This window comes from Rhodococcus sp. G-MC3 (assembly GCF_030063335.1).
In the GTDB taxonomy this organism is placed as follows: domain Bacteria; phylum Actinomycetota; class Actinomycetes; order Mycobacteriales; family Mycobacteriaceae; genus Rhodococcoides.
The window spans coordinates 1-57,671 of the sequence record NZ_JASISW010000023.1 but is presented as its reverse complement, the minus strand read 5'-3'; the positions used below and the strand labels follow the sequence as shown (position 1 = coordinate 57,671).

The following is a 57,671-nucleotide window of genomic DNA, read 5'->3' as shown; positions in this document are numbered from 1 at the left end:
AAATAGTTTGCAAAATATGCTCTTTCAGCTTGCTTTTATACATAGCAGTATGACATAATGGTAGTAGACAAAAGATCGCTTCTTCAGCAGGGGAGAGATTAGCCCACAAGTTTTCCTCACAAGAAATAAATGACGAAGACCGGAATAGTTTATCCCCTGCCAAGGAACTATTCCGGTCTTTTTCTATGTCTTGTGAGGACAGTCCATAGGATCGCAACTATGGCGGGTTGAGCAGTAAAGAGCCAAGAGAATCACAAAACATTAAAATGCACCCTGCGATAGCTATATCGAAAACCTGAAAGGAGAAAACGAAATGCCAATAACAAAGAAAATCAACTTAGCCAAACATCAAGAAGATCGTCTACTAAAAAATCTTGATAGAAAAGCTACTAGAGTTACACGGAGCAATAGAAAGACACAGTGGAATGACGGTAGATATTGTGAAGAATGCTTCTACAGTCTATTAGCTAATGAAGAGAAACACGAGTCTTGTGTATTAGCCAGTAAAGACCGAAACAGAAGAATTGATCCAAATATGATCTTCAAACTCAAAGAGCGTAAGAAGAGTCAAACATAAGAAGAAGACCTAAAACTAAAAAGATGTGTCGATAGAAATAGATGGATGTTGCTGTTGGCGCTACGCGCCGGTAGTTCATTACAAATATTCCATCTTGACTCTATAGAAGAACAGACCCTCTCAGTATTGAATTAAATAGAACTAAAGAGTTTTTGTGTTGTTGGTTGTTGGATGGTTCTGTGCCCCGGCCGGGGCTGTAGTCCATTATCTATATTCTCTATATTCTCTTTAGATTAAAACCTACAGGGTCTTTTCCTCTATTGAAGAAAAATAGGCTAGTGAAATTTCTACGATAGTCCGTAGGACCCAATATTGTAGTTCTGTCTTTTCTCTATTTTAGGTTTTGACCGCTGAGTGAGCGTAGCGAAGTTCAGCGGAACAGTAGTAACCAGTGAATCAGTACCCGCCGATTTTGGATCGGAACGATCCGTTTCGGCAATATTACATATTAGGAATGAAGAAATGAAGAAAGATAAAGAAGCACCAAAGAGGATACGCACGACTACAGAAATGCAGAAGGCACGCGGCCCGGTTGCAATCACTGAACAAAACTGGATAAGTTTAGACGAGTACCGACAGTTGCATCCAAAGTCGGCGGTAGACAATGACTGAAAAATCCAGAGCCGCATACCAGCGGGACAGACAGGCCGAGCTAGTGACGGAAAAGTTTGAACAGATCGAATCGTTGATAAATGAAATGATCGAATTAGGCGCAAGTAATCAGCGTTTGAAGCTAGGCATGCGTCATCTTTTGGGAAAGTACACTCACACTAGGCCTTAGTACAGCATGCTACGAGCGTGAGCGGGTCGGAATGGCAGGCACGACAACTTGTATGAGTCTGCTATTTCGATAGCTCAAATCGGCTATTATGTATCAACGCGGTTCGATAGACTACTTACGATAAAATGTTGTAAATAGTGATATAATGATATATATAGAGTTACTACCGTTAGAACGGTAAATCTAAAGCTCTACGGGATAAGAAAATGTGTGAAGATAGTATTATAGTTCTGTGTTTAGAGTGCGATCAGACCGACTGTGAGCATGATAATGACTTGATTTTGAGTGCCGTCTGATGAATGAGCATGACCAGCCGTCAGAGACGCAGAATCTTGCAAACGAAATAGAAGAAACCAAGCAATACATTCGTGATTTGCTCAGTCAGGGGATCAGCGAATGAGCACTAACGATTTTATAGAAATCGTGTGGTTCATCGTCTCAGAGCAAATCAAGGCGCAAGAGCTAGTAGGAGCGTCAGCCGCGTGAGCTTTGACATTTTAGAGCTGCCACAAGCTCAGCTAACGCTTGAATACGAGCCAGCAGGCGATTGCTTGATCTACCTAGGCCCGACCAATGCAGACGGCTACGGCTACCTGACTGTGAACGGCAAGCGTGAGTTTGCTCATCGTCTTGTGTTCGCCGAGTTCAACGGTTCGATACCAAACAAGAAGCGCGTATTGCATTCGTGCGAACATCGCGGCTGTATCGAGAAATCTCATTTACATCTATCAACGCCTAAAGTAAATCCAGCAGGTTTCCGTCGTAGATCGGTATGCAAGTTTGGTCACGCATTGACCGATGACAACATAATCCAAACGCAGGCTGGCCGAGTATGCAAGAAATGTCGCACCGAATACAAGGCGGCATGGTATCGGCGCAAGCGAGCAGAAAATATTATTGCTAGTATTAGAAGTGATTCAAATGAGTGACTCAGTAACTAGTTCAGATATGTACGATAAAGACTTGCCTTACACGGTTGATGCTAACGGCTGTCATCGGTTGTCTTTGACCGCTACCGACCGCAATGGTTACGGCGTAATCAAGCATCGTGGCAAGAACTACTATGCCCATCGTTTTCAGTGGCTAAAACTGCGGGGTGAGATTCCGGATAATATGGAAGTAATGCATAGTAGAGGCTGTTCAAGAGACTGTATCAATGTGCATGAGCATTTAAGCCTAGGAACGCATCAGCAAAATATTGATCAGATCAAACAAGACGCCAAGCAGTTTTGCGCGGTGGGGCATGAGCTGAACAGAACCAATAGCTACAGTTTCAACCATAGGGTCTTATGCAAGATATGCAAATCAGAGCTTGCCGCCGTATTTGGCGGTACAGAGAAAGAGGATAAAAATGAATAGGTATTACATATTAGATAACGAGAGTGGAACCGTGCCAATTGATGGTCAGACACAGCTTCAAGCAAGCAAATGGGTTGCTAAGCGTGTGGAGTTGGCTGGACACGATCCAGCACGCTATTCAATCTTGCCAGAGTAGCGAGAAGGGCGGCAGGTATATCAATAATGGTATACCTGTTCGCTCGCCTAAAATTAAGTCAAGGATTCTACAGATTTACACAACCAGATCAAAAACTAGATAACAATGCTAAACAAATAGATCAAAATGAAAACGAAATCTAATAGAAAGCAGATGAAAATGAATGCCAAAATACAATGAAGATGAACGACGCGCCTACGCCGAGCTAGCGGGCGACATTGGTATCCGTCCCGCCATGAGAGAACTTGGCTACCCGTCGAGTTGGGCCAGTGGTCGAGCGTGGTGTACCGAGTTCGGCATCGAGGTCGAGCTAGACGAGCTGAAATCCAAAGCAGCACAATACAATGCGTTCTACAACGATTCCGAGCAGATCATCGCATTTCAGGACTTGATCGCTGATGCTCGTGCCAAGCAGCTAGACCCAGACACAACAGCCGCCGATCTTGAGCGTCTAGCCAAGGTCATCAAATTGTCCGTGGACGGTATACGCCTGATCCAAGGCAAGGCCACGGTGAACGCACCAGCCAAGGCGAACACGACAGATGAGGACGCTGAGAAAATCTACTTAGATTTCAAGCGTGATCAGGCCGGTACAGATGTATGAACATAGATCAATATGTCGATAAGTTTCCAGAACACTTGAGACACATACCAGCAATGCGCAGACAGTGGACAAAAGACGATTGCCTGATGTTCGTACTGGTTTATCTTCAAAGTTCAATTAAGTTTGATGACGAACAGCCGAGCTTGGCACAGTTTCATCTTGATCTAGCCGACTACGCTCAGACGTTAGTTACGGACAAGGCAATGCGTGATGCTTGGATTGCGCCGCGTGAATCGGGCAAGTCCACATGGCTGTTTAAATTAATTCCTTTATGGCTAGCAGCTCACGGTCACAGTAAGTTCATTGCGGCATTCAGTGACTCAGCAACTCAGGCCGAGCAGCATCTAGCCACGTTCAGTGCTGAGCTACAGAGCAACAAGCTATTGAAGCTGGACTATCCAGAACTATGCAAGCCAATGATGCGCGGTACGGCTAGCCGATTCGTGTCACAGAGTCGTAGCCAAATACAGCAAGCAAATGGATTTAGTTTTGTAGCCAGAGGCATCGACGCTAAGACGCTAGGCTTGAAGATCGGTAATCAAAGACCAGACTATTTGTTGTTAGATGATGTAGAAGGTGATGCGTCTAGCTACTCTGAGAACGACATTGCCAAGCGTAAACATACGATCTTGTCGTCAGTCATGTTCCTAGCGTCTAGAGCTAATGTTGCGCTGGTTGGTACGACTACGACACAAGGAACATTGATCGACCAGATCAGAACGGTAGGGGAGCTACGAGCTGAGCATGCTCAGGCGTTGGCTAGTTCGGCGGTACACAATGAGCACAACACAGACATTGCGACTATTGTCAAACACAAGACTTATACAACAATGAATGTCAATGCAACTACCGATAATATATATTGTGTAAGCCTGCGTAAGGATATACTAACTAATGATGATCAACGTAGTGGCCTATCAGAGCCATTAGAAGCTAATGAAACATCGCCTAGCCACTCAGTGACCGAACGGGCTATAAGATCGCCACAATCGGATAAGGCGTTGCAAACAGGTATAGCCCAACGAGACGATATGAAAGACATAGATCAATCATTGTCAAGTTCGGCTGATAACGCAAACGAGTGCGATAGTGTAGCCGAATTGTTATCTTTGCAAGAGTTAGCAACACAACGATCAGATCACACATTGACGACTGAACTGACTTCTGATAGAGCGTCTGAAAACGATCTTAATTTTCAAAACTCCAGAAACCCTATGTCTACTACTCTTACAAATACGAATAATTTTGAAAAGGTCGAGCACACTGAATTAGCTAAATTGGGTCTTATAGACGAACCCAACAGAGCGGAACATCTGTTAGAACACGAAATGCATGTGTCTGAGACGCTAGAACTAGACGCTGAGCTGCAATGGGTTGAACAACAAAACATCGACGTACATTACTATCCAGCAATTGTTATTGATGACGATGGCAACGAACAATCATGGTGGCCTGAGTCAAAATCTATCCAAGAACTGAACAAGCAACGTCATACCAACGAGTTCAAGCTGAACATGATGAACAAGCCGGTTGACTTGAGTGGCGCATATTGGAATGCAGACGATATTTCTATCGCTGAACCGGCTGACGGCTACAAGTTCACGATCATCAGCGTTGATCCTGCCGTGACGTCTGCCAAGTCGAGCGACTACACCGGTCTAGCTGTGCTCAGCCTGGGCTACGACGGTCTGGTCTATGTGCGGCACGCTGAACAGCTTAGAATCGTCTCTACCGAGCTGCTAGAGCATGTAAACGAGCTGATCACGCAATTTGCCGTGTCAGTAGTCGTGGTGGAAACCAATCAGGGTGGCGACGTGTGGCGTGACAACGTGTTCGACGGCTTGAAAGCCAAGTTTCTAGGCATACGCCAGCAGGAACCCAAGCCGGTACGCGCGTCTAGAGCGTTGGACTACTACCGCAAGCAGCAGATACGGCATACCCGTCACTTTGCGGCTCTTGAGGCTCAGATGTACTCGTTTCCGAAGCTCAAGAACGATGACCTGATCGACGCGGTAGGTACGGGCATTCATTGTCTGCTGTCGTCATCGGGCGCTATGTCTATCAAGAAACGTAGCTATACATAGACACAAGCAGCACAAACGGGCTAAATAACGTATTATATAACTAACAACTACTACAGAATGGAGATTGATTAGCACTAAATGTCAGACCTAACCAAAGCAGTATCCGAACTATTGTCTAAACGAGACGATTATCTTCTAGCGGAATCATATTACGAGGGCAACACAGACGAGATTCACGCGTCTAGCGCCGTCAAGCGAGCGTTACGCAAGTCCGGTGATACGTTTCGTGTCAACTTCGCCAAGACGCCAGTGACCGCCGTAGCCAACAGACTTGAAATCACCGGCGTAACAACACTATCCGCATCAGCTAAGCAGCTCGTAGATCAGACCTGGCAGCATAATGATCTAGAGCTGGAACTGACCAAGATTATCAGCAAGACACTGATCTACGGTGACAGCTACGTGTTCGTATGGCCCAACGATGACAAGATTGAAATTTACTACAACAGTCCGTTGAGCACCATCGTGCTGTACGACGTAGAGAATCCACGTAAGCCGAGCTATGCCGCCAAGCTGTGGCCGATAGAGCTTGAAGACGGCAAGCAGCGTCAGCGGGTCAATCTGTACTACGCCGACCGTATCGAGAAGTACATCAGCAGCTCAGAGCGTCTGCCGTTCACGATCAAGCCCAGCGACTTCGAGCCGTTCATCGACGACGACACAGACGAACACGGCATGTTGCCCAACGAGTTCGATCAGATTCCGATCTTTCATCTGTCAACAGGTGACCAGTACGGCAAGCCAGAGCATCTGAGTGCCTACGGGCCACAAGACGCCATTACCAAGCTGTTGATCACCGGCATGGCCGCTGTCGAGTCGTATGGCTTTCCTACGCGCTACGTGTTGCAGGGCGAACAGAGCGGCATCTCTATTGACGACGAGGGCGCAGCAGACGAGCTAGGCGTAGGTGCTGGTGAGGAGTGGATTCTCAGAGGCGTGTCGAGCGTGGGACAGTTCAAAGCTGCCGATCCGTTGCCGCTGATTGCCAACTACCGTGAGTACGTGCGCGCTCTAGCGTCGGTGACCGAGACACCACTGCATTACTTCGAGAACACGCAGACGAACGTGTCAGGTGAGGCACTGAGAGCCAGTGAAGCGCCGCTGGTCAAGAAGGTTCGTATGCGTCAGTTGTCTATCGGTACGACATTGCGCAAGCTGTTCATCTTTGTATTGAAGCTAAATGATATTGATGAAGACGTTCAGCTTGAATGGCGCGGTATCGAGAGTATTGATACGAGCGAACAGTGGTCTATCAACAAAAAGAAGCTTGAGGCAGGTTTGCCGGTAGAGCAGATTCTATTAGAGCATGGCTACGATACCGAGCTGATCGCGAAGTGGAAAGCCGAGGGTCTGCTAGAAGGCATGGTCAGACAAATCTCGAATAATGATTCAGCAGCAGTAAAACAAGTACAAAATACAGAATTAGAAGGAGCAATAGAAAATGAGTGAACAAGAAGCAGAAACAGCCGAGATGCAGGAACTACGCCAGAAGCTCAAGGCTGCAAATGACGAGGCCGCCGGCTATCGCATCAAGAACAAGGAATTGACCGAGCAGTTCGAGGCACAGCAGCAGAGCAGCAGTGCATTGAAGCAGTCGCTTGTACAGACGCAGATCAGCAGTCAACTAGCAGCACAGGGTATTACAAACTCAAAATATGCCAAGATGATCAGCTCAGAAGATATTGAGTTCGATGATCAGGGCAACGCTGTCGGTCTGGCTGAACGCATTGATCAGCTCAAACTTGACTATCCAGAGTCAGCAGACGCCAAGCGCCGAGCACCAAAGGTTGACGCGTCGGACAAACAACCATCAGCAAAGCCGTTGAGCAGTGCTCAGAAGCTATTACAGCAAACAAACTAGAACTAATTCAGCTATAATAGAACAAAAGCTAGATGCTTGAACGAATAAAGCCAGATGCCGAGTTCGTGGTTAGGGACGATTGTCCAAGATTACTCAATCTATAAATGAAATAACATAGGAGATTAACATCAAACAAAATGGCAAGAGTAAACGCAAACGCATGGGTGCCTGAAGAGTATGGCTCTGAGGTAATCCAGACTGTTGAGCAAAGTTCAGCAGTAGAAGCAACAGGTCGTAGAGTCAACATGACCAGCGACACGCAGAAGACACCTCGACTAGGTGACGTAGACGTTCAGGTCGTACAAAAAGGTGGTCTGTATCCAGAGGATCAGCCAGTACTAGACAACGTGCTGCTGGACTCAGTGAAGTTCGGTGGCCGCGTGATCATCGCAGAAGAAGACTTGGAAGATGCACGCGTAGACGTGATCACCGAGTATCAAAAGGGTTGGGCCACCAACTACGCACGCAAGTTCGATCAGGCGTGTCTAGGCACGACCGGCGTAGCCAATGGCGACTCAGTACCGTTCGAGTCGGTCTACAAGGCCGTAGGCAACGCAGTGATCAAGACAGCCGGTGTGCTGACCTACGCGCAGCTGTCCGATGTGCTGGCCAAGGCCGAGAACGGTCGCTACTTTGCCGATCCTGACACGATCATCATCGCGCATACGTCGTTCAAGGGACAGCTACGCGGTCTCGTTGACGGCAACGGTCGGCCACTGTTCCTAGAGCAGGTTTCGGCATCACAGCCAGCAACACTGTTCGGCTACGAGATTCGTTTCTCGGACGGTGCGAAGACCAGTGCTACGAACACATGGAACCCAACAGGTAATCCGTTGCTGATCGTTGGCAACCGTAAGCATCTGATTGTTGGTGATCGTATTCCGATTCAGTCGCTGATCAGCTATGACGCTGGCTTTGCTACTGACGAGCCACATATCAAGATGCGTACTCGTAAGGCGTTCGCAGTAGGCCGTAAAGAAGCCTTTGGCGTCTTGGAAGTTACAGCGGGAGCGTAAGCAATTCAGTCGGTGGCAGCGTAGAGGCGTTGTCACCGGCTGTTTTCTTCTATGACAAAAATAGAAATAGAACTGGTCATGCCGCGCAAGCGTGTAGATGTGCCTTACGAACGCAAGCATGTTGAGCTGGCTATGCCGAGAAAACATATTCACGTCGTGTTGAAAACTGATGCCGTATGACAACTTATTACATAAATCAGATACCAGTAGAAGAATTGTTGATCAAGATCGTAGACGAACGTCGTCAGCCGCGTGATCTACGTGCATACGATTCAGACGTAGCCGTGTTCTTTGCTGGTCCTGACGGCATAGTAAGAGCTGGTGGTGGCTACGGCTATATCTCTATGTCATACAAGGGCTATGTCAGCTATGAGTTCGGCAATATTAGTCCGTTCACGGTCGCCGGTGACTACAAGATTCAGTTGAAGTTGAGCCGCGTAGAGGTTGGTGAGCTGGTGCATTACGACCTTACCGACATTGCCACGTTAGAAGTAAGAAAGGGATTGATCTAATTGTTAGCAACAGTAGAAGATGTACAGCGTGTTACCGGCTATACGGTAGATGATGCCTTGATCCGTCAGGCCCAGGCTATTTTCGAGGTAGCGTCAGGCCGTCCCGAGCAGCTAATCAGCCGACCGTCAGATTTGGCCTGGTCTGTCTATGCTGTGTCATGGCAGGCGGCATATATGGACAACTCAGATGTATTTGCGCAGGCCAACGTAGAGCAGACAAAGCAGGACAAGCTGACGGTGACGTTCGGTGATCGTGTCTACGCTCTGAGTCAGCTCACGGAACATGCAATTAGAAATCTGAGTTGGCTACGTAGTCGTTCGGTCAAATCTATGCCGTGGACGTTCGAAGAGCATAACTTGCCGTTATGGTGGACTTGGTAGTATGCCTAAGTTTCTTGTAAAGAATAAGCTCTATCCATCGTTGATAGATATTTACACTCAGCGCACGATGTACGATCCAGATACCGGCGAAACGGTTAGAGACTGGGATTATCTCGAATACGACACAGTTGAGTGTGTAATAGCTGCCGTCAATCCAGAAGACAGTCTGGAACAGTTCGGTCCAGAATATTCAGATAAGAAGTTCGTTCGTGTTGAGCTGGCGGTAGGGGAGTGGTCGTTATCTCAGCGGGCCGGTAATCTACGTTCCAAGCAGGGTGAATATTATTACCAGTCATGGAACGGTCAACGCTACGAGCAAGACCTGTTCAATGTGAGCGGTTTGAACACGCAGCTGGATATAGATGGTCGTATTGTTGGCTATGAGTTATATCTAGAATTAGCTCAGTAAATACAAAGAAACCCCAGGCCTGCCGCCTAGGGTTTCTTGCTGGACTGATGCCATACACGCCGAACAAATACTTCAGAAAGGAATTAAGTGTTCCTTGCTGTTGTATCACTTATCCTCGTTTCGTTCTTTTTTATGATCCAGAGACTCTGGCAGCGCTTCGTGCTCGTCTATGACCTGTGCCTGTTCATTCTGGAGTTCGATCTTATCTATTCGGCGAACCCAATCGTCGAACAATTGTTGACCGTCAAGGAAGCTTTGCGCGCCTTGGGATAGTGTCTTAAGTGGTTTACGGACGTCTCTACTCATCTTAGCGACGTCCTTTACCGTGTCTTGAAACCCTTGTACCGATTCGATTGATACTCGACCCGCAGTGGCAAGGCTTCGTGCGCCATCAAGGAAACCCTGGACCTGTGGATCGTTGCGGTCGTTCGCATTGCGTTCGCTAATATTGGTAAGAATTACACTCATCAATCCGTTCATGGTGAATGCTTGTTCGGCGTATTTGCTCCCATTTTCTTTGAACTCATCTGCGACGGGCGTGAGTTCGTTTGCGTATTGTCTGGCAACAAATAGGCGTGCGGCCGCATTCTTTTTTCCAGCGGCAGTCATTAGAGGGCCGTATTTATTTGTAACTTCAGTCACTTGGCCCATTAGTGCGCCGTATTTCTCGATTGTTGCTTGCCACTCCGGAAAAAGTTCTTCCTGTGCCGCGATTGCATCTAAGATCCCCAACGAGTCGTCATCGTCATCGTCATCGTCATCGGAGGATGGTGCTTTTGGGTCAGAATCGCGCTCCAGTTTTCCTGGTAGGTATTCTGGACGGTTAGCGACTTCAGCTGATATCTCGACTAATCGCTCGGCAAGACCAGCTACGGCAGTAAGGTAATCTTCACCCTGCTGGTCCTTTACTCGAAGCTTGGTGAAGTCGACGTATTGACTTCCCGCAATCACTCGTCTTACTTCGTCTTTTGAATCTTCGACAAGATCGTCCACCTTGGCGTAGAGGATTGGGAGCAGTAACTCGGGAACTTCGCGCGCCTCAGCATTGGCCGCGAAAATAAGTAGCTCTCTGCGGCACTCTTCGCTGGCTAGGAAGCGCGGTGTCACTATCGCGATGAGGAAGGAGGTGGCTGTGAGCGCGTCGTCAATCGTGACACGCCACTTCTTGCCCCAAGCTAAATCTTCTCGATCCACAAAAAGATCAAGACTACTGCCCGTTAGGAATTCATATTCCTGTTTGAGAAGCTTTGCCAGATTCAGTATTCGATCGTGCTGCGAGTCGTTGTCTTTGTGAACATAGCTCCAAAAACCTGTCGGATGAACAACGCTGTCGTCGTCAAGTGGCATGGAAGGACCGTACCGGATGGTCCCCTAATTTGGGAGCGGGGCTATGGTGCGAGAGTTGGTCTATAGAAGCCCTTGAAGCCCATGCCACCATTCGTGGTTCGAATCTCGGAGACCTGAACCTGCGGCTCGACGCCCTCGACCATCTGGCCGTTGCCGATCACCATGGCGACGTGGCCGTCCCAGATTGCAAGGTCTCCCGGCATCACCTCGTCGGAGTTCACGCTGGCGCCGACGTACTGTTCTTGAGCCAATCGCGGCAGTTCGACGCCCTGCTCCCCGTAGGCCCACTTGGTCAGTCCGCTGCAATCGAGTCCGCGGCCAGGTTCGTTGCCGCCCCAGCTGTAGTCGGTGCCCTGCTGGGTCAACGCGCTCCGCACTGCGCCGGCGGCTTGCTCGTTCGGCGCGACTGCGACGCTGCCGTCCGGCAATGCGACCTCGACTCCCTCGCCGCTGACCGCTGCCGAGGAACGCGCCGGAGTCCCCATGGCCGTCGACATGTCTTGATTGGACGAAGGAAAGCCGGGCGAGGACATGCTTGGGGAGGACGTTCCTGCGGGAGATGTCAGCGGACTCGTCGGCCCGTCGGGGGACACCGAGGAAGCGGATGATGACATTGTCTTTGTGAAGTTCTGCAGAAATTGGCTTCCCGGATCGCCGCCGGCTACCTGAGGACCCGCTGCCGCAGGCGCAGTGCCGGGAGCAGCACCGGCGGGTTGCGGAACCGCTGGCGGGGACGCGAATGCGCTGATTTCGGCTGTATGCGCGGCGAGTTCAGCGCGTACACGCGCGACTACGGCGAGCGCCTGCTGCAGGTGCTCGATCGCCGCTGCGATGAGCATCGTCTGCGCGGGCGGGGTGAAGATCAGCGGCGCTGCGGACATCGCGATGGCTGCGAACGACTGAGCGATTCCTTGGAGCTCGACGACTCCTGCGTACACCTTGTCGCAGGCAAGATCGACGATGGCGGCGATCTCCGATCCGTGATCGGAGAGTCCGACAGCGCTGGTATGAGCCTGGCCGGCTAGCTCGATCGCGGCTGCAGCGGCGGGCCCGCTCCACGTGGACGCGAGTTCCGCTACCGCGGATCGCCCGATAGTCGATATGGAGTCGAGAGCCCCCGAGGACGCGCGGATGACGTCGGTGGGCCCTCCGGTAGGGATCACTCCCGAGCCGAACGCGCCGAGCAGATCGGTGATGGGTTTGGCCAGTAGTTCGATCACATCAGGCTCGCAGCGGTAGCCGAGTCGGATCCGACGTAACCGGCAGCCGAGGCAGTGGCCGCTACGCCGATGCTTCCCACCGTGGTTGCCAACTGCCCGAGAGCCCCCACCTGCGCTGCATGGGCGCATGCGAACGCAGCCAGAAACTCGGTGCCGATAAGTCCGAACACCGGAGTGAGGACCACAGGCCCGCACGCCGTTGTTGCAACGGCAGCGGCGCTGACTTGCGCCGACATGTTCGCTGCGGTCGCGGAATACTCGAGCATTCCCGCCGGTAGTGCCGATACCTCGGTCATCGTCCATCCCCCTGAGAAATTCGAGCCGTGAAGTGCCGAGCTGAGCAGTTTGCGTACAGCGCAAGAAAGTTCCTTCACAGGTTTCGACGCACGTGAACGCCGATCGGTTCCCGCATTTATCCTTCAAGAATGGAAACTCATGTGGTCGATCACCCACTGGCCGCTGCACTGCTCACGACGATGCGCGACGAGCGCAGCGACAACGCGACATTTCGGTCCGCACTCCGCCAGCTCACCCACATGCTGGTGTACGAGGCAACCCGCGATGCCGCGATCGAGAATTTCGATGTCAAGACGCCGGTAGCCACCACCACGGGTACCCGGTTGTCACGTCCGCCGCTGCTCGTCCCGGTCTTGCGGGCGGGTCTGGGCATGGTCGAGAAGGCCAGCGGACTGATCCCACAGTCGCGGGTCGGATTCGTTGGAATCGCACGCGACGAAGAAACCCATCAGCCGGTGCCGTACATGGAATCGCTTCCCGACGACCTGTCGACCACACCTGTGTATGTCCTCGATCCGATGCTCGCGACCGGCGGGTCGATGGTGCACACCATCGAGCTGCTCGTCGAACGAGGCGCCGCCGACGTCACCGCGATCTGCGTCGTGGCAGCGCCCGAGGGTGTTGCCGCGCTCGAGGCGTCGGGACTGCCGGTTCGACTCGTCGCAGCAAGCGTCGACGACGGACTCAACGAGAATGCCTTCATCGTTCCTGGACTCGGCGATGCCGGCGACCGGCAGTTCGGTCCGCGCTGAGCACGTCGCTGGTTCTCGGAGTCACCTGGCCGGCCACTGACGGCGATCCGCGCCTGCGGATCGTCGACGTGGATACCAAAGAAGTCGGTCATGTCGAGCTGCGCGGCACTCGCATCGGATTCGAGGCGCTGGGTCCGGGTAGATGGTGCACCGGACGGGTTGCGTTCAAGAAGGGCGGGCCGTCCGAATACGTGCCGTGTCCGAAGCAGCGGCCCGTCGAGGTGGGATCACAGTGCGAGCAGTGCGAGTCGAAGGACAGCTTTCGTTTCGTTCACACCATTCACCGAGGTGGGTTCGTCTCGAGCGCGCTCGAAGCCCATGTGATGCAGCCTCACTGGCTCTACATCGCGACGTTCGCCAACGGCGTGCACAAGGTCGGGACTGCGGCAGACACACGCAAATGGGGCAGACTCGCCGAGCAGGGCGCCATCTGCGCGCGCTATGTGGCGTGGGCACAGGACGGGAAGATTATTCGTGTCCTCGAGGATCGCGTGACCGAGGAAATGCAGGTACGTCAGTCTGTCCGGTCATCGGCGAAGGCTGCGGCCCTTGCCGTGCCCGTCGACACCGTCAGGCTCGAAGCTGCGACCGCCCGTCTCGCGGATCGAGTACGCGAGTTACTTCGGCCCGATGCCGAAGAATCGGGACACCGCGTCGTCGACGAGTCATGGCGCGTCGCAGGCTTCCGGGATCTGGCCTCGGGCAACAGGGTTGCGTATCCGAGTGACCTGACCGTGGGCAAACACGGATTCACGGTCGACGCGTGCATCGGCCAAGCCGCGATCGTGACGATCGATACCGCGTCGTACGTCGTCGATCTGCATGAGCTCAAAGGTCGCCGAGTTCGGTTCGGCGACTTCACCTCCGAGCTCCCCGCGGTGCAGTCGGCGTTGTTCTAGCGCTCCGCGCACGTGCGCGGAAATACGTCCCCTGAGACGTATTTCCGCTCACAAAGCGCGGGCGAACCTCCGAAGCTCCTCGAGAATCCCGCCTGCTTCGGCCCGAGCAACGGGAAGAATCTTGCTGCTGGGCGATGGCACCACCACCTCGAGATAGGCCTTGACCTTCGGTTCGGTACCCGACGGCCGGACGATGACGCGCACGCCGTCTCCGACGATTTCGACGGCATCGGTCCTGAGCGGTCCACGTTTGGCCAGCAAGTCGGTGACGGTGACCGCACGTCCCGCCAGTTCGGTCGGAGGATCGGCGCGCAGGCGTTCCATGAGCTGCTCGATCTCGGTGAGTTCGTCCACCCGTTTCGAGACCTGGGCGCCGAAATGGACGCCGAATTCGACAGCGAGATCATCGAGAACATCGGTGAGGGTGCGCTTTTCGGCCTTCAGTGACGCCGTGTAGTCCGCGAGGACGACAGCGGCGGAGATCCCGTCCTTGTCGTTGACGAAGGTTGGATCGACGCAATGCCCGATCGCTTCCTCGTACGCGTACACGAGCCCGGATCCGGCGCGTACGAGCCACTTGAAACCCGTGAGTGTTCGTGCGTATCGAGCTCCGCGGGCCGGGGCCAATGCCGACAGTAGCTGCGAGGAAACGATGGTATTGGCGACCAACGAGTTCGGCGGTGCCGACTGCAGAATGTGCTCTGCAAGAAGTGCTCCGGTCTCGTCGCCGCTGAGCATCCTCCACCCGGTCGTGGTCGGCACTCCGATCGCGCACCGATCGGCGTCAGGATCGAGCGCGATCGCCAGGTCGGCATCGACTTCCGCAGCAAGAGCGAGAAGCGCGTCGGCAGCTCCTGGCTCCTCCGGATTGGGGAACGCGACGGTGGGAAATTCCGGGTCGGGTTCGAATTGGGCTTCCACGAGGTGGATGTCGTGGAAGCCGAGTCCTCGGAGCGCTGTGAGTGCTACTTCACCGCCCACGCCGTGCAGTGGAGTCAGGGCAATTCTTATGCCCCGCTCGGTCGATCGAACGAGTGCCGGAAGCCTGTCGAGATACCGTGCGGTGATGTCCGAGCCGCCGGGGGAGACGAACGTTCTCGGCACGTCGACGGCTGGACCTATCGCAGCGATCTCTGCTTCGATCTCTCGGTCTGCGGGAGGAACGAGCTGGGCGCCGCCTCGGAGGTAGACCTTGTAGCCGTTGTCGGCAGCAGGATTGTGGGACGCGGTGATCTGCACCCCGAGATCGGCGTCCAGAGCGCGTACCGCAAACGCGAGAACCGGGGTCGGAAGCGGTCGGGGAAGTAGCACGACCGTAAAACCATGCGCGGCGAATGTTTCGGCGGCGGCAGCAGCGAACGATTCGGATCCGTGCCTGGCGTCCCGTCCGACGACGACTGTCGACCCGCCGAGGCATTTCTTTTGCAGCCAGGCGCAGATCCCAGCGGACGTACGCACGACGACCGCGACGTTCATTCCGTTAGGCCCGCCGCGCACTTCCCCGCGGAGGCCTGCGGTGCCGAAGCTCAGTGGCGCCCGAAAACGTTCGGCCAGTTCGTCTTCGGAGAGTTCCGACAATTCTTCGCGGGTGAGCGGATCGGGGTCGCCGGCGATCCACTCGGAAACCTGTTCGGAAAGTGTGGATGTCACAGCATCGACACCAGTCGGTGTAGCAGTTCGCCCATGCGCGATGCCGATGCCTTGCCCGCCTCCAACACTTCTTTGTGGTCGAGGTGCTCGCCGGTCATTCCCGCCGCCAGGTTTGTGACAAGGGAAACTCCCAGTACGCGCGCACCGAGGGCACGTGCGGCAATAGTCTCGTGCACCGTCGACATCCCCACGAGGTCGGCGCCGATGGTGCGAAGCATGCGTATCTCGGCCGGCGTCTCGTAGTGCGGGCCCGGAAGGCCCGCGTACACGCCCTCTTCGAGCGATGGATCGATGCTGCGGGCGAGTTCGCGCAGTTCAGGGGAGTAGGCGTCGACCAGATCCACGAATTCGGCACCGATCAACGGCGACCGGGCAGTCAGGTTCAGATGATCGGAGATCAGTACCGGTTGCCCGACGTTCATGCCGTCGCGAATGCCTCCTGCTGCGTTGGTCAACACCACGGTGCTCACTCCGCTCGCGATTGCCGTGCGCACTGGGTGCACGACTCGCCGAAGTTCGTGGCCCTCGTACGCGTGAGTGCGTCCCTGCAATAGCAGAGTGTGGGTACCGTCCACGTTCACCGAGGTGATGGTGCCCGAGTGGCCCGCCGCCGACGGCGGTGCGAAACCGGGTAGGTCGACCATCCGGAGGGTCGCCGTCGGCTCGCCGAACCGGTCGGCCGCGGCCTGCCATCCGGACCCGAGCACGATCGCCACCGAGTGCGCAGCGACGCCGGTCGCCTCGGCTATCGCAGCGGCAGCAGTGGCGGCCGCGCCCTTCGGGTCGACGGTCGGATCGGCTTCGTGTGCATCAGTTGTTCCCACGGGTGACAACCCTAGGAGATGGGCTGGCGATGTGCGCGAAGGCATGCATGAGCAGTAGTCGCCATGGGCATTTGTTCGGAAGTTACCCCCGGGTAGTATCCGCTCATGCCTTATCTCGAACGCAACGGTGACGTCCACATTTTGTTTCTCGGCGACAAGGACGGTCCCGAGCACAACGAGAACCGCTTCAGTCCCGACTGGATCGACGCCGTCCACGTACTGCTGGACGAGGTCGAGGCAACCGAGGGCCCCGCTGCATTGGTCACCACCGCAACCGGCAAGTTCTTCACCAACGGCCTCGACACCGACTGGCTGTTCGCCAACCTGGACAAGATCACCTGGTATCTCGATCGGGTCCACACGCTGTACACGCGTCTGCTCGAGTTCCCGATGGCCACGATCGCCGCAGTTCAAGGCCACGCGTTCGGTGCAGGAGCGATGCTGGCCACTGCGCACGACTTCCGTGTGGTTCGCGCCGACCGCGGCTTCTACTGTCTTCCGGAGGTCAACCTCAACATGCCGTTCACGATCGGAATGTCCGCTCTGGTGAACAGCCGGCTTCCCAAGCAGACTGCGGTCGAAGCCATGACCACCGGTAAGCGTTTCGGCGGCGCCGACGCCGTGGCAGCCGGAATTGCAGAGCTCGCCGTGGCCGAGGACGAGGTGCTCTCGTCTGCGGTCGAGCGAGCGGCAGGGCTGACAAGTACCCATGGCAAGAACCTCGCGGGCATCAAGCGCAGCATTCACGTCGACGTTCTCACGGCACTGAACACTCCGACCGACGACAGCAACTTCAGCTTCGGAAAGTAGTAGTGACAGACTGGGTCGGTGATCGATGAGACCGATGCAGGTGTGCAGCGTGCTGCAACCGACCTGATTGCGCTGTCGCATTCGATACATTCCGAGCCGGAATTGGCCTTCGAGGAGTATCGGAGCGCCGCGAAGGTCTGCGAACTGCTGCGAGCTCACGATTTCGAGATCGACACCGGCGTCGCCGATATGGCCACTGCCTTCACCGGCACGTTCGGTAGCGGCGAACTGGTCATCGGCATCTGCGCCGAATACGACGCCCTGCCGGAAATCGGTCATGCGTGCGGACACAACATCATTGCGGCATCGGCGGTGGGAGCTGCCATTGCGCTCGCTCCGCTTGCGGAGAGGCTGGGCATCACCGTCAAGCTTCTCGGTACTCCCGCCGAGGAGAGTGGCGGCGGCAAAGTACTGATGCTCGAGCGCGGTGTGTTCGATGGCGTCGCAGCGGCACTGATGATTCATCCAGGTCCGTTCGACATCGTCGGCGCCACTTCGTTGGCTCTGTCGGACGTGGCTGTGCGGTTCACCGGCCGCGCCGCGCACGCCTCGGCGGCCCCTGAATGGGGGATCAACGCAGGCGATGCCGTGACCATCAGCCAGGTCGCCATCGGTTTGCTCCGTCAACATCTAGCGCCGGGGCAGCAACTCCACGGCATCGTCAGCGACGGCGGTCTCGCGCCCAATATCGTCCCCGGTCACGCGGAGCTTCTGTACTACCTGCGCGCTCACACCTCCGAGTCCCTGGCTGCGCTGACGACGAAAGCCTTTGCCTGCTTCGCGGCGGGCGCACTGGCCACCGGGTGTACTCACGACATAAGGACGGTGTCTCCGACGTATGCGGAGCTGCGCCCAGATCCTTGGTTGGCAGCGACCTACCGCCTCGAAGCCGAAGCTATCGGCCGACAACCGCTCGCACCTGAATTGGAAGGATTTCGCCCTCTGGGCAGCACCGACATGGGAAACGTGACGCAAGTTCTACCCGGGATTCACCCGGTGATCGGGTTGGATTCGAGGGGCGCGGTGACGCATCAGCCTGAGTTCGCTGCGGCGTGCGTCACCGAATCCGCTGACGACGCTGTGCTCGACGGTGCCAAGTTGCTGGCGCGCACGGTAATTCGTGCGTCGGAGGATGTCGATGTCCGCGCGCGTCTACTGGACGGTGTGGCGAAAAGATGATCGACAACTTTGCTCTCATCGGGAAGTGGCTCGTCGACCACGCAGACGATCTGTCGCAGTGGCGCAGGCATATACACGCCAATCCCGAGCTCGCTCGTCAGGAATTCGCGACCACGGCCTTCGTCGTCGAGAAGCTGGAAGCCGCCGGTCTGTCGCCGAAGCTTCTACCCGGCGGAACCGGACTGATCTGCGATATCGGACCGAGTGGACCACGTGTCGCGTTGCGGGCGGACATGGATGCTCTTCCACTGCAGGAGTTCACCGGAGCGACCTACAGTTCGACGGTTCCCGGTGTCTCGCACGCGTGCGGCCACGACGCGCACACGACGGTTCTGCTCGGAACGGCGTTGGCGTTGGCGTCACTACCCTCGCTCCCCTTCGGCGTGCGGTTGCTCTTCCAGCCCGCAGAGGAAGTCATGCCGGGCGGTGCCCTCGACGCCGTCGCGGCAGGCGCCATGGTGAACGTCTCCAAAATTTTCGCCTTGCACTGCGATCCGCGCCTCGAAGCAGGCAAGGTCGGTGTGCGGGTGGGCGCGATCACCTCGGCAGCCGACACCGTCGAACTCCGCCTTGATTCACCCGGTGGGCACACCTCACGTCCGCACCTGACGACCGACCTCGTCTACGCGCTGGGCACCGTGATCACCGGCCTGCCTGGCATGCTGAGCCGTCGAATCGATCCGCGTACCAGCACTGTGATGGTGTGGGGTGCCGTCGTGGCAGGGCAAGCCCCCAATGCGATCCCGCAGTCCGGAATGCTCACCGGCACCGTGCGGACCGGTGACCACGAAACGTGGGCACTACTGGAGCCGATGGTGAAGGAGATCGTCACCGGTCTACTCGCGCCGACGGGCGTGCGGTTCCAGCTGCACTACAAGCGCGGGGTTCCGCCTGTCGTCAACGATGCAGCCGCGACCAGGACGTTCGAGAACGCGATACGGCGAGTCGGGCCCGCTGCGTTGGCAAACACAGCGCAATCGGGCGGCGGTGAAGACTTCTCGTGGTACCTGGAAGAAGTGCCGGGCGCGATGGCACGGTTGGGGGTCTGGTCAGGTACCGGCCCTCAGCTCGACATCCATCAACCGACGTTCGACCTCGACGAACGAGCTCTCTCCGTCGGCGTGAAAGTCATGACGAGCATCGCGCTCGACCCCAACTAGCTGGTGGTTCCGGGCCCGACGTTGCGGCTGTTTCGGGTGCGGAGTCCACGAACGTATTCGGCGGGAGCTCCGGCGATCTCCGCTGCTTCTGCCATGACGCCGAGGTAGCGGGCGGAGGGCAATCCACCCTCATAGGCATCGAGGACGTACAACCAGGCCAGCACCGGACCATCGGCGGTGTCGATGCGGAGCCGCACCTTGCGATGAATGCCGAGTTCGGAGCCTTCCCAGCGATCCAGGCTCTCCTCGTCCTCGACCGAGACGTCGTAGAGGACGACGAAAACTTTTTCGTCCGGGTCGGGTGCGACCGTCGCCAGCGCTCCTTCCCACCCGATGTCGCCGCCTCCGAACGTCAGCCGCCATCCGTGCAGCCACCCTGTTCCGGACAGGGGAGAGTGCGGGCAACGCTGCAACATCTGCTCTGGATGCATGTTCGATCCGTACGCGGCATAGATTGGCACGTCGGCCAGCCTAAACCGTCGGCGATTCCGGGGTCGCGGGGCGACCCTCGTCCGGCGCGTTCTCCCAGCTCGAGACGAAGTGAAGTAATCCTTACCGATGCGCGGCGGCCGTCACTGGAATACCGTTGACTCCGACAGAGCCCGAAAGTTCCCATTTCTGGAAGAGGATAAATGAGCCGGATCGTGATCATCGGTGGCGGACCCGCAGGGTACGAGGCAGCACTGGTGGCGGCGCAGCACGGGGGAACGGTGACGCTGGTCGATTCGGAGGGGATCGGTGGCGCCTGCGTTCTGTGGGACTGTGTGCCATCGAAGACATTCATCGCCTCGACCGGTATTCGAACCGAAATGCGGAGGGCGAGCGACCTCGGTATTTCGCTCGACCCATCGCAGGCGGCGATTTCGCTTCCGCAGATCCACGAGCGCGTGAAGAGCCTTGCTCAGGCACAGTCCGCCGATATTGCCGCCCGGGTTCGTTCGGTAGGCGTCGAGCTGATTTCCGGTCGCGCCGAGATGATCGATACACAGGTGGGGATGGCAGCGCATCAGATTCGTGCCACCCTCGCCGACGGCTCCGAGCGGATTCTCGACGCCGACGTCGTACTGATCTCCACCGGTGCAAGCCCCAGAGTCCTCAAAGGTGCGGAGCCCGACGGCGAACGCATCCTCAACTGGCGTCAGCTCTACGATTTGGACGCTTTGCCCGAGCACCTGATCGTCGTAGGATCCGGCGTCACCGGCGCAGAGTTCGTCTCGGCTTACACCGAGATGGGGGTGAAGGTCACGGCCGTATCGAGCCGTGACCGCGTGCTGCCTCACGAGGACGAGGACGCAGCACTCGTGCTGGAGGATGCGTTCAACGAGCGGGGAGTGACGCTCGTCAAGCACGCCCGCGCCGAAGCGGTCGAGCGCACCGAGAGCGGCGTGATCGTCAAGCTCGCCGACGGCCGCACGGTCGAAGGAAGCCACGCACTGATGACTGTCGGTTCGGTTCCCAACACGTCAGGGCTCGGTCTGGAGAAAGTCGGAATCGAGCTGGATCGCGGCGGCTACCTGCGGGTGGACCGAGTCTCTCGAACCTCGGTTGCGGGCATTTACGCCGCGGGCGACTGCACCGGCCTCCTGCCACTCGCATCTGTCGCCGCAATGCAGGGCCGTATCGCGATGTATCACGCGCTGGGCGAGGGTGTCACTCCGATCAAGCTGAAGACGGTGGCGTCGGCAGTGTTCACGCGGCCGGAGATCGCGTCCGTCGGCGTGAGCCAGTCGGCGATCGACAAGGGTGATGTGCCGGCTCGGACGGTGATGCTTCCGCTCAGTACCAATCCACGGGCCAAGATGTCCGGGCTCAAGCGTGGTTTCGTGAAGATCTTCTGCCGGCCGGCAACCGGTGTCGTCATCGGCGGAGTCGTCGTCGCTCCGACCGCGTCCGAGCTGATTCTGCCGATCGCGATGGCGGTCCAGAACAATCTGTCGGTGAACGATCTCGCTGCTACGTTCTCGGTCTACCCGTCGCTGACAGGTTCCATCACCGAGGCCGCACGTCAGCTGATGCGCCACGACGACCTCGACTAGACCCCGCGGCACGGATGAGTCGCTTCGGAGGCGCTCTTCCGTGCCACCAACCGAATCCCATTTTGTGGGATGCAGGTTTCATGTTCTGAAATGTCGTGACATTGTGGAATGAGCCGACCACCACGCGGCACCATCACTCCCCAGTCGATCCTTGGGTAGCTCGTTCATCCCGACACCGACGCTGGGAGCATCCCATGGCAACATCCGTACCCGCATTGTCCGCACGCGTCGGCTCGATCAAGAGTTCTGCCATCCGGGACTTACTGTCCTTGACGGCGCGCGACGACGTCATCAGCCTCGCGGGCGGTTTGCCGGCGACAGAACTGATTCCCGTGCAACGTATTCGAGAGGCATCGGCTGATGTTCTAGCGGAGTCGTCAGCTGTCCAGTACAGCGAAACCTCCGGGTGGCGCACGCTGCGTGAAGTGGTCGCTTCCCGCGAATCCACGCTGATGGGACGAATCGTCGACGCGTCCGAGGTCGTCATCACCCACGGATCCCAACAGGCGCTGACGCTCGTCGCTCAGGCGCTGCTCGATCCGGGATCGATCGTCGTCGTCGACGAACCAGCTTATACTGGTGCGTTGCAAGTCTTTTCGATTGCCGACGCCGACGTTCGGGCGATACCGATCACCGACGACGGTATGGACACCGGTGAACTCGAACGCAGGCTCGTCTCGGGCCTGCGTCCCGCGCTTGTCCACACTGTGAGTAACTTCCACAATCCACGCGGGGTGACAATTTCGGAGCGCAGGCGTAGGCATCTCGCCGAACTTGCCGACCGCTACGGGTTCTGGATACTCGAGGACGATCCCTACGGCGAGATATGGTTCGACGCTGCACCTCCGGCGCCCATTGCGTCGTACACCGACCGCGTCGTCCGACTGTCGAGCGCGTCGAAAATTCTCGCTCCGGCACTGCGGGTGGGATGGCTGATCGCTCCGAAGCCGGTGTGCGATGCCGTCGAACTGCTCAAGCAGGGTGCGGACCTGTGCGGTTCCTCGATGACGCAGCAGATGGCGGCGCACATGTTGGCGGACACTGAGTGGCTCGATGGTCATCTTGCGACACTTCGCACCGAATACGGCATTCGTGCCACCGCGCTGCGCAACGCCCTGCATGACGCGTTCGGAGACAGGGCAACCACGTCCCTTGCGAAAGGCGGGATGTTCGTCTGGACGACGTTTCACGACTGCACCGACACGACGGCTCTGCTGACGCGCGCCGTGGAGAACGGAGTGGCCTTCGTCCCCGGACGTGCCTTCGCCGACACGCCTGCGCACGGCGGCTCGGTTCGACTGTGCTTCGCCAGCTCTCCGGAACCGGTACTTCGCGAGGCGGTGAACAGGCTGAGCGCCGCTCACACGCTGTTGTAGGACGGTTGGACCGGGGGGGTCCACTTTTCGTTCATCTCGTCTCGAACGGCCGGATCAAGATGCGGCGTCCAGGTCGTGTGACCGAAAGATGACACGCCTGCTCGATGTCGTCCTTGGTCGATCGATGCGATGAAGGTGGCCGAGATCACTCTCACTCCTTCTTCGGCACTTGGTTTCACGCGTCTTGTCCACGGGAACGGTAGCCTTGGACCGGCGCCAGTGAAACGATCTACTTGGGGAGCGGACTCTTGAGCAATCGATCGAACACCACCTTCCTCGGTCCGCAGGCGCGCGAGGACGCATGGGACAAGCTCGGTAGCGAGGAGTTCGACGTCGTCGTAATCGGCGGTGGGGTCGTCGGCGCAGGCGCTGCGCTCGACGCCGCCACCCGCGGTCTCAAGGTCGCGCTCGTCGAGGCCCGCGACTTCGCGTCGGGTACGTCGAGCCGATCGTCGAAGATGTTCCACGGCGGGCTTCGCTACCTCGAGCAGCTCGAATTCGGATTGGTGCGCGAGGCCCTCCATGAGCGTGAACTCTCACTGTCGACGTTGGCCCCCCACCTCGTCAAGCCGCTGAAATTTCTGTTCCCCCTGACTCATCGTGTGTGGGAGCGCCCGTACATCGCCGCAGGGATCTTCCTGTACGACACTATGGGCGGCGCCAAGTCCGTTCCGGCGCAGAAGCATCTGACGCGATCCGGTGCCTTGCGCATGTCGCCCGGGCTCAAGCGCAAGTCCTTGATCGGCGGAATTCGCTACTACGACACCGTCGTCGACGACGCCCGACACACCATGAGTGTCGCCAGGACCGCGGCGCACTACGGTGCGATCGTGCGTACCTCCACCCAGGTTGTCGGGTTTCTACGTGAGGCCGATCGCGTTTCCGGTGTACGCGTACGTGATTCGGAAAACGGTGCAACGACGGAAGTGCGTGGCAACGTCGTCATCAACGCAACCGGTGTGTGGACCGACGAGATCCAGGCCTTGTCTTCGCAGCGCGGGCGTTTCCGCGTTCGCGCATCGAAAGGCGTGCACATCGTCGTTCCTCGCGATCGCATTGTCAGTGAAGCTGCGATCATTCTGCGGACCGAGAAGTCGGTGCTCTTCATCATTCCATGGGGTGCGCATTGGATCATCGGCACGACCGATACGGACTGGAAACTCGATCTCGCGCATCCGGCAGCGACCAAAGCCGATATCGACTACATCCTCGGCGAGGTCAACACTGTGCTGGTCACGCCGCTCACCCACGAGGACATCGACGGCGTCTACGCCGGGCTGCGGCCGCTGCTTGCCGGGGAGAGCGACGAGACGTCGAAGCTCTCACGCGAGCATGCCGTCGCTCGAGTCGCACCGGGGCTGGTCGCTATCGCAGGCGGTAAGTACACCACCTACCGCGTCATGGCCGAGGACGCCGTGGATCTTGCCGCGGACGACATTCCGGCACGGGTGGCGTCGTCGATCACCGAGAAGGTCCCGCTCGTGGGTGCCGACGGGTACTTCGCCCTCGTCAATCAGACGCACCATCTGGCGGAGATGTACAAGCTTCATCCGTACCGAGTGACGCATCTGCTCGATCGCTACGGCTCACTCATCGACGAAGTGTTGGAATTGGCGAAGGACAAGCCCGAGCTCCTGCAACCGATCACCGATGCGCCGAGCTACCTACAGGTGGAGGCGGTCTACGCCGTAGCCGCAGAGGGTGCGCTGCACCTGGAAGACATTCTCTCTCGTCGTACGCGCATCTCGATCGAGTACACACACCGCGGGGTCAACTGCGCCGGGCAGGTTGCGGCGTTGGTGGCGCCCGTGCTCGGGTGGGATGCCGCCACGGTCGATCGCGAAGTCGAGACGTACAACGCTCGGGTCGAGGCCGAGATCAAGTCTCAGATGCAGCCCGACGACGAATCGGCTGATGCGCTGCGCGCGGTGGCGCCCGAGGCGCGTCAGGAAATCCTCGAACCGGTGCAGCCGATCGTGTAGCTAGTGCGTCAGGAGTACCTTGATCGCAACAACGACGATAGCGACGACTGAGAGTACGAGCGACCCTAGAAAGGTCTCACGGGTGGGTTTCTCGCCCCGCAGCCGACCGACGACGAAGTTGGTCGACGCTATTCTCGCGATCACCGTGACTTCCGCGGCTATCTGACCGATCGACGGGTCGAGCAGACCGGCCCAACCGATGGCCAACAGCACTGCAGGAGCGACGGCGGCGCTGAGGACGGGCACCGAGTCGCGAAGCCGCGAGAGCCTGGCCAATCGTGACAGTGAAGTCCCCGTGCGCACGGTCTCGCCGACACTCTCGGCGAAGGCATGCGCCACGAACGTCGACACTGCAGTTCCCACCACGATGACCACGCCCTGGAAGGAGTGTTCCTCCGGTGACGTCAGCGGGATGAGAACCGTCAGTAGGAGAATGTTGCCGTAGACGTAGGCGCTGATCCGGCTGGCCGCAGTTTCTGGATCCAGTGGATGCTCACGCGAGAGCAACGGACGGTGCACGAGTTGGCGGAAGTTCGGTGCCATGCCGGACCATGCTAGTCACTCATCCGCTGTCGGTGAGGTATCTAGCCCTGACTCACCGAGACAGGGCCAGCCCCAGGCTCGGCGCGGCGGTCCGGTGTGGCGCTGCCTGCTGACGTCGAGTCCGGACAAGTGAGCGCGGTGCCCGGGCCGCCACCGAACCCGACACGGCCATCACCGCAAAAGTAAGTATCGCTATGAACATCATGCATACGATCTTGGCGGCTGCAGCTGTGAATCAGCTGGGGCCAGGCTGACAATATGGACAGTAATAGATCTGACGTTCCTCCAGCGGATTGTCGCCCAGCAACCCGAATTCCACGGTGGTTCCGCACCGTCGACACGGCTTGTTCTCCCGCCCATACACCCAGAAGTGACGACCCGCGCGACGGTCACCGGTGGTTACACGCTGGCTGCGGTCCTTGTTCGCCATGATCGTTCGAAACGACAGATCGACGATCTTGGCGATGTTGCCTGCGTCTTTCACCGGAGTCCTCGGATCGATGCCTCTGAGGAAGCAGATCTCGTTGCGATAGACGTTGCCCAAACCGGCAAGGTTGCGTTGGTCCAGCAGGGCCAGGCCCACTGGGCGATCCGGATCGGTGGAAATGTTGGATACTGCAGTAGGTGCATCCCAGTCGGGCCCCAGAAGGTCGGGGCCGAGATATCCGACGGCGTCGTCCTCGTTCTCGACGATCTCCAGCACACCGAGTTCGAAACCGACAGCAATCGCTGAATCCGTCGACAGGATTGCGCGGGCTTGAAACGCAGGCCTGCGCCATTTCGCGCCGGGCGCATAGACCTGCCAGGTGCCTTCCATCTTGAGATGGCTGTGGATGGAGTAATCGCCGATACGGATCAGTAAATGCTTACCGCGTGAGAGGACGGCATCTACGGTCTGGCCGGTGAAATCGACTGTTGCATATCGTGGCACGCGAATATCGCAGCCTGTCAGCATCTTTCCTTCGAGTGCCGTGCGGAGATTGTTCGCAGCGCGGTACACGGTGTCGCCTTCGGGCACGCCTAGCCTCTCAATCTCAGGCCGCGGGGAGTGGCGGAGAATCCGGCCTCGGTCAGAATTTTCGAGAATGCGGTGCCGTGGATGTCGTGTCCGTCGACCCGCTCGACCAGAAGTTTTTCCACACCGCCGCGTTTGACTGTAGCGGCCACGGCATGTGCGGCCGTTGCGATCACGGCGTCGTCGTCGGAAAAGGTCAGCACGGTCTTACCTCCTCGTTCGACGTAGAGCGCCAGTTCGCCCTCGTGGAGCACGACGAGCGCGCCGGCCTTGCGTCCTGGGCGATGCTTCGACGACTCGTCCTCGGCTGCGCGCTTGGGCCAGTTCAGGGCAGCACCATATGGATTAGCCGGATCGCAGGCAGCGAGAACCACTGCGCCGGTCTTCTCCCGCTCCTCGTAGGTACGCAGGCGGTCCACTACCTCGGATGTGGAGAACTGAGCCCCGCCGAGTGAGTCGACGAAGTATCCGCGCCGACTGCGTCCGGAATCCTCGAAGGTTGTCAGCACCTTGTACATCGTCGCGAATCCGCCTGGCACGCCCTCGTTCATGACCGAACCGCGAGTGACGATGCCGTAGCGCTCCAACAAGACATCTGCCGTCGCATGAGCGCGCACGGTGGCATCGGGTTCGAGTTCGGGCAGCCGTGACCACCGGCCACCCGCGGTGGGCGGACCTGTGCGCGTGGGGAGGGTGGGACGGTCGAATCGGCGGTACGAGCGGAGTCTCGGTGTTCGCCGCGGCGCTCGATGGCTGGGTGCAGCACGCGTGGTGGCATTGAGCAACGCCCGCACCGGCGCGAATGTGTCGTTGCTGAGCCTGCCGGCCCAGACGAGCTCCCACAGCGCGGCATGGAGACTGTCGTCGTCGGTGCTCCCGACGGTGTCCGACAGTTGCCGGAAGAAGTAGGCGCCGCCCGCCGCGACGGCGTCTAGCACCCTCAGCTGAAGTTCGGACAGATCGGACTCGGCTGGTGGAGCCAGTGTCAACGGGGCAGTGTCGGCCATGTGCAGGCAAACCCAACCGTCCTTGGATGTGATGGATCCATGGCCGGACCACATGACCTCCCCGGTGGAGGTGAGCTCGTCGAGCATCGCGGGGGAGTAGTCACGCACTCGGGACGCAAGCACGAGAGGTTCCCACGCGGATGCGGGAATCGGTACACCCGCCAGTTGCTCGACAACGGTTGCGACGCCGTCGATTCCGCTGAGTTGACGGCTTCCCACGTGCTGCCATGCGGGGAGGAAGCGGCCGAGGGTCGCGGTGGCGACAGGCTCGACTTCCTGGCGTGCGGCGGCAAGCGATCGGCGTCGCAACCGGCGAAGAACTTCCGCTTCGCACCATTCGCTACCCGTCTTCTCGGGGCGAAATTCACCTTCGATCACCCTCTTGTCCGCACCGAGGGTGGCAAGTGCGGTTCGGGCGACCGCGATTCCGAGGCCGAATCTGGTGGCCAGGTCGGCTACCGAAAACGGCCCGTGGGTTCGGGCGTACCGGCTGACGAGGTCCATGAGCGGATCGTCAACCGGTTCGATGAAGGCGGCAGGCGTGCCGATGGGTAGCGGCACACCGAGAGCGTCCCGCAGCCTGCTGGCGTCTTCGATGGCCGTCCACCAGGTTTCCCCCGCGAAGCTGACTTCCATCGCCCTCTTGGCCGCCCCCAGTTCGGTGAGCCACAGCAAGGACTCGTCGCCCTGGGTACGAGCGGCCACTTCCTCCGCCGTGAGAGGACCGAGCATTCGGAGCAGATCCGCGACGCCTTCGATGTCCTTCGCGTGCCGGTCGGGTGCGAGGCGCTGCAGTTCCAATTCGGTGATCTCGATGACGGCTTGATCGAGGAGTTCCCTGAGCTCGACACGTCCCAGCAACTCGGCCAGTAGTGCACTGTCGAGCGAGAGTGCCTGGGCGCGGCGCTCGGCGAGCGGGCTGTCTCCCTCGTACATGAATGCGCCGACGTAGTTGAACAACAACGAGTTCGCGAACGGAGACGGTGATTGTGTTTCGATCTCGACGATCCGGATCTGCCTTCGACCGATCTGCGCCAAGATCTCCTCGAGCGCGGGGAGGTCGTATACGTCTTGGAGGCACTCGCGCACGGTTTCGAGCAGAATGGGGAATGTCGGATACTTGCGGGCGACATCGAGTAGTTGTGCCGACCTCTGTCGCTGCTGCCACAGAGGTGCTCGCTTACCCGGGTTGCGGCGCGGGAGAAGCAGCGCGCGAGCGGCGCACTCGCGGAATCGCGAAGCGAACAATGCCGAACCGCCGACTTGCTCGGTGACGATGTCGGCGATCTCGTCCTTCTCGAACACGAACAGATCCGCGCCCGGCGGTTGATCCTCGGTATCGGGCAGCCGAACTATGATGCCGTCGTCAGACGCGGTGGGTGCTGCGTCGATGCCGTAGCGCTCGATCAGCCGAGCTCCGATGGCCAGTGCCCACGGCGCGTGCACCTGCTGGCCGTAGGTGGAGTGCAGGACCAGCCGCCAGTCGCCGAGTTCGTCTCGGAATCGTTCGACGATCATGGTCCGGTCGGTGGGAAGCTGACCGGTGGCTTGCTTCTGATCATCCAGCAACGCAACAAGATTGGTCACGGCATTCGCGTCGAGCCCGTCGTCGGAGAGCCTTTCTTCCAAGGACTCGCGTTCGGTGGTGCTGCGCAGGAACTCGCCGAGTGCGCGGCCGAGTTCGGCTGGTCGACCGAGTCCGTCGCCGTGCCAGAACGGAAGGCGCCCAGGCTGCCCGTATGCCGGGCTGACCAATACTCGGTCGTGCGTGATCTCCTCGATGCGCCAGCTTGTCGCGCCCAGTGCGAAAATATCGCCGACGCGCGACTCGTAGACCATCTCCTCGTCGAGTTCGCCTACGCGCGATGCTTTCTCGCCCACCATGTACACGGTGAACAATCCGCGGTCGGGGATCGAGCCTCCCGACGTCACCGCCAGTCTCTGCGAACCCGGTCTCCCGGTGAGCGTGTTCGCGTCGCGGTCCCACACGAGCCGCGGCCGTAGTTCGGCGAACTCGTCCGAAGGGTAGCGACCGGACAGCAGATCGAGGGTGGATTCGTATGCCGAACGTGGCAGCGTGGAAAAACTACCGGTGCGACGAACGGCGTCGAACCAGTCGTGGGCGTCGATCGGTTCGAGTGCGCATGCCGCGACCGTCTGCTGCGCCAGAATATCGAGGGGGTTGGCAGGAACGAAGAGTGCCTCGATCTTGCCCGTCGTCATCCGCTCGACGGTGACGGCGCAGTGGATCAGATCGGTTCGGTGTTTGGGAAACAGAACTCCCTTGGAGATCTCGCCCACCTGGTGGCCCGCACGTCCCACTCGTTGCAGACCGCTCGCCACCGAAGGAGGAGCTTCGACCTGAACGACGAGATCAACTGCACCCATGTCGATTCCGAGCTCCAGGCTGCTGGTGGCTACGACGCATCGGAGCCGACCGGTCTTGAGATCGTCCTCGATGAGCGCACGCTGATCCTTGCTGACGCTGCCGTGGTGCGCGCGTGCAAGCAGTGGATCGGCTCCGTGGTTCACATCGCTGGAAGCGCCTATCTGTGACGCAGGCTTGTGCTCGGTGACCACCCCGTCGCCGATTCGCTCGGCATAGATTTCGTTGAGTCGAGCGGTGAGCCGTTCGGCAAGCCGTCGCGAATTGGCGAACACGATGCAGGATTTGTGTTCGAGAATGAGGTCGACCATCTTTTCCTCGACGTGAGGCCAGATGGATCCATGCTGGGGTGCGGCGGACGAATCTCCGTCGGCCGGTTCCTTCACCCCTAGTTCGGTCATGTCCTCGACCGGCACCTGCACCGAGAGATCGAAGGTCTTCGTCGAGGGTGGAGCAACGATCTCTATGGGCGAGGCGCCGGTGAGGAAGCGCCCCACTTCTTCGTGCGGACGCACCGTTGCCGACAATCCGATGCGTTGCGCGGGCTTGGGCAGCATCAAGTCGAGCCGTTCCAGCGACAGTGCCAGGTGGGAGCCGCGTTTGGTGCCGGCGACGGCGTGAACCTCGTCGACGATGACCGTATCGACCATCGACAACGATTCGCGGGCCGCGGAGGTGAGTATGAGGAACAGAGACTCCGGCGTGGTGATGAGGATGTCCGGGGGAGTCTTGGCCATCGCGCGCCGATCGGCTGGACTCGTGTCTCCGGACCGCAGGCCGACGGAAATGTCCGGTGGCTCCAACCCGAGGCGTTTCGCTGTCTGCGTGACGCCGACCAATGGGGCGCGTAGGTTCCGCTCGACGTCGACTGCCAGGGCTTTCAGCGGTGAGATGTAGAGCACTTTGGTCTTGCGCTCCTCGGGCATCTCGCGCACGGCGAGTTGATCGATGGACCACAGGAACGCCGAGAGGGTCTTACCGGATCCGGTAGGGGCGACAACCAGGGTGTGACGACCACTGGCGATGGCATTCCACGCGCCTGCCTGGGCGGGAGTCGGGCTGTCGAAGGCCCCGGCGAACCATTGCTGCGTGGCCGGGCTGAATTTGGACAGCGCTGAGTCGACGATGCGCTCGGACCCGCGTTTCCCTGCCACCCGTTCATGATGCCCCCAGGCACCGACAAACAACCATGCGCCTGCGGAGTGTGGAATGCGGCTCGACCGGGTACCAGTTCTCCATGACCGACGACCAAGAGATCATGCAGAAGATTTCCGCGCACCTCGACGCTCGGCTCGGCGAACGTACGAACGGCCTGCAGAACGAGGTTCCCCCTGGCGCGAGCATCCAGGCCGACGACGAAGACGGGGAACGCGGTCCGATGGGGCGTGACTACCATCTCGCTGGCAAGTACGCGCAGGCGCTCGCCATCGGCGAACCTCAGTTGATCGATCGAGCAGAATTCGACAGGCTCGTTGCGGAGTACGGCGAGGATCTCGATTCTCACTAGCTTTCGCACACCAATCGGGCCCCGCGGACAAGTTGTCCGCGGGGCCCGATTGGCTACGACACTCGACTACCGAGCTGACAGACTGCGAGTTTGTGTCGAAGTCGTGGCGGTGGGCGCTGCGTCGAGCGCGTCGATGATGTCCGCTGCAGTACCGACCGTGGGGATCGTGCCCCATGACACCGGCGCGTGGACATTGCGAGGAATGAGTCCGTCCGCGGACTCGTTCGACGGTCTCCGTAGAGCAGAGAAAAGGGTTCGGAGCGTGCTCGTTTCCTGGCGGGTCTCGCCGACGTCGTAGGCGGTCACCGGCGAGCCGAACTGGCTGCGCGCGAAGCTGATTGCAGCATCGACCGCACTGTCGAACTCGCGTGCGGAAACGCGGCCTCGTGGACCGGTACTGAGCCCGTGCCCCGGTAGATCGAGGAGGACGACGTTGGATCCGCCATTGGCGAGTTCTCGTGCCAACGGAGTGAGGTAGCGCGCGTGCAGCCCCGGTCGTACCGGAACCACTATCGCGCCTGCGCGCCCGGCATCGTTGCCCGATCGGCGATGGACTTCGCAATGCACCCGGCCTGTCGCCGTGTCGAGTTGGACGTGCTCGTGGTGTCCGTCCTCGATGCCCACCACTGCCGACGCAGGTTCGAGCGCGGCTTCGCAGGCTTCATGTCGTGTGAGGGCGTACTGGCTGCCGAGGAGTGGCCTTCCCTGAAGAAGGACCATGATCGCGGCGCATTCGCGGGAGGACAGTACCGGCTCCCAGCCGACCGCCGAGCGTAAAGCTGACGAGTCCACAACGGGTTCGCCCGCAGTGACCCACTGTCCGGAAAATGGGGTGAGTCCGAGCTTGAACGCAACGTTCGCCGCCGCGATCGCCGGACCCTCCGGCACGTCGAACAGAATTTGCCCCTGCATGTCCGCGAGTTCGCGCACGCGGGTCCAATCCCGGGGGCCGACGTTGAACGGGCCGACGAGGTCCTGCTTGGCTGCGCGGTGGAAGGCATCGGCGAGGTCGCGTTGGTGCAAGAACTGGTACGCAGCCTTGTCCGCCTGCGGAAACGCGCCGATCTTGGCGGTGAATTGGTCGATACCGTCGTTGGAGAAGTCAGGCCCGATGATGTAGGTAGGACGCAACATCGCCACGGTCATTTCGCCGGGATGACGGCGCAACCACCACTCGGCGTAGTGCTCCACTTCGGCCTTGTCGTGAAAGTAGTATCGGTCGGGATCGCCTGCGGGATAGAAACTCTCGTCGAGAGGTTCGTCGTGTAGCTCGGCGCCGTACGCATTGATGCTGGAGGCGATGACGAGACGCCGCACACCTGCCCGATAAGCGGAGTCGAGAACGTTGCGTGACCCGCGTTGGTTGATGTCGTGCGTCTCCGTCTTGTCGCGGAGTTCCTCGACGACGAACGCCAGGTGCAGCACGACATCGCACCCTGAAAAGATGTTCTCCAATTCGGGAGATCGGATGTCGGCGCGAACCGATTCCAATTTAGGGTGCTCGAGGCCCAGCGGCCGGCGCGCGAGCCCGAGTACCGACCCGACCTCGTCGTCATCCAGCAATGTGGGGAGGATCGCTTTGGCGAAATCACTTGTTGCACCGGTCACCGCGATACGAAGAGTCACGCGGGCAACTCTGCGAAGGATTCGGCGATGATCTGAATTGCAGTTCGGAGCTGCTCGTCGGAGTGCGTGGCCATTACACACAGCCGAAGAAGGGCGCCGCTTCGCGGTACTGCAGGATGAAGTGCGGCCGAGGTGAACACGCCCTTGTCGAAAAGGGTTTTCCACAGGCTGATCGCGAGGAGGTCGTCGCCGACGTGGAGCGAGACGATGGGCGACGCGGAGTCTCCGCCGGGAATCGGCGACCGTCCGGCGACGTCGAGTCCCTCTGCCGCGAGTCCGCTGCGCAAAGTCTCGGCATTCTCCAGTACACGTCGAGCGCGCTGGCGGCCTTCCTCGCTTCTGATCAGCTTCACTGAAGCGAGAGATGCGCCGACGGCGGCCGGAACACCCGAGGTGGTGAAAAGGAATGCGCGCGCATGGATACGCAGGGAATCCATGAGGTCGTGCGAACCCGCGATGAATCCTCCGGTGGAGCTAGGACTCTTCGACAGCGACGCCATCCTGATGTCTGTGTCCCCAGCAGTTCCGAACAGCTCTGCGGCGCCGGTAAGGCTCTCACCGTAGATGCCGAGACTGTGTGCCTCGTCCACCATCAGAGCGGCACCGTACTTGCGGCACAGCGCGGTCACTTCACCCAGGGGCGCAAGGTCACCCTCCATGGAGTACAGACCGTCGACGATCACCAGGACGGCACCGTCGCCCACGACCGGTGCCTGTAGCTGGGTTTCCAGGTCGGACATGTCGTTGTGTGCGAACTTGCGGACGGTTGCGCCAGACAGTGAACTGCCGTCACGGATGGATGCGTGAGCTGCTGAGTCGACGACGATGACGTCGCCTTTGCCGACGACTGCAGCAATCGTTCCAAGGTTCGCTTGGTACCCGGTGGTGAACACCATCGCATCCTCGGTTCCATGCCACTCACGGATCTCGTTCTCGAGTTCGAGATGAATGTCCATGGTGCCGTTGAGCAGGCGAGATCCGGTGATGGCGGATCCGAACGTGTCGAGTGCTTTCCGCGCGGCTGCGGTGATGTCGGGATGATCGGCCAGGCCCAGATAGTTGTTGGAGCCCAACATTATCCTGTCTTGACCCTCCACTCGAACGATGGGGGCAGTGGCCGACTGCATCACGCGAAAGTACGGAACGACGTCCGCCTCGCGTGAGGCGCGTAGTAAGTCGACTCGCTCGTCGCCGTCGAGTCGCTTGATCAATCGGTTGACGGTCATCGTTCCTGGTCTCCTGACGCAGTGGAAAAGTGTGCACGAGCTGGCTGGGCCGACGGTTGCGAATCCGGTATGAATTCGGTGCGGAAGCACATTCGGATGGGTCGAATTACTTGCCCAATGCGTCCATTGTGCAAGTGCGCTGGTGAACGGCCCGAAGAAACCGAAACAAACTTTTGTCCCGCTTTCGGAGGTCGACGACTTTACTAAAACTTGGATGTTTTACCTGGTAGCACTAGGGGTACCGTTGTGTTGGTTGCGAATCGAATAGCTTTGTTTGTTATGCAAAAATACATTTCAAGGGAGTTTATATGACCGCTTTGATGGTTCGAGAACGCGAAATTCTAGAGAATTATGTTCCAGGATTACTGGACTATTTGGACAATACGCCTTTGCTGGACCTGGAAAGCAGGGACAGTGACGCTATCGCCAAGTTCAAGGAATTCGGTGGCACCTCCCTTATTGTTCCCAAGGATCTGGGCGGTAAGGGTGCCTCTGCTTTGGATGCGGTACGCGCGCAACGGGCCATCGGATCTCGCTCGCCGTCGCTCGGTGCGGCCACCACGATGCATCACCTGTCGGTCGCGTCGTTGATCGAATTCGCAAAAGGTGCGACCGATGCAGACAGGGCGCTCGTTGCCGCGCTCGTCGAGCAAAATGCCGTCATCGCTTCGGGGTTCTCGGAGGGCACGCCGGGTGGGAGCGTCTTCATCCCCACCATGAAGGCGAAGCGAGTGGGAGACAACTACGTGGTCAACGGCAGTAAGAAGCCGTGCAGTCTCTCCAAGTCCATGGATTTGCTCATGGCGAGCGTCGAGGTCGAAGGAGTTGGTGAGAAAGACGGCGAGCGCGCCGTCGCACTTATCCCCGCAGGCCTCGAGGGCGTGGCAGTGACCAAATTCTGGGACACCCCGATTCTCGCCGGCTCGGAGAGCGACGAGGTGGATCTGCATGACGTCGAGGTTCCCGCAGATCTGGTCATGCTCAACAGTGACGACGATCCCGACGGCATCCACGAGATGACGGGATACCTGTGGTTCGGCATGTTGATCAGCGCGAACTACCTCGGCGGGGCGACGATCCTGCTCGAGAAAATGCTTGCCGCCGACAAGGGCGATTACGAGGGGTACACCCGTGCGGCTGCCGAGATAGAAGCAAGCGTTGCTGCGATCGAGAGCGTTGCGCGTGCAGTCGACGAGGGTGAGCGAGGCCAGGACATCTCGGCGCGTTTGATGTTCTGCCGCATTGCAATTCGAGATGCACTGGTGCGGGCGAGCTCGATTGCGATGGAGTCTCTCGGCGGTATCGGTTTCATCAAGTCCCCGGAAATTGGGTACTTGGCAGGAGCGTTGCAAGCCTTCGCGTTTCATCCGCCATCACGGCGTTCGATCTCCGAGACGCTGACGAAGTACCACGGCGGTGACGATTTCGCGTTTGTCAAGTGATCTAGTCTCGGTGCTCTTCTTCCGCCAGTTTTTCCTCACCTCGGTTGCGGAAGAACTTGAACCCGGGGATCCCGATAACTGCCCGCCTCACATCCTTTGTGACGCCGAGCAATTCGTGGATCTCCGGGGACACCGTGTCCAACGTGGCGAGGATGGGAATGATCGCCTGCATGTGCGTGACGAGGCCAGGAAGCTCGTCGACCATGGCAATGGCGGCGTCGACCTCGTTGTCGTCGAGATGGTCGACGAATTTCCGCGCGAACGGGGCCGAACGTTGGGCGATGGGATCGAACAGCTCGACAAGTTCGAGAGCAGTCGCCGACGCTTTCGACGCGGACTCGATGACGCCATCGGCCGAACGTGTCGTCGTCGCTACTTTGTCGACTGCGAGCTGAGCGGCGTCGACGATCGCGTTGATACGCACCATGAGCGCGGAGACCTCGTCCAGGAGATCCTCGATCCTCGCTGGAAGTTCCAGCACGAACAATGTCGTATCGCGAGCCCATCGGGCGCCGGACACAGCGAGATCCAATCCGACCCTCGCTGCCGCGAAACCACGGTAGGGGTCGGGAAGCCGCACACCTGCAAGTTCCAGTGCCATGACTCGAACAATGCCACAGCCTACGTTCGCGCCGTGGGCACAACCTCCTCGATGCCGTTAGCCTCGAAGACATGAACGTTCTCGTGACAGGCGCCAGCGGCTACATCGGTTCACGATTGGTCGCGGCACTGGTCGACGACGGCGACGAAGTCGTCGCCGCGTCCAGGCATCCGGATTCGCTGTCGGTGTTCGATTGGCACGACGAGGTGCGCACTGTTGCGCTCGACGCCCTCGACGAGAATTCGCTCGCAGCGGCGTTCGCATCGGCCGGTGATATCGACGTCGCGTACTACTTGGTCCACGCTATCGGGCAAGACGACTACCGTGAGCAGGACCGTCGGGGCGCCCGCCAGTTCGCGGCGGCTGCAGCGGAGGCAGGCGTTCGGCGCATCGTCTATCTGGGCGGTTTCGTGCCGACGGACGAGGAACTGTCGGAGCACCTGGCGAGCCGTGCCGATGTGGGAACGGCACTCGAAGTCGAGGGGATCGAACTGGTCTGGCTTCGCGCCGCGATCGTTCTCGGTGCTGGTTCTACGTCGTACGAGATGTTGCGTTATCTGGCCGACAGACTTCTCGTCCTACCGCTGCCCACCTGGCTGAGCCATCCGGTGCAGCCCATCGCGGTCGACGACGTGCTGTTCTATCTACTCGCTTCGCGGAAGACCGTGCCCGCCGGTGGTTACGACATTGCAGGTCCCGACATCGTCCCGTACCGCGACCTGCTGTTCGCTTACGTCGATGCGGCCGACCTCACGCGCATCGGAATTCCAACCCCTGGGGTACCGACAGGGCTAGCGGGCGTGGTCATAGGGAAGATCATTCCTATCCCCGACGCCCTGGCCGAGGATCTCGTCGGTTCGCTGCACAACACCATGACGGCCTCGGAACAGCGGATCGTCGACATTGCGGGCGAACCTCGAGGTGGTCGAACCTCGATCGAGTCCGCCATGGCGCGTAGCGTCCTCGGCTCCGTGGGAACGCCGCCGGGAGTGCGTTCGCTCAAGGATCCGTTGCGACTGGCGGCGACGGACGCCTCGTGGAGCGGCGGGGACGCGCTGGGCATTCGCCGCTACGGCGTGGCCGCCTCCTCGGGTGAGACCTGGAATCTGGTGGAATCACTCGGAGCTCGCACGCTGTTGTACTCGTGGCCGGTGGCTGCGGCGATACGCACGAACCTCGACTTCGTCGAGAGGGTTTCGGACAACGCAAGATCGGTGATACGACGGGTGTTCGGTGACGAGGAAGGGAAGTCTTGATGGCGATGTGGCAGACGAACGTGGTGGACGTCGTCCGGTCTGCACTGGTGGACAAGATCGATCGCGACCATCAGGAGACGGACAAAGCGTTTCTCCGGCGTCGCATCGTTGTCGGTGTCACCTTGGTCGTCGGCGCAATTCTGCTGGGAGTGTCGCTGTCGGTAAGCCCAGGTGACGGCGCGTTCTACCCGTTGACTCTCGGCCTTGCAGCGGCGTGGATCATCGGCGGATTCGCGTCGGGTCCCCTTCACCTCGGCAGAATCCGGTTCAACGGATCCATGCGGCGACCGATCATCACACCCATCCTTATCGGTCTGGCGGCAGGCGTGGTGTTCGTTCTCGGTGCTCTCGTCGTCCGCGAGATTCCGCCACTGGCAGACTTCACCGAAAACGTGCTGGCTCACGCCAGATTCGGTTCTCTGGCGCTTATCGTGTTCATCACACTGCTCAACGGAGTCGCGGAGGAGATTTTCTTCCGCGGTGCGTTGTTCGCGGCGATCGGCAGACGTAAGCCCGTGTTGATCTCCACGCTCGTCTACACGGTGGTCACTCTTGCGAGTGGTAATCCGATGCTGGCATTCGCGGCGATCACTCTCGGATTCGTCCTCGCACTGCAGCGTCGGGCGTCCGGCGGAATCCTCGCGCCGATGTTGACACATGTCGCCTGGTCGACAGTGATGGTGTTGGTGCTACCGCCGCTGTTCGTATGAGCCGGCCAGAGCGTCGTGTAGCGCGACCATGACGTCACTGGAAACATACTATTCCCCTCGTAGTGGGAATTGTTTGCTGTCCGATGGGCCGAAACTGCCCGGTCTGAGCTACATTGCGCAGGTGAGCGAAAACCTCGACCGGATCGACCGGTTGATCATCGACGAACTTGTCGCAGACGGGCGTGCCACGCTCGCCACTCTCGCCGAGAAGGCGAGTTTGTCGGTTTCAGCAGTCCAGTCGCGTGTGAGGCGTCTCGAGTCGCGCCACGTCATTCGTGGCTATACCGCCCAGGTCGACGCAGAAGCGATGGGTCGGCCGCTCTCCGCATTCGTCGCCATCACCCCGATCGATCCAGCGCAGCCGGACGACGCGCCTGCTCGGCTCCGACACATCTCGGCCATCGAATCGTGCTGTTCAGTGGCAGGTGCGGAGAGCTACGTACTGCTGGTTCGTGTCGAATCGCCGAGGGCGTTGGAGCACTTGCTGCAGGAGATACGGGCAACGGCCAATGTTCAGACCCGCAGCACCATCATTTTGCAGACCTTCTACGACCGATGACTCGATCTCGTGTCAGCAAGATTCTCTCCGCTGTCCTGTCGTACGGTGTGGTCGGGCTGGTTATGTGGCTGCTCTATCGCACCGTCGGCCATTCTGATGCGGTAGCCGACGCGCTGAGTTCGATTACCCTCGTGCAGGTTCTCGTCGTCTCGACACTCGGTCTTGTGTACCTCGCGTCCATGTTCCGTCCGATGCTCTACACGCTGCCTGGCTTGTCGATGAAACAGGCGGGCGTTGCCCGGACGGCGTCATTGGCGCTGGCCAATACTGTTCCCGAAGGCGGAACCGTTGCAACAGGTTTGACGTTCGCCCTCTATCGATCCTGGGGCTTCGGCGTCGCCGACAGCTCGACATCGATCATCGCGATCGGTATCTGGACCAATCTTTCGCGGTACGCGCTGATGGCGGTCGGGTTGGTCGTGCTCGTCGCGTTCGGTTCGGTGACCGGGTCGACGGTGTGGATAGCGATCGGCGCGTGTGTGATCGTGACGGCAGGCTGTCTGTCCATCGCGCTCGTGGTCACCCACGACGGTTTCGCCCGTCGAATCGGCCGTGTCCTCACACGGGTGCGACGCGCTCTGGCGAAGCGGATCAAGCGAGTCGAACCTCGCGATATGGAGCAGGTGGTCGCTGATTTCCGAGAGCACCTGCACACGCGGGTACGAAAGTGTTGGCGGTCGTTGACGGCGACGATGTTGCTGTCTCAGTTGCTCGGCGCTCTGGTCCTCGGTGTTGCAGTCCGAATGTCGGGGCTGAGCCAGGATCAGGTCGGGTGGGACCGCATCGTCGTGGCGTTCGGAGCCATGTGGCTTGCAGCCTTGGTGGCACCGACGCCAGGAGGCCTCGGTGTTGCGGAAGCTGCGCTCATCGCGGTACTCGGTGTCGGGCTGCCGGCCGATGCGCAGGCAAAACTTGTTGCCGCGGTGCTGTTGTACCGATTCGCGACGTGGTTCCTTCCCATTCCGCTCGGACTGATCTCGTATCTCTATTGGAGGCTTACCAAGAACTGGCGCGTGCCGCTCGGTCAAGCATCCAACGAGCGCCAGACCTTCTCCGAGGACATTGGCAACTCGTAGAGTCTGCTCCCGACAGCATCCTTGATTGCGTTCGCCAGTGCCGGTGCGACCGGATTGTATGGCGATTCGCTCATCGATTTGGCACCGAACGGTCCAAGTTGGTCGTAGGTGTCGGCGAAATACACCTCGGTACGGGGTATGTCCGCGTACTGCGGAACGTGGTAACTGCGAATGGAATCGGTGATCACAGTGCCGGCGCCATCTGTTCTGATCTCTTCGTACAGCGCGGATCCGATGCCCTGGGCCACTCCGCCTTCCACTTGCCCGCGGCATTGCTGGGGGTTCATCACCGTTCCGGCATCGGCGCTCTGGATGGACGCCAGAATGCGGACGGTGCCGGTGGACTCTTCCACCGCAACGCGGAATGCGTGGACATTGAACGCCAGCGATCGAGGAATGCCGCCGCTGTCACCCTTGGCTATCAGCGTTCCGCCTGCCGCGGCGAGAATGTCGGAGAATGAGACGAAGCGGTCGCCGCAGTGCACGCCTTCCGGGCCGAGTTCACACGAGCCAGCCGGGTAGTGGGATAGTGCCGAGGCAATCTCGAGGATACTCGCCGACAGCGATCGAGCGGCCGCGTACAGCGCCTTGCCCGCAACGACGGTACCTGCCGAACCGAAGGCGCCCGTATCGTATCCTGTTGCATCGGTGTCGGATTGCCGCACGACGATTCTTTCGGGCGAAGTCCGGAGTTCGGTAGCGGCGATCTGAGTGTGCACCGTGGTCGTCCCGTTGCCGAATTCGGCCGTTCCCACCCGTATCTCGTATCTGCCGTCCATCAGCAGTGCGATCGATGCCTCCGAGAAATGGCCACGAGGTGGGATGGTGGCGATCATCGCGACGGCCATGCCCTCGCCGACTTTCCACCCGTCGGGTGCCGACACGCCGGTGCCGGATCGAAGGGCGTGCTGCGCCAGGTCGAGACACTGGTCGAGGCCGTAGCTACCGTATTGCAGGTCCTCGCCCTCGACGTGCGCGGCCACCAGTGGGTCGCCGGGAACGACGACGTTGCGGCGACGGAACTCGAAGGGGTCGATGTCCATGTCGCGTGCCAGATCGTCCAGGGCGGACTCGACAGCGAAGATCACCTGACCCAGGCCGTACCCGCGGAAAGCTCCGGACGGAATATTGTTGGTGTACACAGATTTCGCATCGACGCGCTTGTTCGCGCACCGGTACACCGCCACCGATTCGCTGCAGCCGTGAAACATCACGCCTGGGCTGTGGTTTCCGTACGCACCGGCGTCGGTGACGACATCGATCGCCAGTGCGGTCAACGTTCCATCGGACGTTGCTGCTGCGGTGACGTCCACAATGAACGGGTGTCGGCACGGCGATACGGTGAATTCGTCTGTGCGAGTGAACTCGAACTGCACCGGTGACCCGGTCCGCAACACGGCCAGAGCGACGATGTCCTCCGTCAACAACTCCTGCTTACCGCCGAAACCGCCGCCGACGCGCGCCGTGAAGACCCTGACCTCTGAGCGATCGAGACCGAAGATCTCGCAAATCTCGTCGCGTACCAGAAAGGGGACCTGAGTGCTCGTGCGCAATGTAAGCCGCCCGGTCTCGTCGATCCATCCGATGGTGCCGTGGGTCTCGAGATGGACGTGCTGAATCCGTTGAGTTCGCCAACGGCCGGTGACGACCGAATCGGCCGACGCAACGGCGGCTGCGACATCACCTGTGCCACCGTGAAGTTCGGCGACGACGTTACGGGAGGGATCCCCGATTCTCGATTCGGGACCCTTGTCGCCGTGTACCAACGGTGCACCGGGAGATACGGCTTCCAAAGGGTCGAACACTGCGGGCAACACTCGGTACTCGACCACGAGCGCACGGCAGCCGGCCTCGGCGTCCGCCAGCGTTTCGCCGACCACAACCGCCACCCGCTGGCCCTTGAACCGCATGACGGTGTCGATGAGTCTGGTGTCGTCGGGATCATCCGCTCGCTGATCGTGCCGGGCGGTCGAGAACACTCTGTCGGGGCTGTCCGTGGACGTCAACACCACGCGCACACCTGGTATCGCCTCTGCTGCCGATGCATCGATCGAGACCACCTCGGCATGCGCATGTGGGCTGCCGAGCACACTCGCGTGGAGAAGGCCCGTCGGCGCGAAGTCGAGTGTGTACTGCTCGGTCCCGTTGACGATTCTCGTCGCAGCGGGGGCAGACAGCGATCGACCGGACGACGGCCCATCGGTTGGCTTCTCGGTGTTGACGACACCGTGCAGTGCGTCGTCGATCGAACGATATCCGGTGCAGCGACACAGATTTCCCTTGAGTTTCTGGGGCAGTTGCTCCATGTCGGTTTCGTCGAATGTCGATGCGGTGACGACCATCCCGGCGGTGCAGAACCCGCACTGAAAGCCACCGGCCTCGACGAATCGGCGCTGCATCGGATGCAGATTCTCTGGGGTGCCCAGGCCGGCAACGGTCACGACCTCGCGCCCGGCGGCGCGGAACGCAGGGAAGATGCAGGAGTGCACCGGTTCTCCGTCGACAAGGACCGAGCACGCACCGCAGTCACCGGCATCGCAGCCCTTCTTCACCTCGAAGTGTGCGTGCTCGCGCAGCATCGTTCGAAGACACTGACCTGGGCGCGGGGAGCAGATGGTTTCGGTTCCGTTGATTGCGACCTTCATGTCAACTCCTCGAGTATCTCGCGCGCCGAACGAATGCTGATGTGCCGTCGCCAGTCGGGAGCGCCATGTGGATCGTCGTACCATGCTGTGTCCGGGATCGCTTCAGCCAGTGCTGTATCCAACGCGTTCGGAGAAGGCGGCGTCGGGAAGTCCAGGACATACGGCCTCGCGGTCGACGCCGAGACGGACAAGACGAAACGGCCATCGACGTCGACGCGCCCGATGACAACCGACGCCGAGCGCCCGAGCGGCGACAGTGCAAGCTTTCGAAACGCCGTGCGCGCAGCGAGCGCATGGGCGGGCAGACGGATATTTCGCACGACGTCCCCAGGGCGAAGCGCATTGACGTGTGGGCCGGTCACGAGATCGACCACAGGAATGTCGTAGTCGGTGCCGTCGGCGGACCAGACCCGCGCGACCCCGTCGAGTGCGGTGGTCAGTGAGGTCATCGCTCCGGCAGGGAGTGCCAGGCAGATGTTGCCGCCGACGGTGGCCACTTTCCAGATCTTGAACGACGCGAGCAAAGCGGTAGCGCACTGCTCGAACAATGCGGTCGCAGGCCAGTTTCGGTCGAATGTCGCCCGCGACAACTGCTCAACGGTGCACGTCGCGGCGATGTCGAGACCTTCGTCGTCGTCGGTGAGCGGGACCCAACCGAGAGCGGTTACATCAACCAGGGTGCGCAGATGATCTTGCTTCTCGGACAACAACCACGTTCCGCCGGCGATAACGGCCGTATCGGGCCGGCCAGGGGGCAGGTCGGCCCTGTCGTCAGGAATCACCACGTCTTCGATCGTTCCCAGGTCCACCGTTCACCGCCTTCGTTACTCGAACTCTAGTGAACATCTGTTACGGCGGAGGCGTACTGATGCGATACGACGGAAACGCATCCGAAACACCACCCGTTTACTGTCCGTTCGTACAAACGCGCAGGCAGCAAGGGGGATACGTGCAGGTCAAGGACTTGCTCGACATAGCGGACTTCGGGATTCGGATGTTGACGAGCGACCCCGCCGCACTGGAACGGACGGTCAGGTGGACATTCACCACCGATCTTCCCGATCCTTCCCGCTACATCGCCGGCGGCGAACTCGTCATCACCGGACTGATGTGGAGGCACTGCGCTGCCGACTCGGCAATTTTCGTTCAGGCTGTGTTCGACTCGGGCGCTGCTGCACTGGCAGCGGGGGAGGGGCTTCTCGGCCACATTCCGGACGACCTCGTCGAGGCGTGTGAGCGACATGGTCTGCCGTTGCTCGCAATCCCGGATTCGGTGTCATTCAACGAAGTCACCGAATTTCTGGTCGGACGGGTGTCCGGCGACCGTATCGCCGCGTTGAACTCCAGCCTGACACGCCAGCGGCAGCTGCTGACCGCGATTGCCGAAGGTCGAGCCCTCGACGAACTTGCTCTGCACACAACCCGTGAGACTGGAATGCAGTGCTTGATTTTCACGGCCACCGGGCGCCGACTGGTCGTCGAGGCCCACCCATTCTCCGATGCCGACGTCGATTCCCTCACTCACCGAGCGTTGTCCGCGGAGAGGCTGCCGGCGACAGTGACCCTCGACGGTGGACGCACGTACAGCATCTTTGGAATCGGAGCGTCACTCTCGACCCGTGCGATGCGCTGGTTTGTCGCGGTAGCAGGAGATTTCGAGGCCTTCGATCCCTCCATTGCCGATGCATTCGGCCAACTCGCCTCGATCGCTGCGCTCGACCGCGCCCGACGCGAGGAGGGAAGGCTCGTACGTCGTGAAATCGCCGATCAAGCGGTGCACCTTCTCGAAGAAGACTGGTCGAAGGCAGAAACCCTCGTCCGCCTTCGTCAGGCAGGAGTGGATCCCGACCATCCTATCGTGGTGATCAGTGCGTCGTTCGTCGGGCGCGGTGATATGCGCGAACTGCTGCGCACGGTCCTGTCGGACACACTGACCTCGTTCGGCGGTGGATGTGTCGGTGGCGGAAGCAAAGGGGACGTCGTCGGGATCGTCGCAACCAAGGGCGTCGACATCGTGCCGATCCTTCGAACGCGGCTGCGCCGTCTCGCGCCCGGTATCGGCCGCAGCAGGCTCGTCGTCGGCGTCAGTTCGGAGGTGACCGGCACTGCACTAGAGGGTGCAATTCATGCGGCGCGGCATGCGTCTACCGTCGCGTTGTCGAGTGATCGACAGGTTGCCGTGGTGGCGGCAGGTGACTTGCACTCTGCACTGTCGCTGGTGTCGATTCTCCCGGATCGCGTGCGTCGCGAATACACGCAGAGGGTGCTCGGGCCTCTTCTCGACTACAACACGGACAGTGGACTCGTCGAGACGCTGCGAGAGTTCCTTGCACACGGCGGATCCTGGAACCGGACCGCCGAAGTGCTGCACGTCCATCTGAACACGGTCCGCTACCGAATCAAACGGATCGAGGAGCTTCTCGGTCGAGATCTCGGTTCCACTGCTGACCGTCTCGACGTCTTCCTGGCCTTGCAGTCCATCGGTCCGGCCGATACGCGCGCCTAGAATCGAGCCCATGGCTTTCACCGGAATTCCCTTCGCCGCACTCGACTTCTACGAGGATCTCGAAGCGGACAACAGCAAAGTGTGGTGGAACGCGCACAAGGACGTGTACGACGAGGCAGTCAAAGTGCCGATGACCGCGCTGGTGGCCGAGCTGGAACCCACATTCGGTGCGGCGAAACTGTTTCGTCCCTACCGCGACGTCCGATTCTCGAAGGACAAGACTCCATACAAGGCGCACCAGGGTGCATTCGTGGCCAGAGGACCGAGTCTGGGGTTCTACGTACAGATCGACCCAGCCGGATTGTTCGTCGCCGGCGGATTCTACGGCGCCACCACCGAGGGCATCGCACTGTTCCGTGCGGCGGTCGACAACGAGGTCCGCGGCGCCGAGCTCGAGGGTATCGTCGCGGCCATGGCCAAAGCAGGCTTCGCGATCGGCGGCGATCAGCTCAAGACCAAACCTCGCGGGTACGAGGTGGATCACCCACGGATCGACCTGTTGCGGCACAAGTCCTTGACCGTCAGCAAGCATTTCGGTTCGCCGAAGTGGCTGGAGACGCCGAAAGCTGCTGTGTACGTGCGGGACACCTGGAATTCGATGACCCCATTGGTGGAGTGGGCCGAGCAGGTATTGCGCTGATTCTGCGCCGGGCCTACCCGACCACCGAATAGTTTCGCCACGCACTGCCGCTGTCGGGCGCGTCCTCGCGCTCGATGGTCGCCTGGATCAGGCCGTAGGGACGGTCGTCGGCGTTGAACACCTCGCCCACGTTCTCGACTCCGAAGCGGCCGGTGTCGTAGAGGAAATGGTGCTTGTTCGGTGCAGAGAGTCGAATTTCGGCGATGAACGGGTACTTCATCAGCACAGCCTCACCCATCGCATACAGCGTCTGCTGCAGCGCGAGTGACTGCAGATTGGCGAATCGCTCCACCATGGCGGCCTTCGCCCCGGCGTAGACATCGTCCCAGTCGACGTCTGTCTTGGTGTAGCGCCACTGCGCGGTCAACGAAGTCGCCATCACACGGTCGTGTGTCGGTTCGAGCACGGTGAGTTCGTCCTCGAGAAATCCGGCGAACTCGGACCCGGTCGACTTGAGGATGATCATCTCCTTGAAGCCACTGACGACCCAGGTCTTCTGGTGCTCACCGTTGCCCTCGACGGTCACCGCCGACGTCCTGATCTCCTCGCCCTTGCGGGTCCAGGTGTGATCGTGTTCGGTGCCGTCGATGACGACGCGTTGCCACGCGTACTCTTCCAACTCGATGCGCGCACCTTCGACGGGTCCCACGTCGTCGACGTAGTGCCGTGCGAGATCGAGTCCGTAACTCTCGATGTGCAGCAGGCCTTTTGACTTCGCATACGTGTAAGCCGTCTGCTTTTGTGTATCCGTGGGCAGGACGTTCGATTGGTCGCCGACGAGGTGTGCGAGGGAGAAGTCGCCGCGAAGAGCGCTGGAGACGTTGATGTCGTGGATCTCGTGACGGGGAGTGTCGCGGTAGATGCGGACGACACGATTCTCCGCCTTGCCGTACTGGTTGGCCCCCAGGACGATCTTGCCGTTCAGGTCGGTCATGTCAGCTCCCGCGATAGGTGGAGTAGGCGAACGGGGACAACAGCAATGGAACGTGATAGTGCGCGCGGGGGTCGGTGACGTTGAACGAGATCGACACCTCCGGATAAAACGTTGGTGTGCCGAGCACCTCGAAATAGCTGCCGGTGTCGAAGGACAAGCGATACTTACCCTCCGCCAGCGGTGCGGGAAGAAGTTCGGGTACTCGTCCGTCGGCATCGGTCGCGGCAGTGGCGACCTCACCCTCGGTGTCGTGGAACAGGGACACACGAATTCCGACGGCCGGGGTGCCGCTCACCGCATCGAGGACGTGTGTGCTGAGCCCGCTCATTCCTCCGGCCCCAACATGCGGTTGAGTCGAATTCTGTTGATCTTGGCCAGTTCCACGCGCAGCACCCGTCGCTCGGTTTCGGGGTCGTTCCCCAGTCTCTCCTCGAGAATAGCGAGGAGCTCCGCTGCCGACCTTCCGGTCGCGCAGACGAGGTAAACGTGGCCGAACTGTTCCTCGTACTTTCGGTTTGCATCGGCCAGGGCGTCGAGTACGTCCGACCCTGCGCTCTGCACGGCTGCCTGCTCGCGCTGCGACGACAGACTATCGGCTCGGCCGCCGATTCTCGGGTGCCCGTCGAGTGCCTCGTCGATCTCCGTCTCCGGTAGTTCGGCGAGAACTCGATCAGCTCTGTCCAGTAGCTGGTCTCGGGTTTCGAACGGCCGACTGCCTGCGACGCGGCGCGCCCAGATCGAGGACGAGCAACACTCGAACACAGCGTGCATCGACTGTCGATCCGACAGTCTGTTGAAGCCGTCGAGCCCTATCCATTCGTGTAACAATGCATCTCGCTATCTGTACTCGGCCAGTCGACCGAAGCGGGCCGCCGCGATGGGGTTGGCGTCCGCGACGAGGTCGTCGAAGCGGTAGTTCGCGATCTTGGCGATCTCGATCATTGCAAACGACCGCTCGGCCGCTGTTGCATTCTCGATTCTGGACCAGCCGTTGGCTAGGACACGGTCGTAGCGTTCGGTTTCGCGGGCGCAGATCACGAGTGGGAATCCGAAATGATCGCGGTACTCGGTCGCGAGTTGAACGATATTCTCGTGCTCGTCCTCTTCGAGATTGGACAAGCCGGTGTGATCGGTCGCGTGCAGGGTTCCGGTCGCATCTTCGCTGCCGAGGTCCGGGTAGCTGTTGATGAGCTCGAGCTGATCCTCGGTGGTGCCCGCCAGCAGAGATTCCTGGAAGGCCTCGCGCAGACTGTGCGCATCTTTGAACGGCGCCTGCTGGTAAGCCCGCTCGACCACCCACGGTGTGCCTTGGACGAGACCACCGAACGTGGCCGCGAATTCGTCCGGAGTCATGGCATTGACCTTGTCGAGCGTGATACCTCTACCCGGACCACCCGCCACTGCCTGGCCGCGATTACCGATATGGAAGAACAGGACGTTGAGCACGATCGCGGTGACGGCGCCCAGCACGATACCGCTGCCGAACAGCATCTCGAGCCAATCGGGCACCCCCTGGGAGACGGTCGGCTGGATGGTGACCAGCATCGCAAGGCCGAGGCTTGTCGCCACAATGATGAGGTTGCGGTGATCGGTGAAATCGACCTTGGAGAGGGTCTGGATTCCGACGACGGCGACGGTCGCGAACAGAGCAAGTGCTGCGCCGCCCAATACGGGAGGCGGGATCGAGGCGACGACTGCGGCAGTCTTCGGCAGGAGGCCGAGCAGGATCATGATGCCGCCGGCCGTCGCGACGACCCAACGACTGCGGACGCCAGTGAGTCTGACGAGTCCGACATTCTCCGAGAATGCGGTGTAAGGAAACGAATTGAACGTTCCGCCGATGACCGTGGCGACGCCGTCCGCTCGCAATGTTGCGGCGATGTCGTCTTTCTTGATGCGTTTGCCGACGATTTCACCGGTGGCGTACACGCTGCCGGTGGTCTCGACCGCGATTATCAGCATGACTACGATCATCGAAATGATGGCGACGACACTGAACTTGGGAACACCGAACAGGAACGGCTGGGTGAACCCGACCCATGATGCGTCGCCGGTACCGTCGAAGCTCATGTCGCCCAAGACAAATGCTACGGCGCTGCCAATGACCAGACCGAGGAGCACAGCAATAGTCGCCATGAAGCCTTTGAAGAAGCGTTGAATGAGCACAATGATCAGCAACGTCCCGATGGCATAGGCCATCCAGCGTCCGTTGGTCGGATCCTGTTCGTGCGTAGCCGGATTGGTGACGGCATCGTTCACCGCAACGGGGAGCAATGCGACGCCGATGATGGTGATGACGGTGCCTGTCACGACCGGTGGGAAGAATCTGAGCAGCTTGCTGAAGTAAGGAGCCATGAAGAATGTGACGAGCCCCGCAACGATGACCGCTCCGTAGACGTACAGCAACCCCTCGGTGCCGCCTCCGTTGGCCATGGCGATTGCGATCACCGGCGACACGCCGGCAAAGGTCACACCCTGCAGCAGCGGAAGACGTACACCGATCTTCCAGATGCCGACGGACTGAATGATCGACGCGATTCCACAGGTGAACAGGTCGGCGTTGATCAGATGGATCAGCTGCTCGTTGGTTAGTCCGATGGCGCTGCCGATGATGATCGGGACCAGCACTGCTCCTGCGTAGAACGCCACGACGTGCTGGAAACCGTACGCAGCAAGCTTCGGAATCGGCAGCACTTCGTCGACCGGATGGACTCTACGACGCTTGATCGGTAGGACGGACATGAAGGCACCTCGTGGTAGCAACAGGGCATGAATTCCTGCGACGCTGCAGGAGAAGTGATACCAGAATCGGCTATTGCGGGGTTTGCCGCGAGTCGAGACGGCACAATATTCTTCACGGCTACATGGCGAGTGTTGTGCGAACATCCAAAAATTGGAGGGTGCCAGGTGAGCGAAGACGTCATCGGTGTGCTGTTGGCGGCCGGTGCGGGATCTCGGTACGGCTCACCCAAGGTCCTCGCTCACGGCGGCGAATGGCTGGCCGTCGCCGTTCGTGCGTTGCTCGACGGAGGATGCACTGAAGTTCTCGTGGTGCTCGGCGCGGCGGATGCCGTCATGCCTGCTGGGGCACGCGCACTACATGCTGGCGAGTGGGCCACCGGAATGAGCGCATCGTTGAACGTTGGACTCGCGGCCGCGGGAGATTCGGCGTTTGCCGTCGTGCATGTGGTGGACACCCCGGATGTGGGTGCCGATGTGGTGCGTGCGGTGCTGAGCGCGGCTCGTGATTCCGCGTCCGGAATTGCGCGCGCCGTGTTCGCCGGTTCCCCCGGTCACCCAGTCGTGTTCGCCCGCGAGCACTGGAAAGAGGTGATGGCGACATCCACGGGCGACAAGGGCGCACGCGACTTCCTCCGTGCTCGGTCCGATGTCGTCGCAGTTGAGTGCTCGGAGCTGGCGACGGGTGTGGACCACGACTATCGAGAGTCTCCGGGGCCCGGTGCCGAGCACGTCGAGCTGACCTGAGCTGCATATGAACATCGTGACCGGGAACTACACCGTATTTTGCGAGATGAGCTCTTCAGTAAACCAACTCATTGTTGTATATCGGGGGAATCGATCGTCCCCCAGCGCGATGGAGGCAACACAATGAGTCGTGCCTGCCCAACGACGTCACTGATGGGAACGGTCCCAGTGTATTCGTCGGCCACATGTGCTCGTGAGTCTGCCGAGTGATTGCGATTGTCGCCCATCATCCACAGGTTGCCGTCGGGCACAGTGATCGGGCCGAAGCATCGAGCGGATGCCGGGACCGTCGTGCAGTCGAGTGTGCCTGCGGCAAAAAGGAAGTCCATGGTGATGTAGGGCTCGTCGAGGGATCGGCCGTCTACCTGTACACGTCCGCGCTCATCGCAGCACTTCACTGTCTGCTTTGCCGTCGCGATGATTCGCTTGACGAGGTCGTTCTCGTTCGGTGCGACGACTCCGACGAATGAGCCGACGCTTTCGAGCGCGCGCATCACCCCGTTGTCGGACCTGGCGGAGGTGTAACCCACGTCCCACGACGACGTGGGTGATCGGAACACTACGACCTCACCGGGTTGTGGGTCTGCGAACCTGAAACCGACCTTGTCGACGACGATGCGATCCCCGGTGCATCCCGCGCAGCCGTGCAAAGTCGGTTCCATCGACTCCGAGGGAATGAGATACACCCTGCCGATAAATGTCTGAAGCACGAAGCTGAGCAACAGTGCCACCACCACGAGGACGATCAATTCGCGAAGACGCGACAACGACCTTCGTTGCGACTGCACGACAACAACTCCCAACTGTTCATCGATACGACCGTGGTCGACGGATCCAACCGACCGAACGGTACCATTGCGGCATGGGCGGATTCGCAAGTCACGAGAACCATTCGAGGAATTGACCGTGTCCTCCGGCGAGAGCGCAGGGCTCCCCATCGAGCGATAGGACGAACTTGCCACGTGATCGAGCAGGGTCGGTTGCAAGTTTTCGGTCGATTCCCGGTAGTACGCCGATACCTTCGTTCGAAATCCACCGGCAGTGCAGGTCAGACACTATGTCGACGAAAGTCGCTCTGGCCGTTGGGTCCACATAGTTTAGTACAGCATTGTGAAACACTACGACGGTCACATCTGTTGGAGCATCCTCGACCAGCGCCGCGATAGTCGTACCGAGATCGCCACGAACCAGCTTGGGTGGGTCGCTGCGCGCGATCTCGGCGGCAGCGAGCAATCGTCGGAGGCGGTGCTCCTGATCAGGCCATACGAGGCTGCTCAGCCATCCCATGTGGTCCTCGTCGAAAACGTCGAGCGGATTCAGGTCGATTCCGGCGCGATACTCCACGGTCGGAAGGTGATCAGGAATGGGCGGCGAACCTGTGGTGGTGCACTTCAGTAATACCGACGATGGACCGTTCTCGGGGTCGATTCGATGCTCGCCGTCGTACAGGTAGCTGAACCGGTCGGGGTAGAGGCACAGACCGGCCGATGCGCCGACTTCGACGAGAGCGAGGGGCCCCTCGATCGACGCGAGCAACGGCAAGATGAGCGCGGCTCTACCCGGCTCGTTCGTTTGTGTCGTCCTCGTTCGGGCAAGATGCTCGATCTGGGACCAGTTTCGAACGAACCAATGCCTGAACTCCGCATAAGAACCCATCGGGGCACCGAGGTGTCTGCTGGCCCCGAGTACCAGGTTGGGTTGGCGTCTGGGTTCGGGAAGGCGCTCGATCAGGTCGAGAAGTTCGGCATCTGTGGACACGCCGAGGGCCAGCTTCTCATAGGTTGTCGAATTACCCCGAGCTTCGATCTCGCCGAAAGACTTGTACTTCGATGACGTAAGCACTGTCCATTCCTACTTCAGTCCTGTCGTGTCGGCAAGATGCGGGCGGGCTGGGGCAGCACCCGTGATCGACCTTTGCCCCGCAGACGAGGACGATTGCGCAGAAACGAATCTCGCACTACGCAGCTACTACAGACGCTGCGGTTTCACGGAGTTCGGCAGGCGCGACTTCGACGACGAGTGGTTCAGCGTCATCTTGTTCGAGAAAAGGCTGGGTTCCGAGTGATTGTCAGCGTCGTGAAAGGTCCACCGCATCGCCGTATTTCAGACACTGTCACCGAGCGAGGCGACGGCACGATCCAACCACTCCGCCATGAGCTGGCGTCGGTACCCGCCGACGGGCCAGTGTCGTGGACGGCCCGCGAGGATGCGGCAGAGGCGGCGGCTCTGATCCTCGAATCCGGCGGTCCGTACGACGGTCCCCTCACCATCATGGCAGGGGCAGCGCCCACTTTCTCCGAAGTGGCCGCCATCGCGTCCCGCTGCTCGGCGAGTTGCTCGGTCGGCAACCCCGTTCCGTGCGTGATGCTCTGGCCCATTCTTCGACACTGATCAAAATAGTGGGCGTAGCGGCCCAATTGCCCGATTTTGGCACGGGATCCCGTGTGAAATGGGCGTAATGGGGTCACCAGGCCCAGTGATGCAGAGAAGGAGTGAGCGGGCCGACCCGAGTTGAAATGGGTGCGCCTGTGCTCGCGCCGTGACAGAGGTGCCCAATTACAAGTGGCGGCTGGAAATCCGCGTCTTGGCGCGCAACGCGAACGCGTTTCACTCGGGTAGGCGGAGTTCGTACCAACGATCCGAGTAGGCGGACTCGCTGAACGGTTCGACGCGTCGATAACCGCGATGTTCGTACAGGCAGCAGGCTTCCACGAGATCGGATCTGGTATCGAGTCGAGCGATCGACAGCCCCGCATCGACCGCGACGCGCTCCAAGTGCTCGAGAAGAGATGATGCGACGCCTCGGCCTCGCGTCGATTGCAGCGTGAACACCTTGGTCAATTCTGCGATTCGACTATCTATGAAGCGTAGGCCACCGGTTCCGACGGGGACGTTGTCGAGGTAGGCCACAGCGAAGTACCCGTCAGGTTTGTCGAGGCCCTCGGACGGTTCCTCGAGAAGCGCTTGCGCCACTTCGTCATTCTCGGCGGGACGTCCGTACCATCGAGTGGCGACCTCCCTCATGTACGCGTGGATCAGAGCGTTCGCCTCGGGGGCTTCGGAGACGTTTGTCGAATGTGCACGGTCACGACGGCCATTCTCCTTCGGGCCGTTCGGTTAGCGTGTAACCCACGAGAGAAAGAGCGAACAATGGCGGTTGGTGTCCGTAGTACCTGTGTCACGGTCAAGCCCGCCTGGATCAACGGCTGGTTCCACGTGCTGTTCACCAAGCCCGCTCTCGACGTCGATGGGCGCGGGCATGAACTGCGGTGGGGCGTGAACTACATCGACATACCGCTGGATGCGCGCACTATCGGGGTGTATTTCCACTATCGAGGACGACCGCAGCAACGCCTCGGGCTCACCGAGACGGTGCGCGATATGCACGATGGAGGCCGGTTGTTTGCCCGGCTCGGTGTGCGGAACTCGGCGCATTTCCACATAACCGTGTCTTGAGAATTCAACTGCAGGTGGGTCACTCGAATCGAGTGGCTGCCGCGAGTGCCTCCCATTGGTCGATCTCATCGAGCTGATTGCGGAGTTTTGTGCGGATCCGCGTGATTGCCTCCGGGCCCAGTGGAAGGCGCAGCGGCGGGTGGGCGGAGGTGACAGCTTTTATGATTGCCTCGGCCGCCAGCGTGGGATCGTTCGGTTGGCGGCCGTCCTGATCGCGAAATGCGGCGCGAAGGACTCCTCCTGGGGTGTCGGTGTAGTCGGTCAGTGCCTCGGTCGTGTCGAGTGATCGACCCGCGAACTCGGTGCGAAATGGTCCCGGTTCGACGATGGTGACGCCGATCCCGAAGCCTGCGACCTCCCCAGCCAGGGCCTCGGACATCCCCTCGAGTGCGAACTTCGAGGTGGCGTAGGCGGCGTGCCCCGGGTTGCCGACGATCCCGCCGACTGAGGACATCTGGACGAAATGACCGCCGCCCTGTCTGCGGAAATGGGGTAAGACCTCTCGTGTCACGCGCCATACGCCGAACAGATTGGTCTCCAAGAGGTCGCGCAACGAGTCATCGGACACCTCCTCCGTAACACCGACGAGTCCGTGGCCTGCGTTGTTGACCACGAAATCGATCCGGCCATGCGCCTCGATCGCACTCGATACGGCATGCCGGACCGATTCGGGGTCGGTGACGTCCAAATGAAAGCGATGTGCGAAATCTTTGACGCCGTCGATGTTTCGGGCCGTCGCGATGGCTATGTCTCCGCGAAGAGTCGCGGCATGCGCAAGTGCACGCCCGAACCCTGAGCTTGCACCGGTGATCAACCAGACCTTGGGCATGTAGTCCTCCTGGTATCTTGAGCCTCAAGATTAATATACCTTGAAACTCAAGATAAAGGAGCGGACGTGGATTCGGTATCTCGAGATATGACGAAGTGGATGGCGCAGATGCCGCCCGCCGATCGAGGTGTAGAAGAACTGCGTCAACGGATCGGTAGGATGTCACGCTTGTTCGACGGGCTTCTCGACCACCTCGCCGAAGAGCATCACATCAGTCGCGCAGATTGGGCAGCGTTGTCGGTCATCATTCGCAGCGACGAACCCTGCACCCCGACGGAACTCGCACGAACGCTCGAACTCACGTCAGGCACGGTGAGTACCCGAATCAAACGTCTGACCGAGGCCGGTCTCATCGAGGGTGCGGGCGACGGCACGGATGCGCGCAGTCGGCCGATCAGAGCAACGGCCTCCGGCCACAAGACCTGGGCGTCGGCGACGAGTGCGAGAACTGACGAAGAGGCATCCGTCGTTCGGTCTGCACTTACCAACGCGCAACTGACAGCGGTCAACCAACGGCTTGCGTCGATTCTGGAAGCGCTGGAGGTGCAGTTCGGCACTGTTGGGCGCCACGATATTCCCCGTCCGGAGTGAATCGCTCTATCAAGAGGGAAAATGCTCGAACTGATGGAACAGGCACACAGCGCTCGAAATGATAACGAATGTGCCTAGCGCTCAGGAATGCTCGCCCTGGTACACGTCGGGAATGCCGTCGTGATCGTCGTCGCGCGTCTCGTCCTCGTAGATTTTCTTGTACGCCCGGTTCCGGGCTCGCAGCAATGCCGAGGCCAATAGTGCAGCGAGAATGGAGCCTGCCAGAACGCCGATCTTCACGTGGTCGTCGCGTTCCGTTCCGGGTCCGAACGCGAGATCCCCGATCAGAAGGGAGACGGTGAACCCAATTCCCGCGAGCATCGAAATCCCGACGACGTCGATCCATTTGACGGTGCTGTCAAGAGAGGCTTTGGTGAACTTGGACAGCACGAATGTCGTGCCGAAAATTCCTACGGTCTTACCGATCAACAGTCCGGCGATTATTCCGAGCGCTACTGGGTCGGTCAAGGCACTTGTCAGTCCGCTGAACCCGCCAACGGTCACGCCAGCGGCGCAGAACGCGAACAGCGGGATTGCTATGCCTGCGGAGAGAGGTCGGATGCGGTGTTCGAAGTGCTCCGCCATACCTGGCCCTGCATCCGGGCCGCCTGCCGCTCGGCTGCGGATGACCGGCACTGCGAATCCGAGCAGAACTCCGGCGACGGTGGCGTGGATGCCAGACTCGTGCACCAAGCCCCACGTGATGACGGCGAGGGGGATGAGGATCCACCACGACCGGATTCGCTTCTGAACAGCAACGGTGAACAAGACCAACGGAATCACAGCAAGCGCAAGAGCCGCGAAATTGACCTCGTCGGTGTAGAAGATCGCGATGACCGTGATGGCAAGCAGGTCGTCGACGACGGCGAGAGTCAGAAGGAACGTCCGCAGTGCCGTCGGGAGATGCGTGCCGATCACCGCGAGAATTGCCACCGCGAATGCGATGTCGGTCGCGGTGGGAATTGCCCAGCCCTGCAACGCTCCGTCGCCGGTATTCCGATTGACCAGTACGAAAATGATTGCCGGAAGTACCATTCCGCCTATCGCCGCTGCAATAGGGAGAGCTGCACGTGCGGGATCACGCAAATCGCCTGCGACGAATTCGCGCTTCAGTTCCAGACCCACGACGAAGAAAAAGATTGCGAGCAATCCGTCGGCTGCCCATGTCGACACCGTCAGATCCAGGTGCAGTACCGACGGACCTATCGAGGCGTCCATCAGGTTCTCGTAGCTGTCCGAGATCGGCGAATTTGCCCAGACGAGCGCGACTACTGCGGCGATGAGCAACAGAATTCCGCCTACGGTTTCTTTGCGGAGGATGGCTGCTATCCGGTCGGCTTCGGACCAGGATCCGCGGGAAAACAGTGGACGTCGAGTCGATGATGTCGGCATCGGGACCTTTCGGGTCGGTCGTTGCCCGAGTTGCTCAGTGGCGGCAACTTTCGGGCATGGTCGATTCATGCCGACCAGACTTCCCGGCGCACCGAAGACCAATTGTAGCGACTATGGCCGCCCATGCGTAATCGAGAGGAGTCAGCACCCCAACGCAACGGCGAGTTCGATGATCGAGGTGACGCTGTAGCTCCACTCTGATTCTGCCGACAGATCGATTGTCTGGCCTTGTCCATGTTCACGAGGCCGACAGACGAACGAGGTCTGGAATCCGCACTCACGTGCGGCGGCCAGATCGCTGTTGTGCGCCGCAACAAGCATGCACTGCTCCGGTTGCAGGCCGAGGACGTCGGCGGTGCGCAGGTAGGCTTCGGGAGCTGGTTTGTAGGCGCGTACGGGTTCGGCCCCGAGAATCGCATCCCACGGGATACCGGCGTTCTTCGCCATGTCCAGCAGCAACGAGATGTTGCCGTTCGACAGGGGAGCGACGATATATGTCGACTTCAGTCGCACGATTCCTTCGACCGAATCAGGCCATGGTGTCAGGCGGTGCCACGCCAGGTTGAGGTCAGCAATGGCAGGTTCGGGCAGCTGAACCTCGAACTCCGACAGGACGGTCCGCAGACTTTCCAGATGCAAGACATCGAGCCGGGTGAATTCCCGTGCACCGGACCGAACCTGTTGCATCGCAGGCTGATACAAACTCCGCCAGCTGTCCGCGAACGCATGTGAGTCCACCGTGGACGGAAGGACAGCTGCGCACTCGGCAGCGACGCTCGAACGCCAGTCCACCACAGTTCCGAATACGTCGAACAGCAGTGCCTTCGCCTCCATCAGCGGTCTCGTCGGCGCGAGCGGTCTGATCGGCCCAAGGATTTCGGACAGTGGACCCGCTTAGAATAGGAATCTACTGAAATGAGTCCGACCAGCATGAGCAGATCTCGGCGATCGTTCTCGGCAGAGTTCAAAGATGAACTGTGCCGAGA

The 57,671-nt window shown here is 59.7% G+C and carries 54 protein-coding genes; 30 read left to right on the top strand and 24 right to left on the bottom strand.

Features of this window, described 5'->3' with window-relative positions; all coding sequences use genetic code 11:
- The first annotated feature begins 1,840 nt into the window (after positions 1-1,840).
- From QMK17_RS21585 to QMK17_RS21540, 10 genes are all read left to right on the top strand, one after another.
- Positions 1,841-2,287, top strand: a complete 447-nt coding sequence (locus tag QMK17_RS21585) for an HNH endonuclease (RefSeq protein ID WP_283511350.1) — start codon at positions 1,841-1,843, stop codon at positions 2,285-2,287.
- Complete coding sequence (locus QMK17_RS21580; protein ID WP_283511349.1) at positions 2,280-2,717, top strand: HNH endonuclease; 438 nt, start codon at positions 2,280-2,282, stop codon at positions 2,715-2,717. Before QMK17_RS21585 ends, QMK17_RS21580 begins: the two co-directional genes overlap by 8 nt.
- A gap of 299 nt (positions 2,718-3,016) precedes the next feature.
- Positions 3,017-3,457, top strand: a complete 441-nt coding sequence (locus tag QMK17_RS21575) for a hypothetical protein (protein WP_283511348.1) — start codon at positions 3,017-3,019, stop codon at positions 3,455-3,457.
- A gap of 86 nt (positions 3,458-3,543) precedes the next feature.
- The gene (locus QMK17_RS21570; RefSeq protein WP_283511347.1) at positions 3,544-5,541 is read left to right on the top strand and encodes a phage terminase large subunit family protein; all 1,998 of its coding nucleotides are present in this window, start codon (positions 3,544-3,546) and stop codon (positions 5,539-5,541) included.
- A gap of 78 nt (positions 5,542-5,619) precedes the next feature.
- Entirely contained in the window at positions 5,620-6,990 is a 1,371-nt protein-coding gene (locus QMK17_RS21565) for a phage portal protein (RefSeq protein WP_283511346.1), read from the top strand.
- On the top strand, positions 6,983-7,402 hold the full coding sequence (locus tag QMK17_RS21560; RefSeq protein ID WP_283511345.1) for a hypothetical protein: 420 nt from the start codon (positions 6,983-6,985) through the stop codon (positions 7,400-7,402). The genes QMK17_RS21565 and QMK17_RS21560 overlap by 8 nt, the downstream gene beginning before the upstream one ends.
- A gap of 137 nt (positions 7,403-7,539) precedes the next feature.
- Complete coding sequence (locus QMK17_RS21555; protein ID WP_088942371.1) at positions 7,540-8,418, top strand: phage major capsid protein; 879 nt, start codon at positions 7,540-7,542, stop codon at positions 8,416-8,418.
- 176 nt (positions 8,419-8,594) lie between these two features.
- Positions 8,595-8,930: a hypothetical protein gene (locus tag QMK17_RS21550; protein WP_283511344.1), complete on the top strand. Its 336-nt coding sequence runs from the start codon at positions 8,595-8,597 to the stop codon at positions 8,928-8,930.
- Complete coding sequence (locus QMK17_RS21545) at positions 8,931-9,311, top strand: hypothetical protein (protein WP_283511343.1); 381 nt, start codon at positions 8,931-8,933, stop codon at positions 9,309-9,311.
- 1 nt (position 9,312) lies between these two features.
- Positions 9,313-9,720 (top strand): hypothetical protein, encoded by a 408-nt coding sequence (locus QMK17_RS21540; protein ID WP_283511342.1) that lies wholly within the window; start codon positions 9,313-9,315, stop codon positions 9,718-9,720.
- A 105-nt stretch (positions 9,721-9,825) separates the two neighbouring features.
- On the opposite strand, the gene QMK17_RS21535 is transcribed toward QMK17_RS21540, so the two are convergent.
- The 3 genes from QMK17_RS21535 to QMK17_RS21525 are packed head-to-tail and all read right to left on the bottom strand — an operon-like array spanning position 9,826 to position 12,583.
- Positions 9,826-11,067, bottom strand: coding sequence for a toll/interleukin-1 receptor domain-containing protein (locus QMK17_RS21535; protein WP_283511341.1), 1,242 nt, complete (start codon positions 11,065-11,067; stop codon positions 9,826-9,828).
- A gap of 41 nt (positions 11,068-11,108) precedes the next feature.
- Complete coding sequence (locus QMK17_RS21530) at positions 11,109-12,287, bottom strand: C40 family peptidase (RefSeq protein WP_283511340.1); 1,179 nt, start codon at positions 12,285-12,287, stop codon at positions 11,109-11,111.
- A complete protein-coding gene (locus QMK17_RS21525; protein WP_283511339.1) occupies positions 12,284-12,583 on the bottom strand; it encodes a type VII secretion target in 300 nt (99 codons plus the stop codon). The genes QMK17_RS21530 and QMK17_RS21525 overlap by 4 nt, the downstream gene beginning before the upstream one ends.
- A 129-nt stretch (positions 12,584-12,712) precedes the next feature.
- On the opposite strand from QMK17_RS21525, the gene upp reads away from it, so the two are divergent.
- Both upp and QMK17_RS21515 read left to right on the top strand, forming a co-directional pair.
- The gene (gene upp / locus QMK17_RS21520; protein ID WP_283511338.1) at positions 12,713-13,336 is read left to right on the top strand and encodes a uracil phosphoribosyltransferase; all 624 of its coding nucleotides are present in this window, start codon (positions 12,713-12,715) and stop codon (positions 13,334-13,336) included.
- Positions 13,337-13,404: 68 nt separating this feature from the next.
- Positions 13,405-14,235 carry a DUF2797 domain-containing protein gene (locus QMK17_RS21515; RefSeq protein WP_283511337.1) on the top strand — a complete coding sequence of 277 codons (831 nt, stop codon included), beginning with the start codon at positions 13,405-13,407 and terminating at the stop codon, positions 14,233-14,235.
- A 48-nt stretch (positions 14,236-14,283) separates the two neighbouring features.
- Here QMK17_RS21515 and QMK17_RS21510 read toward each other — a convergent pair whose 3' ends face one another.
- Both QMK17_RS21510 and QMK17_RS21505 read right to left on the bottom strand, forming a co-directional pair.
- The gene (locus QMK17_RS21510) at positions 14,284-15,885 is read right to left on the bottom strand and encodes a phospho-sugar mutase (RefSeq protein WP_283511336.1); all 1,602 of its coding nucleotides are present in this window, start codon (positions 15,883-15,885) and stop codon (positions 14,284-14,286) included.
- A complete protein-coding gene (locus tag QMK17_RS21505) occupies positions 15,882-16,754 on the bottom strand; it encodes a purine-nucleoside phosphorylase (RefSeq protein WP_442972809.1) in 873 nt (290 codons plus the stop codon). Before QMK17_RS21505 ends, QMK17_RS21510 begins: the two co-directional genes overlap by 4 nt.
- Positions 16,755-16,814: 60 nt before the next feature.
- On the opposite strand from QMK17_RS21505, the gene QMK17_RS21500 reads away from it, so the two are divergent.
- Genes QMK17_RS21500 through QMK17_RS21490 form a run of 3 tightly spaced genes read left to right on the top strand, consistent with a single transcriptional unit; the run spans position 16,815 to position 19,858 of the window.
- A complete protein-coding gene (locus QMK17_RS21500; protein ID WP_283511334.1) occupies positions 16,815-17,519 on the top strand; it encodes an enoyl-CoA hydratase/isomerase family protein in 705 nt (234 codons plus the stop codon).
- Between the two features lie 18 nt (positions 17,520-17,537).
- Positions 17,538-18,698, top strand: coding sequence for a M20 family metallopeptidase (locus tag QMK17_RS21495; RefSeq protein ID WP_283511333.1), 1,161 nt, complete (start codon positions 17,538-17,540; stop codon positions 18,696-18,698).
- Entirely contained in the window at positions 18,695-19,858 is a 1,164-nt protein-coding gene (locus QMK17_RS21490; protein WP_283511332.1) for a M20 family metallopeptidase, read from the top strand. Before QMK17_RS21495 ends, QMK17_RS21490 begins: the two co-directional genes overlap by 4 nt.
- Here the strand turns inward: QMK17_RS21490 and QMK17_RS21485 are convergent.
- Positions 19,855-20,319 (bottom strand): gamma-glutamylcyclotransferase, encoded by a 465-nt coding sequence (locus QMK17_RS21485; protein WP_283511331.1) that lies wholly within the window; start codon positions 20,317-20,319, stop codon positions 19,855-19,857. The genes QMK17_RS21490 and QMK17_RS21485 overlap by 4 nt on opposite strands.
- A gap of 171 nt (positions 20,320-20,490) precedes the next feature.
- Between QMK17_RS21485 and QMK17_RS21480 the strand changes: the two genes are divergently transcribed.
- The 3 genes from QMK17_RS21480 to glpD all read left to right on the top strand — a co-directional run bounded on the left by QMK17_RS21480 (position 20,491) and on the right by glpD (position 25,252).
- Entirely contained in the window at positions 20,491-21,894 is a 1,404-nt protein-coding gene (locus tag QMK17_RS21480; RefSeq protein WP_283511330.1) for an NAD(P)H-quinone dehydrogenase, read from the top strand.
- A 194-nt stretch (positions 21,895-22,088) separates the two neighbouring features.
- Complete coding sequence (locus QMK17_RS21475; protein WP_283511329.1) at positions 22,089-23,270, top strand: aminotransferase-like domain-containing protein; 1,182 nt, start codon at positions 22,089-22,091, stop codon at positions 23,268-23,270.
- Between the two features lie 248 nt (positions 23,271-23,518).
- On the top strand, positions 23,519-25,252 hold the full coding sequence (gene glpD / locus QMK17_RS21470; protein WP_283511328.1) for a glycerol-3-phosphate dehydrogenase: 1,734 nt from the start codon (positions 23,519-23,521) through the stop codon (positions 25,250-25,252).
- Here glpD and QMK17_RS21465 read toward each other — a convergent pair whose 3' ends face one another.
- The 3 genes from QMK17_RS21465 to QMK17_RS21455 form a co-directional block, all read right to left on the bottom strand.
- A complete protein-coding gene (locus QMK17_RS21465) occupies positions 25,253-25,795 on the bottom strand; it encodes a hypothetical protein (RefSeq protein ID WP_283511327.1) in 543 nt (180 codons plus the stop codon).
- A gap of 235 nt (positions 25,796-26,030) precedes the next feature.
- On the bottom strand, positions 26,031-26,813 hold the full coding sequence (locus tag QMK17_RS21460) for a DNA-formamidopyrimidine glycosylase family protein (RefSeq protein WP_283511326.1): 783 nt from the start codon (positions 26,811-26,813) through the stop codon (positions 26,031-26,033).
- 2 nt (positions 26,814-26,815) lie between these two features.
- The gene (locus QMK17_RS21455) at positions 26,816-31,330 is read right to left on the bottom strand and encodes an ATP-dependent helicase (RefSeq protein WP_442972810.1); all 4,515 of its coding nucleotides are present in this window, start codon (positions 31,328-31,330) and stop codon (positions 26,816-26,818) included.
- A 110-nt stretch (positions 31,331-31,440) separates the two neighbouring features.
- Between QMK17_RS21455 and QMK17_RS21450 the strand changes: the two genes are divergently transcribed.
- Positions 31,441-31,710, top strand: coding sequence for a modification methylase HgiDII (locus QMK17_RS21450; protein WP_283511324.1), 270 nt, complete (start codon positions 31,441-31,443; stop codon positions 31,708-31,710).
- Between the two features lie 66 nt (positions 31,711-31,776).
- On the opposite strand, the gene QMK17_RS21445 is transcribed toward QMK17_RS21450, so the two are convergent.
- Both QMK17_RS21445 and QMK17_RS21440 read right to left on the bottom strand, forming a co-directional pair.
- A complete protein-coding gene (locus tag QMK17_RS21445; RefSeq protein WP_283511323.1) occupies positions 31,777-33,336 on the bottom strand; it encodes an NAD-dependent epimerase/dehydratase family protein in 1,560 nt (519 codons plus the stop codon).
- Entirely contained in the window at positions 33,333-34,562 is a 1,230-nt protein-coding gene (locus QMK17_RS21440; protein ID WP_283511322.1) for an aminotransferase class I/II-fold pyridoxal phosphate-dependent enzyme, read from the bottom strand. The genes QMK17_RS21445 and QMK17_RS21440 overlap by 4 nt, the downstream gene beginning before the upstream one ends.
- Before the next feature lie 308 nt (positions 34,563-34,870).
- On the opposite strand from QMK17_RS21440, the gene QMK17_RS21435 reads away from it, so the two are divergent.
- A complete protein-coding gene (locus QMK17_RS21435; RefSeq protein WP_283511321.1) occupies positions 34,871-36,004 on the top strand; it encodes an acyl-CoA dehydrogenase family protein in 1,134 nt (377 codons plus the stop codon).
- Between the two features lies 1 nt (position 36,005).
- On the opposite strand, the gene QMK17_RS21430 is transcribed toward QMK17_RS21435, so the two are convergent.
- Positions 36,006-36,605, bottom strand: a complete 600-nt coding sequence (locus QMK17_RS21430) for a ribulose 1,5-bisphosphate carboxylase large subunit (RefSeq protein ID WP_283511320.1) — start codon at positions 36,603-36,605, stop codon at positions 36,006-36,008.
- Between the two features lie 71 nt (positions 36,606-36,676).
- On the opposite strand from QMK17_RS21430, the gene QMK17_RS21425 reads away from it, so the two are divergent.
- The 4 genes from QMK17_RS21425 to QMK17_RS21410 all read left to right on the top strand — a co-directional run bounded on the left by QMK17_RS21425 (position 36,677) and on the right by QMK17_RS21410 (position 40,206).
- On the top strand, positions 36,677-37,861 hold the full coding sequence (locus QMK17_RS21425; protein ID WP_283511319.1) for an NAD(P)H-binding protein: 1,185 nt from the start codon (positions 36,677-36,679) through the stop codon (positions 37,859-37,861).
- The gene (locus QMK17_RS21420) at positions 37,861-38,571 is read left to right on the top strand and encodes a CPBP family intramembrane glutamic endopeptidase (RefSeq protein WP_283511318.1); all 711 of its coding nucleotides are present in this window, start codon (positions 37,861-37,863) and stop codon (positions 38,569-38,571) included. Before QMK17_RS21425 ends, QMK17_RS21420 begins: the two co-directional genes overlap by 1 nt.
- Positions 38,572-38,692: 121 nt before the next feature.
- Positions 38,693-39,130 carry an Lrp/AsnC family transcriptional regulator gene (locus QMK17_RS21415; protein ID WP_283511317.1) on the top strand — a complete coding sequence of 146 codons (438 nt, stop codon included), beginning with the start codon at positions 38,693-38,695 and terminating at the stop codon, positions 39,128-39,130.
- Positions 39,127-40,206 (top strand): lysylphosphatidylglycerol synthase transmembrane domain-containing protein, encoded by a 1,080-nt coding sequence (locus QMK17_RS21410; RefSeq protein ID WP_283511316.1) that lies wholly within the window; start codon positions 39,127-39,129, stop codon positions 40,204-40,206. The genes QMK17_RS21415 and QMK17_RS21410 overlap by 4 nt, the downstream gene beginning before the upstream one ends.
- Here QMK17_RS21410 and QMK17_RS21405 read toward each other — a convergent pair.
- Both QMK17_RS21405 and QMK17_RS21400 read right to left on the bottom strand, forming a co-directional pair.
- Positions 40,155-42,851: a molybdopterin-dependent oxidoreductase gene (locus tag QMK17_RS21405; RefSeq protein ID WP_283511315.1), complete on the bottom strand. Its 2,697-nt coding sequence runs from the start codon at positions 42,849-42,851 to the stop codon at positions 40,155-40,157. The genes QMK17_RS21410 and QMK17_RS21405 overlap by 52 nt on opposite strands.
- Positions 42,848-43,660 (bottom strand): FAD binding domain-containing protein, encoded by an 813-nt coding sequence (locus QMK17_RS21400; RefSeq protein WP_283511314.1) that lies wholly within the window; start codon positions 43,658-43,660, stop codon positions 42,848-42,850. Before QMK17_RS21400 ends, QMK17_RS21405 begins: the two co-directional genes overlap by 4 nt.
- Before the next feature lie 140 nt (positions 43,661-43,800).
- Between QMK17_RS21400 and QMK17_RS21395 the strand changes: the two genes are divergently transcribed.
- Both QMK17_RS21395 and QMK17_RS21390 read left to right on the top strand, forming a co-directional pair.
- On the top strand, positions 43,801-45,357 hold the full coding sequence (locus QMK17_RS21395; RefSeq protein WP_283511313.1) for a PucR family transcriptional regulator: 1,557 nt from the start codon (positions 43,801-43,803) through the stop codon (positions 45,355-45,357).
- Between the two features lie 10 nt (positions 45,358-45,367).
- A complete protein-coding gene (locus QMK17_RS21390) occupies positions 45,368-45,997 on the top strand; it encodes a DUF2461 domain-containing protein (protein WP_283511312.1) in 630 nt (209 codons plus the stop codon).
- A gap of 13 nt (positions 45,998-46,010) precedes the next feature.
- Here QMK17_RS21390 and pucL read toward each other — a convergent pair whose 3' ends face one another.
- Genes pucL through uraD (QMK17_RS21370) form a run of 4 tightly spaced genes read right to left on the bottom strand, consistent with a single transcriptional unit; the run spans position 46,011 to position 49,673 of the window.
- Positions 46,011-46,931 (bottom strand): factor-independent urate hydroxylase, encoded by a 921-nt coding sequence (pucL, locus tag QMK17_RS21385; RefSeq protein WP_283511311.1) that lies wholly within the window; start codon positions 46,929-46,931, stop codon positions 46,011-46,013.
- 1 nt (position 46,932) lies between these two features.
- Positions 46,933-47,259, bottom strand: a complete 327-nt coding sequence (gene uraH / locus QMK17_RS21380; RefSeq protein ID WP_283511310.1) for a hydroxyisourate hydrolase — start codon at positions 47,257-47,259, stop codon at positions 46,933-46,935.
- Positions 47,256-47,759 (bottom strand): 2-oxo-4-hydroxy-4-carboxy-5-ureidoimidazoline decarboxylase, encoded by a 504-nt coding sequence (uraD, locus tag QMK17_RS21375; protein ID WP_283511309.1) that lies wholly within the window; start codon positions 47,757-47,759, stop codon positions 47,256-47,258. The genes uraH and uraD (QMK17_RS21375) overlap by 4 nt, the downstream gene beginning before the upstream one ends.
- A gap of 9 nt (positions 47,760-47,768) precedes the next feature.
- Positions 47,769-49,673 carry a 2-oxo-4-hydroxy-4-carboxy-5-ureidoimidazoline decarboxylase gene (gene uraD, locus QMK17_RS21370; protein ID WP_283511308.1) on the bottom strand — a complete coding sequence of 635 codons (1,905 nt, stop codon included), beginning with the start codon at positions 49,671-49,673 and terminating at the stop codon, positions 47,769-47,771.
- Positions 49,674-49,838: 165 nt separating this feature from the next.
- On the opposite strand from uraD (QMK17_RS21370), the gene QMK17_RS21365 reads away from it, so the two are divergent.
- Positions 49,839-50,417: a nucleotidyltransferase family protein gene (locus QMK17_RS21365; RefSeq protein ID WP_283511307.1), complete on the top strand. Its 579-nt coding sequence runs from the start codon at positions 49,839-49,841 to the stop codon at positions 50,415-50,417.
- 68 nt (positions 50,418-50,485) lie between these two features.
- Here QMK17_RS21365 and lepB read toward each other — a convergent pair whose 3' ends face one another.
- Together lepB and QMK17_RS21355 are read right to left on the bottom strand one after the other, a co-directional pair.
- Positions 50,486-51,205 carry a signal peptidase I gene (gene lepB, locus QMK17_RS21360; protein ID WP_283511306.1) on the bottom strand — a complete coding sequence of 240 codons (720 nt, stop codon included), beginning with the start codon at positions 51,203-51,205 and terminating at the stop codon, positions 50,486-50,488.
- Positions 51,206-51,296: 91 nt separating this feature from the next.
- On the bottom strand, positions 51,297-52,259 hold the full coding sequence (locus QMK17_RS21355; protein ID WP_283511305.1) for a DUF2332 domain-containing protein: 963 nt from the start codon (positions 52,257-52,259) through the stop codon (positions 51,297-51,299).
- A gap of 234 nt (positions 52,260-52,493) precedes the next feature.
- Between QMK17_RS21355 and QMK17_RS21350 the strand changes: the two genes are divergently transcribed.
- Positions 52,494-52,808, top strand: a complete 315-nt coding sequence (locus QMK17_RS21350; protein WP_283511304.1) for a hypothetical protein — start codon at positions 52,494-52,496, stop codon at positions 52,806-52,808.
- Between the two features lie 216 nt (positions 52,809-53,024).
- On the opposite strand, the gene QMK17_RS21345 is transcribed toward QMK17_RS21350, so the two are convergent.
- Positions 53,025-53,390, bottom strand: coding sequence for a GNAT family N-acetyltransferase (locus QMK17_RS21345; RefSeq protein ID WP_336620175.1), 366 nt, complete (start codon positions 53,388-53,390; stop codon positions 53,025-53,027).
- A gap of 177 nt (positions 53,391-53,567) precedes the next feature.
- On the opposite strand from QMK17_RS21345, the gene QMK17_RS21340 reads away from it, so the two are divergent.
- The gene (locus tag QMK17_RS21340) at positions 53,568-53,873 is read left to right on the top strand and encodes a hypothetical protein (RefSeq protein ID WP_283511302.1); all 306 of its coding nucleotides are present in this window, start codon (positions 53,568-53,570) and stop codon (positions 53,871-53,873) included.
- A gap of 19 nt (positions 53,874-53,892) precedes the next feature.
- Here QMK17_RS21340 and QMK17_RS21335 read toward each other — a convergent pair whose 3' ends face one another.
- Positions 53,893-54,702 carry an SDR family NAD(P)-dependent oxidoreductase gene (locus tag QMK17_RS21335; protein ID WP_283511301.1) on the bottom strand — a complete coding sequence of 270 codons (810 nt, stop codon included), beginning with the start codon at positions 54,700-54,702 and terminating at the stop codon, positions 53,893-53,895.
- 66 nt (positions 54,703-54,768) lie between these two features.
- Here QMK17_RS21335 and QMK17_RS21330 point away from each other — a divergent pair, with 66 nt between their 5' ends.
- On the top strand, positions 54,769-55,293 hold the full coding sequence (locus QMK17_RS21330; protein WP_283511300.1) for a MarR family winged helix-turn-helix transcriptional regulator: 525 nt from the start codon (positions 54,769-54,771) through the stop codon (positions 55,291-55,293).
- Positions 55,294-55,374: 81 nt separating this feature from the next.
- Here the strand turns inward: QMK17_RS21330 and nhaA are convergent, their stop codons facing one another.
- Both nhaA and QMK17_RS21320 read right to left on the bottom strand, forming a co-directional pair.
- Positions 55,375-56,685: a Na+/H+ antiporter NhaA gene (nhaA, locus tag QMK17_RS21325; RefSeq protein ID WP_283511379.1), complete on the bottom strand. Its 1,311-nt coding sequence runs from the start codon at positions 56,683-56,685 to the stop codon at positions 55,375-55,377.
- A gap of 141 nt (positions 56,686-56,826) precedes the next feature.
- The gene (locus QMK17_RS21320) at positions 56,827-57,519 is read right to left on the bottom strand and encodes a haloacid dehalogenase type II (RefSeq protein WP_283511299.1); all 693 of its coding nucleotides are present in this window, start codon (positions 57,517-57,519) and stop codon (positions 56,827-56,829) included.
- Between the last annotated feature and the right edge of the window lie 152 nt (positions 57,520-57,671).

What these genes read in the sequence shown, in the direction of transcription:
- QMK17_RS21555 (WP_088942371.1), top strand. Translation starts at nt 7,540, where the DNA reads ATGGCAAGAGTAAACGCAAACGCATGGGTGCCTGAAGAGTATGGCTCT.
- QMK17_RS21320 (WP_283511299.1), bottom strand. Translation starts at nt 57,519, where the DNA reads ATGGAGGCGAAGGCACTGCTGTTCGACGTATTCGGAACTGTGGTGGAC.
- QMK17_RS21565 (WP_283511346.1), top strand. Translation starts at nt 5,620, where the DNA reads ATGTCAGACCTAACCAAAGCAGTATCCGAACTATTGTCTAAACGAGAC.
- QMK17_RS21465 (WP_283511327.1), bottom strand. Translation starts at nt 25,795, where the DNA reads ATGGCACCGAACTTCCGCCAACTCGTGCACCGTCCGTTGCTCTCGCGT.
- QMK17_RS21410 (WP_283511316.1), top strand. Translation starts at nt 39,127, where the DNA reads ATGACTCGATCTCGTGTCAGCAAGATTCTCTCCGCTGTCCTGTCGTAC.
- QMK17_RS21550 (WP_283511344.1), top strand. Translation starts at nt 8,595, where the DNA reads ATGACAACTTATTACATAAATCAGATACCAGTAGAAGAATTGTTGATC.
- QMK17_RS21570 (WP_283511347.1), top strand. Translation starts at nt 3,544, where the DNA reads ATGTTCGTACTGGTTTATCTTCAAAGTTCAATTAAGTTTGATGACGAA.
- QMK17_RS21475 (WP_283511329.1), top strand. Translation starts at nt 22,089, where the DNA reads ATGGCAACATCCGTACCCGCATTGTCCGCACGCGTCGGCTCGATCAAG.
- QMK17_RS21435 (WP_283511321.1), top strand. Translation starts at nt 34,871, where the DNA reads ATGACCGCTTTGATGGTTCGAGAACGCGAAATTCTAGAGAATTATGTT.
- upp (WP_283511338.1), top strand. Translation starts at nt 12,713, where the DNA reads ATGGAAACTCATGTGGTCGATCACCCACTGGCCGCTGCACTGCTCACG.
- QMK17_RS21335 (WP_283511301.1), bottom strand. Translation starts at nt 54,702, where the DNA reads ATGCCCAAGGTCTGGTTGATCACCGGTGCAAGCTCAGGGTTCGGGCGT.
- nhaA (WP_283511379.1), bottom strand. Translation starts at nt 56,685, where the DNA reads ATGCCGACATCATCGACTCGACGTCCACTGTTTTCCCGCGGATCCTGG.
- QMK17_RS21575 (WP_283511348.1), top strand. Translation starts at nt 3,017, where the DNA reads ATGCCAAAATACAATGAAGATGAACGACGCGCCTACGCCGAGCTAGCG.
- QMK17_RS21490 (WP_283511332.1), top strand. Translation starts at nt 18,695, where the DNA reads ATGATCGACAACTTTGCTCTCATCGGGAAGTGGCTCGTCGACCACGCA.
- QMK17_RS21430 (WP_283511320.1), bottom strand. Translation starts at nt 36,605, where the DNA reads ATGGCACTGGAACTTGCAGGTGTGCGGCTTCCCGACCCCTACCGTGGT.
- QMK17_RS21580 (WP_283511349.1), top strand. Translation starts at nt 2,280, where the DNA reads ATGAGTGACTCAGTAACTAGTTCAGATATGTACGATAAAGACTTGCCT.
- QMK17_RS21480 (WP_283511330.1), top strand. Translation starts at nt 20,491, where the DNA reads ATGAGCCGGATCGTGATCATCGGTGGCGGACCCGCAGGGTACGAGGCA.
- pucL (WP_283511311.1), bottom strand. Translation starts at nt 46,931, where the DNA reads ATGACCGACCTGAACGGCAAGATCGTCCTGGGGGCCAACCAGTACGGC.
- QMK17_RS21425 (WP_283511319.1), top strand. Translation starts at nt 36,677, where the DNA reads ATGAACGTTCTCGTGACAGGCGCCAGCGGCTACATCGGTTCACGATTG.
- QMK17_RS21535 (WP_283511341.1), bottom strand. Translation starts at nt 11,067, where the DNA reads ATGCCACTTGACGACGACAGCGTTGTTCATCCGACAGGTTTTTGGAGC.
- QMK17_RS21505 (WP_442972809.1), bottom strand. Translation starts at nt 16,754, where the DNA reads ATGCCTTCGCGCACATCGCCAGCCCATCTCCTAGGGTTGTCACCCGTG.
- QMK17_RS21450 (WP_283511324.1), top strand. Translation starts at nt 31,441, where the DNA reads ATGACCGACGACCAAGAGATCATGCAGAAGATTTCCGCGCACCTCGAC.
- QMK17_RS21420 (WP_283511318.1), top strand. Translation starts at nt 37,861, where the DNA reads ATGGCGATGTGGCAGACGAACGTGGTGGACGTCGTCCGGTCTGCACTG.
- QMK17_RS21405 (WP_283511315.1), bottom strand. Translation starts at nt 42,851, where the DNA reads ATGAAGGTCGCAATCAACGGAACCGAAACCATCTGCTCCCCGCGCCCA.
- uraD (WP_283511308.1), bottom strand. Translation starts at nt 49,673, where the DNA reads ATGTCCGTCCTACCGATCAAGCGTCGTAGAGTCCATCCGGTCGACGAA.
- QMK17_RS21500 (WP_283511334.1), top strand. Translation starts at nt 16,815, where the DNA reads ATGCCTTATCTCGAACGCAACGGTGACGTCCACATTTTGTTTCTCGGC.
- QMK17_RS21525 (WP_283511339.1), bottom strand. Translation starts at nt 12,583, where the DNA reads ATGACCGAGGTATCGGCACTACCGGCGGGAATGCTCGAGTATTCCGCG.
- QMK17_RS21440 (WP_283511322.1), bottom strand. Translation starts at nt 34,562, where the DNA reads ATGACCGTCAACCGATTGATCAAGCGACTCGACGGCGACGAGCGAGTC.
- QMK17_RS21340 (WP_283511302.1), top strand. Translation starts at nt 53,568, where the DNA reads ATGGCGGTTGGTGTCCGTAGTACCTGTGTCACGGTCAAGCCCGCCTGG.
- QMK17_RS21390 (WP_283511312.1), top strand. Translation starts at nt 45,368, where the DNA reads ATGGCTTTCACCGGAATTCCCTTCGCCGCACTCGACTTCTACGAGGAT.
- QMK17_RS21560 (WP_283511345.1), top strand. Translation starts at nt 6,983, where the DNA reads ATGAGTGAACAAGAAGCAGAAACAGCCGAGATGCAGGAACTACGCCAG.
- uraH (WP_283511310.1), bottom strand. Translation starts at nt 47,259, where the DNA reads ATGAGCGGGCTCAGCACACACGTCCTCGATGCGGTGAGCGGCACCCCG.
- QMK17_RS21540 (WP_283511342.1), top strand. Translation starts at nt 9,313, where the DNA reads ATGCCTAAGTTTCTTGTAAAGAATAAGCTCTATCCATCGTTGATAGAT.